Origin of the sequence: Erwinia sp. HR93 (assembly GCF_034555055.1) — a bacterium.
In the GTDB taxonomy this organism is placed as follows: Bacteria; Pseudomonadota; Gammaproteobacteria; order Enterobacterales; family Enterobacteriaceae; genus Apirhabdus; species Apirhabdus apintestini.
Genome location: NZ_JAXUDP010000002.1, coordinates 52,819 through 110,489, shown reverse-complemented (window position 1 = coordinate 110,489; position 57,671 = coordinate 52,819). Strand labels below are relative to the sequence as shown.

Sequence of the window (57,671 nt, the reverse complement as noted above, 5' to 3'; positions counted from 1 at the left end):
GGATTTTGTGCATAGCGGGAAAACCTGGAGCGTGGATGCCTCGCTGAAACAAGGCATTGATGCGGCGATGGCGAAGAAAATCGTGAAGCTGATTAAAGACAGCAAGCTTAAAGTCCAGGCGCAAATTCAGGGTGAGCAAATTCGCGTGACCGGTAAGTCCCGCGATGATTTGCAACAGGCAATGGCGCTGGTGCGCGGCGGGAACCTGGGGCAGCCTTTTCAGTTCAACAATTTCCGCGACTGAGTATGGCCCGCCTTTTTTAGGTGAATGAGACGATAGCGGCATGCGAACAGCGTGCCGTTTTTTTATGCTTATTAGCGATGTTGCGCCCGGGGCGGTATCGGAGTGATCCGGGCGGCCAGGCTATTTGTCGGCAGCGGCCGTAAGTCTGGCCCTGGCCCGGTCCAGGTGAGTAAGGGCGCTTTTATAATATTCGTGCGACGCACGCCCGCTGCTCCGGATTATGCTTCAGCTACGGCGTCTTTAAGATACTGCTCGACCTCAAATCGGTTCGTGAGTTTGCTGTCAATTTTGATATACGCGCTGCGCTCTTCGGGCACCAGTATCGCATCGGTTATCCCGGGAGCGGCCAGCAGGCGCTGGCGTATCGCATCCACTGAGCGATAACCCGCAGGCAATTCAACGCGCAGGCTGCTTACATAAGGCGGTTCTTTTAGCGTAAAGCTTACTGTGAGCCAAATAACCGAGAGCAAAGCGCCGAACAGAAATACCGTTTGCGCGTCAAACTGCCCGGCAAGCCAGCCGCCCGCCGAGCCGCCAATAGCGACGCCGAGAAACTGGCTGGTGGAGTAAACGCCCATTGCGGTGCCTTTATAGCCGGCCGGCGCTTCTTTGCTGATAAGCGATGGAAGCAGTGCCTCCATCAGATTGAAAGCGAAAAAGAAAATCTGTACGCCTGCGGCCAGGGTCCAGAAACTGCTGCCGGCGCCCCAAAGAATGATCTCCGCCAACAGCAGTAATGCGACGCAGCTAATAAACACGCGCCGCATTTTTCGCTTCACTTCCGCATAAATAATGAAAGGGACTACCAGGATAAACGCCAGCACCATAGTGCAGAGGTAAACTTTCCAGTGCTGTGAGGCAGGCAGCCCAGCCAGCTCCATTTCACCCGGCAGAGCCACAAAAGTCGACATCAGCATAATATGCAAACACATAATGCCGACGTTTAATTTGAGAAGCTGAGGATTAGCGAGCACGTTGCTAAAGCAGCCCTTCACCATTCCTGACTCTCGGTTTAGGACGTGTTCGCGGCTATCCGGTACCAGCATTAGCGTGATGACGATACCCAGCGCGGCCAGCAGCGCTATCATCCAAAACAGACCGTTTAGCCCGATAGCGTGGGTGATAAGCGGGCCGGCCACCATGGCAATGGCGAAAGTCACGCCAAAGCTAACGCCAATAAATGCCATTGCCTTGGTGCGATTTTGCTCCCGAGTGAGATCGGAAAGCAGGGCCATTACTGCAGCCGCGATAGCGCCGGAACCCTGCAGCGCGCGCCCGAGGATAACGCCCCAGATTGAATGCGTCAGCGCGGCAATAACGCTGCCTAACACAAACACCAGCAGGCCGCCGACGATCAGCGGTTTGCGGCCAATTCGGTCGGAAAGCAGGCCAAAAGGAATTTGGAAGATAGCCTGCGCCAGGCCATAAATACCGATAGCCAGCCCGATAAGCGCTTCGCTCGCGCCCTGTAGCGCCATGCCCCAAGTGGTGAGCACCGGCAATACCATAAACATGCCAAGCATTCGTAGTGAAAAAACGGCGCCAAGTCCCCATGTGGCGCGCCGCTCTACGGGCGTCATTTTATAGTCGTTCATGATTGTCCCGGATAATAAGTTGGATAGGGCGTCATTGTCGTCAACGTAGACTATCTTCGCTAAAAGGCAGCGCGCGGCCCGGATTAGGGCTATCAGTCGCTTTATTTTGTGCGATAAATGCCGCTGCGGTCATAGTGTAATGCGCTAAGTCGTGCGAATAAACGCTCGCTGTTTTAGCAAATATTACAAAGGGTACCCATTGAGTTGCGCCGCTGGGTCGGGCGGTTAAAGCCATATTTGTTATCGGGCAGGTTTTATTGCCCGACTTATTTTCGCGATGACCTTATCTTCCCTCCCATGGCCGCTATCAGAACACATTGGATCCTCTGGGCACCGGTGTTTACCGTTAGGGGATGCGTTTTTGCGAGGCAAAATAAAGCGGGAAAATCAGTCATCCGATTTTCCCGCTTGCCTTACTGCCCATACGTAATCCGGGCAGCCATTAAAACCGGGTACTACCACACATAGGTGAGCAGGCTGTGAGAATCCGGCACCATAAAATCGACGGACATCATAATGCTTAGAGATGTAATGGCGATAATCGAAAACACAAACAGCTTGCGCGCCCATCGTTTATCATCCGCCACTTTATATCCACGCAGCGCCATACCCAGCCACCACACGCTGACCGCGGCGGCAACAACCAGATATTTATATCCGGCGTAACCCCCAAGCGATAGCATGAGCGTCGCTATGGCAAACGCGACGATATAGAGCGTGATATGGTTTTTGGCCACCGAGATGCCTTTCACCACCGGTAATACCGGAATATTTGCGACCTGATAATCTTTAAAGCGGAAAATAGCGATCGCATAGGAGTGCGGCATCTGCCACAGGCTAAAAATCGCCAGCAAAATCAACGCACCGGCGTCGAATTCATTGGTGACCGCACAGTAACCGATTACCGGCGGCGCGGCGCCGGAAAGGCTGCCGATGAGCGTGCCGTAGACCGATTTACGCTTCATATAGAGACTGTAAACGCCCACGTACACCACAAACCCCATCACCGACAGCCACATCGCGAGCGGATTGGCGCCGAACCACAGCAGCATAAAGCCAGCGATACCCAGCACAGTGGCGTATACCAGCGATATTTTCGGTGAGATCAGGCCTTTCACCAGCACCCGATTTTTCGTCCTTTCCATTTTACGATCGATATCGCGGTCAATCAGGTTGTTATAGACACAGCCCGATGCCACGACCAGCGATACGCCAATCAAGGTATAAAGGAACAGGAGATAATCAATACTGCCTTTTGAGGCCAGTAAAAATCCTCCAATGACAGAAATTAAATTCCCGAAAATAATTCCTGGTTTTGTCACTTGCAGGTATTGCTTAATCATCATCGCCGCTCTTAGTCAAGCATCATGTTGTGGTTAAGGTTCCACATAATCCAGATCGAGCCTACCACCAAAATGGCGATAATCAGCACGGTGAAGATAAAGGCTACCATGTTCCAGCCTCCTTCAGAGGAGGTGTTCATATGCAGGAAAAATGACAGGTGAACCAATATCTGTATCACCGCGGTGACCAGCACGACGCCGAGCAGCATCGCGTGCGATGCGCTGCCGTTCATGACCATCCAGAATGGGATGAGCGTCAGGATGATAGACAGAATAAATCCTGTCACATAGCCTTTGACGCTGCCGTGGGAAGCCCCGCTATGATCGGTTAAATGACTCATTACATCGCCCCCATCAGGTAAACAACAGAGAATACGCAAATCCATACCACGTCCAGGAAGTGCCAGAATAGGCTGAGGCACATGATGCGGGTACGGTTAGTGCCCGTCAGACCGCGGCGGGCTATCTGGAACATTAGCACGGCCATCCACACAAGCCCGGAGGTTACGTGCAGGCCGTGAGTCCCTACCAGCATAAAGAATGCAGACAGGAAACCGCTACGCCACGGGCCGAAGCCTTCGCCAATCAGATGATGGAATTCATAGATTTCCATTGCGATAAACCCGGCGCCGAACAGGAACGTAAGCGCCAGCCACACCATGACCTGACTCTGATTGTTACGGTGCATGCCGATGGCCGCCATACCATAGGTAATGGAGCTGAGCAGCAGCAGGAAAGTTTCGACCAGCACAAACGGAAGTTCGAAAATATCTTTTCCTGCCGGGCCGCCGGCGGTGCCGTTCACCAGAACGGCATAGGTTGCGAACAGACATGCAAACAGAATGCAGTCGCTCATCAGGTAAATCCAGAAGCCAAACACTTTGTTGGCTCCTGCATCGTGATGCCCATGAGAGTGCTCATGGGCGTGCGCATGCGCCAGAGTATCAGTTGACATGTTTCAGCCCTGCTTTAGTGATTTCATCGAAGTGCTGATTTTCCAGCGTCTCGATTTCAGAGACCGGTACGTAGTAATCGACGTCTTCATCGAAGCTTTTCACGATCCAGGTCACAATCATGCCCGCGAATCCGATAATCGCCAGCCACCAAATATGCCAGATCATCGCAAAGCCGAAGATAGCGCTGAAGGCGGCAATGACCATACCGGCTGCGCTGTTTTTCGGCATATGAATCTCTTCATAATGCGCCGGCTGCTTATAGGCTTCGCCTTTTTCTTTCATTTCCCAGAAAGCGTCACGCCCATGAATTTCAGGCACTACGGCAAAGTTATAAAACGGCGGCGGTGAGGAAGTGGACCATTCCAGCGTGCGGCCGCCCCAGGGATCGCCGGTTAAATCACGATTCTGCTCGCGGTCGCGGATAGAAACGTAAAACTGAATGACCTGACACAGTACGCCGATACCGATGAGCGCGGCGCCGCCTGCGGCAACCATTAACATTGGGTGGAACTGCGGATCGATTTGCTGGCTCAGACGGCGCGTCATGCCCATAAATCCAAGCACGTACAGCGGCATAAAGGCTACAAAGAAGCCGATTATCCAGAACCAGAAGGCGCGTTTGCCCCAGGTTTCATTCAGCGTAAATCCAAAGGCCTTTGGCCACCAGTAAGTCAGGCCGGCAAAACAGCCGAAGACTACGCCGCCAATAATGACATTATGGAAGTGCGCTATCAGGAACAGACTGTTGTGTAACACAAAGTCTGCCCCCGGTACGGCCAGAAGTACGCCGGTCATCCCACCGATAGAGAAGGTGACAATAAAGCCGACGGTCCAGGTCATGGCAGAGTTAAACGTAATGCGCCCCTGATACATGGTGAACAGCCAGTTGAAGATTTTCACCCCGGTTGGGATGGCGATAATCATAGTGCTGATACCAAAGAAGGCATTAACGTTGGCGCCGCTGCCCATCGTAAAGAAGTGGTGCAGCCAGACGATGAACGAAAGTACGGTAATGCAAACGGTCGCCCATACCAGCGAGGTGTAACCAAAGAGACGTTTTCTGGAGAAGGTCGCCGTGACTTCGGAGAACACGCCGAAAACCGGTAGCACCAGAATGTACACTTCCGGATGGCCCCAGGCCCAGATGAGGTTAATGTACATCATCATGTTGCCGCCCATATCATTAGTAAAGAAATGGGTGCCCAGGTAGCGATCCATGGTCAAAAGCGCAATAGTGACCGTTAAAATAGGGAAGGTAACAATGATAAGGACGTTGGTACACAGCGAAGCCCAGGTAAAGACCGGCATTTTGAACATGGTCATGCCTGGAGCGCGCATCTTCAGAATCGTTACAAAGAAGTTGATACCGGTAAGCGTGGTGCCAATACCGGAAAGCTGAAGGCTCCATATCCAGTAATCGACGCCAACGCCGGGGCTGTACTCAAGCCCTGAAAGCGGTGGATAAGCGACCCAGCCAGTTTGAGCGAATTCGCCGACGCCAAGGGACAGGTTGACCAGCACTACCCCAACTACGGTGAACCAGAAGCTCAGGTTATTCAGGAAGGGGAAAGCGACGTCGCGCGCGCCAATTTGCAAAGGCACAACGAGATTCATCAGACCGATGACAAACGGCATTGCTACGAAGAAGATCATGATAACGCCGTGCGCGGTAAAGATCTGATCGTAATGATGTGGCGGCAGGAATCCGGCCTCGCCGGCGGAGGCCAGCGCCTGTTGGCTGCGCATCATGATAGCATCGGCAAAACCGCGTACCAGCATCACTAGCGCGACAAGCACATACATTATGCCGAGGCGTTTATGGTCGACGGACGTCAACCACTCATTCCATAAATAACTCCACTTACCGAAATAAGTGATAGCCGCCAGTATCGCCAAACCTCCGACGATGATAGCGGCGACCGTAACCATGATAATCGGCTCATGGTACGGAACTGCATCCAGTGTCAATTTTCCGAACATCGTATTTATTCCTCGGCGCCCTTGTGAGAGGTTCCCGTGTGATTCATGGTCATGTTCCCGTCGGCTTCGCCCTGGGTCAGGTCCATGCTTTTCCCGTGCGACATGAATTTGCTGACGACATCTCTAAACAAATTCGGCTTCACGCTGGAGAAGTATTCCACTTTGTTATACTCGCTCGGAGCTGCAAGTTTCTCAAAGGCGGCCATGTCATTCATGGTTTCCGGCGATTGTTTAACTTTGGCCACCCACTGGTCAAAGCTCGCTGCGTCCGGTGTAGCTATCGCCTTAAATTTCATACCGGAGAACCCGGCGCCGCTGTAGCTGGCGGAGATACCGTCATAAGTTCCCGGCTCGTTAGCGATGAGATGCAGCTTAGTTTGCATACCCGCCATTGCATATAGCTGGCTGCCGAGGCGTGGAATAAAGAAGGAATTCATCACTGAATTAGAGGTTATCTTAAATTCAACCGGATTATTGGCAGGGAACGCTATCTCGTTCACGGTGGCGATACCCTGTTCCGGATAAATAAAGAACCATTTCCAGTCCATTGAAACCACTTCAATCGTGACCGGTTTTTCGCTATGCGCTAGCGGGCGGCTCGGTTCCAGCGAGTGGGTCGTTTTCCAGGTCAGAACGGCCAGGAATATGATGATAAGAATGGGAATAGTCCAGACGACTAGCTCGACTTTATTCGAGTGCGACCAGTTAGGGCTGTATTTTGCGTCCTTGTTATTTGCCCGATACTTCCAGGCAAAGCCAATAGCCATTGCGATAGCCGGAATAACGACAATTAACATTAGGCCAAGCGCCGTCAGTATTAGTGAGCGTTGTTCCAGGCCGATCTGTCCTTTAGGGTTGAGCAGTGCCGAATCACAGCCGCTGAGTAATACAGCGCCGGCGGTTAACGACAACCGTCCCAGATAGTTATTGTATTTCCTGAGTCTCATTTAACGACCTCAATTCCACGGGCTTTGGTGGCGTTTAAAGTGTGCGGGCATTTTACGGGATGGTTACATTACTGTAAACATGGGTAAGCAGGTGTCAGGCGGGTGTTACCGGGTTCTGCCAGGGAAGTCACATGAAGGCGCATGAATTGTAAAATAATATCGCTAGTAGCGCGAGTAGGCCGAATATAACCAGAAGATATGTAAAGAAATGTCAATCATGAATAATGATATAATAATGGCGCTTAATTAAACATTAAATTAACAATTATCTTCATGTTATAAAACAATTGACTGTTTTAAAATGATTAATAACCGGTATGAATTAAACATTATTACGCGCACGAATCGTTAAAATAAAAATGCAGGGATCGTTGTTATTTTGCTGAATTCAACCCGTGCCGGGCGTTCATATTTCTTACGCCCGGTCATATGGATAGTGGTTATAGCAAAGAGGTACGGCGCAAAGCTAAATAATCCAGTACGCTGCCGGTAAGAATGCCGGTCAGAGCACACAGCGCGCCGGCGAGAAGTAAATAATCGCTGGCGGCCCATGAAATAGGCGTAAGCGCCTTCAGGATTACGGTAATAAGCCAGAATGCGAGAAATAAACAGCCTATAGTCAGTATGCGCAGGGCTATACGATAAGCGCTGGTGAATTCAGTTCGTAACAGAAACTTGTTGGTGCGCTGCGTATAGGCGAGGGTGCGGCGACATAACAATAACAAAAAGATGCCTGGTACGGCCGCAGCGACAGAAAATAGATAGAATGTAGGCCAGCCGTGCTCTTGTACGAACCAGCCGGCGACTGGGCCAACGTACACGCGCCCTACGGCGGAAAGCGCAGACAGCAATGCGAACTGCGTCGCGGAAAACGAGCGGTTACACAGCGTCATGAGTAAGGCTACAAATGCTGCGGTACCCATACCGCCGCACAGATTCTCGAAGAATACGGCGCCAGCCATACTTAGCATATGTTTATCAGTAATAGACAAGAGCCAGTAACCGGCGTTTGATGCTCCTTGTAAAATTCCGAAAATTAATAGCGCCCTGAATAAGCTAAGGCGTTGCATGAGTATGCCGCCATACAGCGCGCCGACAATAGTTGCAAACAGACCAAGCGTTTTATTCACTACGCCCACCTCGCCAGCGCTAAACCCAACGCCGCGAATAAGAAACGTCGTGCTCAGGCTCATGGCAAACGCATCGCCCAGTTTGTACAACACGATCAGTAACAGGATTAGCCAGGCGTTATTGCGCCCAAAAAAGTCGCGTAGCGGAGAAAGTACTGCGTCTTCCAGTGAGCGTGGCGCCGGTGTGGCATCGTCCGGTTCTGGCGCCAGCAAAGTAGCAATCATGCAGGGGATCAGCAGGGCGGCCATTAACCAGTAGGTTGCCTGCCACCCCAGGTATTTGTCCGCCAGCCATAAAGCAAGCCCGCCTGACACTAACATGGCCAACCGATAGCCCAATACGCTAACCGCTGCGCCGGTACCGCGTTCCTCAGTGGGTAATACGTCGGTTTTCCAGGCATCGAAAACAATGTCCTGAGAGGCTGAGCAAAAAGCGATCAGTACCGCTAAGGCTGCCATCCAGCGAAGATGCGAAACGGGATCGAGAAAGCCCATTGCCGCAATGCCGCACAATAAAAAGAGTTGTGTAATAAATAGCCATCCACGCCGCCGCCCTAAAAAAGGCGGCGTAAAACGGTCCATCATCGGGGACCATAAGAATTTAAATACATAGGCCTGGCCGACCAGAGAGAAAAATCCGATTGTTTTGAGATCGATATTTTCAACCGTCATCCACGCCTGCAGCGTTCCGGAGGTTAACGCCAGCGGAAGGCCGGAGGCAAAACCGAGAACCAGCAAAATTGCCGTTTTAGGTTGACGGAAAAGCTGAAGCGTAAGACTGGACATTGCTAAACCTGATTAGTGGCCCGGTTCACCGGGCCTAACTGTATTTGATTAACGGGCGTTTTGCTTAATAAAATCATGTACGCTGGTATCCTGCGCCATATCCGCGATGGTATCGGTTAACACCGTGTTCACTGCTTTTGCAATATCGCTATTTGACGCCTGGAAAGCACCTTCAACCGTGTAAGTTGAGCGGTACTGCTTATTCATGCGGTTGCCATTTTTAGCCGTTGCGTTAATGGAAATATCCGCTTTGGTGGCGATGTTGTAGCGTAAATTTCCCTGAGAGACATCGGCAAAGAGCCGATTGACAATAACCTGGAGATCGACAGGACTATTTGGTCCAATCATATAACCACGGGCTGTCATTTGCTTTTCCAGCACTTCCTGAAGTAGAAATCGTAAATCGCGTGATGGCGTTAATGAAGTGAGTTGATTGTCGCGGGTCACTTTGGCTAACGCCCGATCGCTACGATTATCTGCCCCATTGATGCTGATAGTAATCCCCATCAGACTCGGGTCTTGCTGCGGTAGCGCAATTTGTGGTGCAACATCTATCGTATTTGATCGGGTGGCGCAGCCTGCCAGTAAAAATAGTGCAACCAGCGGTAAACAAATCTTTTTAATCATCATTTCGGTCTCTTGTTACAAGGGCGCTTCGATAAAATTTCCGTCATCATATCACTGCTGTAATACAGAGGAAGGGAAAAGCGGTGTAAACATATGACATTGCCTGCCACGCCGCTATTGTGAAGGGCGGAATCAGACGATCGCGCGGTTTTCCGATGAGTTAACGCGTATTAGCGCTGCATTTTGCTAACTGATGTCTCAATAGAGACTTTTTTGTTGTCAAATAATAATGAAAAAGTTAAAAGCGGCTAACATTTAAAGGGATGGGAGACATCCCTGCGTTGACGAGGAAAGCACTATGATGGTACGCGAGAAAATAGAAGCAAAATTAAGGGCTGCATTTGATCCCGTGTTCCTGGAAGTCGTCGATGAGAGCTATCGCCATAATGTCCCCGCTGGCTCTGAAAGCCATTTTAAAGTCGTACTGGTAAGCGATAGCTTTGCCGGAGAACGTTTTTTGAATCGCCATCGCCTGATTTACCGAGCACTCAGCGAAGAGCTCGCCGGGAGTGTGCATGCTCTGGCGCTCCATACTTATACCAACAAAGAGTGGGCGGGTTTGCAGGACACCGTTTTTGCGTCGCCGCCTTGTCGTGGGGCGGGCAGCCTTGCCTAAGCGCATGCGTTATAGCTATGCGTATGCCAGTATTTATTTAACGGTTTCATCCAACGGCCTGCGGGCCGTTTTCTTTTGGAGCCCGCAGGCTATTTGCACAAAATTGTGAAAGAAGCAACAACGCAGGGCCGTCTCCGTTCTCGACTCCCCTCTGTGATGTCGCTATAATGCTGCGTCTTATTTTTTGGGTATGTCTTCGGGATGATTCTGGTGACAGGGAATGTGATTCTGACAACAGATGAACTCCCGGTACGGTGAAGCGTTTTGCGAAAGGGCTTCCGGAGTTGACCGAGCACTGTGATTTTTTGAGGTAACAAGATGCAAGTTTCAGTTGAAACCACTCAGGGCCTTGGGCGCCGTGTAACGATTACAATCGCTGCTGACAGCATCGAGAACGCTGTAAAAAGCGAGCTGGTCAACGTGGCGAAGAAAGTCCGTATCGACGGCTTCCGTAAAGGTAAAGTACCAATGAACATCGTTGCTCAGCGTTACGGTGCTTCTGTTCTTCAGGATGCGTTGAGCGATTTGATGAGCCGCAACTTTATTGATGCCATCATCAAAGAAAAAATTAATCCAGCAGGTGCGCCGAAATATGTGCCTGGCGAATACAAAAAAGACGAAGATTACACCTACTCCGTCGAATTTGAAGTGTATCCGGACGTTGAGCTGAAAGGCCTGGAAAGTATTGAAGTTGAGAAACCGGTTGTCGAAGTGACCGATGCTGATGTTGATACTATGCTGGAAACACTGCGCAAACAGCAGGCCGACTGGAAAGAAAAAGACGGCGAAGTGGCTGCTGAAGATCGCGTGACGCTGGATTTCACGGGTAGCGTCGACGGCGAAGAGTTCGAAGGCGGCAAAGCCACCGATTTCGTACTGGCGATGGGCCAGGGTCGTATGATCCCGGGCTTTGAGGAAGGCCTTGCTGGTCATAAAGCGGGTGAAGAATTTACTATTGATGTTACTTTCCCGGAAGAATATCACGCAGAAAACCTGAAAGGTAAAGCGGCTAAATTCGCGATTAACCTGAAGAAAGTTGAAGAGCGTGAACTGCCTGAGATGACGCCAGAGTTCATCAAACGTTTCGGCGTTGGTGATGGTTCACTCGAAGGATTGCGCGCTGAAGTGCGTAAGAATATGGAGCGTGAGCTTAAAGGTGCCGTACGCAATCGTGTTAAAACTCAGGCGATTGATGGCCTGGTTGAAGCGAATGATATCGATGTGCCTTCTGCGCTTATCGACGGCGAAATTGATGTGCTGCGTCAGCAGGCGGCTCAGCGCTTTGGTGGAAACGCTAAACAAGCGATGGAACTGCCGCGTGAACTGTTCGAAGAACAGGCGAAACGCCGCGTAGTCGTCGGTTTGTTGCTGGGTGAAGTTATTCGCACGCATGAACTAAAAGCGGATGAAGAACGCGTTAAAGGCCTGATCGAAGAAATGGCGTCTGCGTATGAAGATCCGAAGGAAGTCATTGAATACTACAGCAAGAATAAAGAGCTGATGGACAATATGCGTAACGTTGCCCTGGAAGAGCAGGCGGTTGAGGCGATTCTGGATAAAGCAAAAGTGACGGAAAAAGCGGTTGGTTTTAGCGACCTGATGAGCCAGCAGGCTTAATTTTTTCTTCCGCTATTTGCCGAGGCCCGTCACGCTAGTGGCGGGCTTTTTTGTTTGTATAGCCGTGCCATTATGGTGCCGGAGAAACGCGACGGTGCTAGTGACACAACATGTTATGAAAAGATGTTATGCTTGAAACAGGTGATATCTAACCCCATAACACCCTGAACGGTTTTTAGCGGCAACTATGGCGAACCTCCGTCTGTAGATAAAGCTTGCGCATGGCATAGTCAATCCATGCCAGCTCAAGTAAAATTAGTGCCTAATATAATGCCAGAATGAATTGCTGACCCTCGGAAAGCGGAAACATCCGCTTATTCACCTCTGAAGGTGAGCTAGCGGTGAACACATACCGAATTTAAGGCAGAACAGTAATGGCCGGGTATCGGGGCAGTGAGAATGATTATTAAGGAGACGGAAATGTCATACAGTGGCGAAAAAGAGCAATTTGCACCCCATATGGCACTGGTGCCGATGGTGGTAGAACAGACTTCGCGCGGCGAGCGTTCTTACGATATCTTCTCCCGTCTGCTCAAAGAACGCGTCATCTTCCTGACCGGTCAGGTTGAAGACCACATGGCAAATTTAATTGTGGCACAGATGCTGTTTCTGGAGGCTGAAAACCCGGAAAAAGACATCTATCTGTATATTAACTCCCCTGGCGGCGTGATTACCGCAGGTATGTCAATATATGACACGATGCAGTTTATCAAACCGGATGTTAGCACCATATGTATGGGGCAAGCGTGCTCAATGGGCGCCTTTCTGCTGACGGCTGGCGCTAAGGGCAAGCGTTTTTGTCTGCCGAACTCACGCGTTATGATCCATCAGCCGCTGGGTGGTTATCAGGGGCAGGCTACGGATATTGAAATTCACGCGCGTGAAATTTTAAAAGTGAAATCGCGCATGAATGAATTAATGGCGCATCATACCGGGCAGCCGCTGGAGAAAATCGAGCTGGATACCGAGCGCGATCGTTTCCTTTCTGCTCAGGAAGCTATCGATTATGGTCTGGTGGACTCTGTTCTGACCCATCGTAGTTAATGCCCAAGGCGCGGTGTGTCGCTATACTATAGGGAATCACATCGTGTCAGTTTTATCGTACCGGCAGCGCCGGGTTGGGGCACTTGCGTCGTTCCGTGCGGCACAAAGTAATAGAAAAGAGGTTTTTACTCATGACAGATAAGCGCAAAGACGGTTCAGGAAAATTGCTGTACTGCTCTTTTTGCGGGAAAAGCCAGCATGAAGTGCGGAAGCTGATCGCCGGGCCGTCAGTGTATATCTGCGACGAATGTGTCGATTTATGTAACGATATTATTCGCGAAGAGATAAAAGAGGTGGCTCCGCATCGAGAACGTAGCGCTTTGCCGACGCCACATGAAATCCGTAATCACCTGGATGATTATGTCATCGGCCAGGAGCAGGCTAAAAAAGTACTGGCGGTAGCGGTATACAACCACTATAAGCGCCTGCGTAACGGAGATACGTCTAACGGCGTGGAGCTGGGTAAAAGTAACATACTGCTTATTGGTCCGACAGGAAGCGGCAAAACTCTGCTGGCTGAAACGCTGGCCCGTTTGCTGGATGTTCCTTTCACTATGGCCGATGCGACCACGCTGACGGAAGCCGGATACGTTGGCGAAGACGTAGAAAACATCATTCAGAAGCTGTTGCAGAAGTGCGATTACGACGTACAGAAAGCGCAGCGTGGTATTGTCTATATTGATGAAATCGACAAAATTTCACGTAAATCGGACAATCCATCAATCACGCGCGATGTCTCGGGTGAAGGCGTTCAGCAGGCGCTGCTGAAATTGATTGAAGGCACGGTTGCCGCAGTACCGCCGCAGGGTGGACGCAAGCACCCGCAGCAGGAGTTTTTGCAGGTTGATACGTCAAAAATCCTGTTTATTTGCGGTGGCGCATTCGCAGGGCTGGACAAAGTTATCGCAAATCGCGTTGAAACCGGCTCTGGTATTGGCTTTGGCGCTTCAGTTAAAGGCAAATCGCAGAAAGCCAGTGAAAGCGAGTTACTCACACAGGCGGAACCTGAAGATTTGATTAAGTTTGGATTAATCCCTGAGTTTATTGGGCGTCTGCCGGTGGTGGCAACGCTGAATGAGTTGAGCGAAGATGCGTTAATCCAAATCCTGAAAGAGCCGAAAAATGCCCTGACGAAGCAATATCAGGCGCTGTTCAACCTGGAAGGCGTCGATCTTGAATTCCGTGATGAAGCGCTACAGGCGATAGCGAAAAAAGCGATGGCGCGTAAAACTGGCGCACGCGGTTTGCGGTCAATTGTTGAAGGCGCCCTGCTTGAAACAATGTACGATTTACCGTCGCTTGAAGATGTTGATAAAGTTGTTATCGATGATTCAGTGATAGAGGGGCAGTCTGAACCACTGCTCATCTACGGCAAATCGGAAAGTGCGCAGCAGGCATCTGGCGAATAATTCATCAATATTGTCAGGTGATTATTAGCAAAATGGGGGATTTTATCCCCCATTTGTTTTTCCTGCGCTCCCACCGTTGAATGTGCGGGAATCATCCCCATATACTGTTGACCTGATCTCATAATGACATGCAAAGACGAATGAATATCGGTAATTACTGCCGCGTGCCATTATGAGACACAGCCTTTTTATTGGAGATGCCGTGAAAAGCATTCACGCGCGCCCCAAACCTGGCGGAAACTAAACTGAGAGAGAGCTCTATGAATCCTGAGCGTTCTGAACGCATTGAAATCCCCGTGTTGCCTTTGCGCGACGTGGTGGTTTATCCGCACATGGTCATTCCGTTGTTTGTTGGCCGGGAAAAATCCATCCGCTGCCTGGAAGCTGCGATGGACCATGATAAAAAAATCATGCTGGTGGCGCAGAAAGAGGCTTCGACGGATGAGCCAGGTGTTAATGACCTTTTTTCCGTGGGGACGGTTGCCTCTATCCTGCAAATGTTAAAACTCCCTGATGGAACCGTTAAAGTTCTGGTTGAGGGGTTACAGCGTGCGCGCATTACTACTCTTGCTGATAACGGCGAACATTTCTCTGCTCAGGCAGAATATCTGGACTCGCCCGAGATAGAAGAGCGTGAGCAGGAAGTGCTGGTGCGCACGGCGATTAGTCAGTTTGAAGGTTATATCAAACTGAATAAAAAAATTCCGCCGGAAGTGCTGACCTCGTTAAACAGCATTGACGAGCCTGCTCGCCTTGCAGACACCATCGCTGCACATATGCCGTTAAAGCTGGCTGACAAGCAATCCGTTCTGGAAATGTCGGACGTCAACGAACGCCTGGAATATCTGATGGCGATGATGGAGTCCGAGATAGATCTTCTGCAGGTAGAAAAACGCATTCGTAATCGCGTGAAAAAGCAGATGGAAAAATCGCAGCGTGAGTACTATCTGAATGAGCAAATGAAGGCGATTCAGAAAGAACTCGGCGAAATGGACGATGCGCCGGATGAAAACGAAGCGCTGAAGCGTAAAATAGACGCGGCGAAAATGCCGAAAGAAGCGAAAGAGAAAGCAGAGGCCGAGCTGCAGAAGCTGAAAATGATGTCGCCAATGTCAGCGGAAGCGACAGTAGTACGTGGCTATATCGAATGGATGATCCAGGTACCATGGAATGCGCGCAGTAAAGTTAAAAAAGATCTGCGCCAGGCTCAGGAAATTCTGGATACCGATCATTACGGCCTGGAACGCGTTAAAGATCGCATTCTGGAGTACCTCGCCGTTCAGAGCAGGATGAACAAAATTAAAGGGCCAATTCTTTGTCTGGTTGGGCCGCCAGGGGTTGGTAAAACGTCTTTGGGTCAGTCTATAGCGCGGGCAACGGGGCGTAAATACGTGCGTATGGCTCTCGGTGGAGTGCGCGATGAGGCGGAAATTCGCGGGCATCGTCGTACTTATATCGGTTCCATGCCAGGAAAACTTATCCAGAAAATGGCAAAAGTTGGGGTACGAAACCCGCTCTTCCTGTTAGATGAAATTGATAAAATGTCATCTGACATGCGCGGCGATCCGGCCTCGGCGTTGCTTGAAGTGCTCGATCCTGAACAGAACGTCGCGTTTAACGATCACTATCTTGAGGTCGATTATGACCTAAGCGATGTCATGTTTGTCGCGACCTCTAACTCAATGAATATTCCTGCGCCGTTACTGGATCGTATGGAGGTTATCCGGCTCTCCGGCTATACCGAAGACGAAAAGTTAAATATTGCTAAGCAGCACCTGTTAACGAAGCAAATCGAACGTAATGCGCTGAAAAAAGGCGAACTGACGGTAGAAGATAGTGCGATTGTTGGCATTATTCGCTATTACACGCGTGAAGCCGGTGTGCGTGCGCTCGAACGTGAAATATCTAAGCTGTGCCGTAAAGCCGTGAAACAGTTGCTGATGGATAAGTCTCTGAAACATATCACCATAAATGGCGATAATCTGCATGACTATCTTGGCGTACAGCGCTTTGACTATGGGCGTGCGGAAAGCGAAAACCGCATAGGCCAAGTGACGGGGCTCGCCTGGACAGAGGTGGGTGGCGATCTACTGACTATTGAAACCGCCTGTGTACCGGGTAAAGGTAAGCTTACTTACACCGGTTCATTGGGTGAAGTTATGCAGGAGTCCATTCAGGCTGCGTTGACCGTGGTGCGCGCGCGGGCAGATAAACTGGGGATTAATTCAGATTTTTATGAGAAGCGTGACATCCACGTTCACGTTCCCGAAGGCGCTACGCCGAAAGACGGTCCGAGCGCCGGGATTGCAATGTGCACCGCACTGGTTTCCTGCCTGACCGGCAACCCGGTACGCTCAGACGTAGCGATGACCGGGGAAATAACGCTGCGCGGGCAGGTGCTTCCCATTGGGGGACTGAAAGAAAAGCTGTTGGCGGCGCACCGGGGCGGTATCAAAACGGTGCTTATTCCAGATGAGAATAAGCGCGATTTGGAAGAAATTCCGGATAACGTGATTGCCGATCTTGATATTCATCCGGTTAAACGCATTGAAGAAGTACTCGCACTGGCGCTGGAAAATGCCCCACACGGGATAGAGGTCGTTACGGCAAAATAGTGACCTGACGCAAAGAGAGGCATTAAAAAATGGGCTGGTAAGTGAATTCTCACTTGCCAGCTTTTTTTTGACTAGCTAACTTAATGACGTCTGACTTATTTTCAGACTAAGGCCTGCTATGACGGGAGTTGTAAGGGCATTGCAGGCCTGATATAACTGCTGCGCGGTCGCGTTTTGATGGATTTGGGCGCGATATCAATAAGAATGAGAGGAAGAGAATAGTGAATAAATCTCAACTGATAGACAAAATTGCCGCAGGCGCTGATATCTCCAAAGCTGCGGCTGGCCGTGCGTTGGACGCTCTGATTGCGTCAGTGGCCGAGTCTCTGAAAGCTGGTGATGACGTGGCGCTGGTAGGGTTTGGCACCTTTGCTGTGCGCGAACGCGCCGCACGTACAGGCCGTAACCCGCAAACCGGGAAAGAAATTAAAATCGCTGCGGCGAAAGTTCCGGCTTTCCGGGCAGGTAAATCTTTAAAAGACGCGGTCAATTAAATGGAGGTTTGCCAACAGGCAAGCGCATTTTCGGGGTCGCAGGTAAGGGCGCATCAGTGGATGTGCCTTTTTTCTTGGTAAAACGCCCGCTTTGGGCTGACAATTACCCGGTTTTCTTGTCACAATAAGACTTTATGCGCGGTGCTGACGTTTGGCTGCGTGGGATACCCTGTTATACCCAGAACTATCGGTCTAAGACTGGCCGTCATTTGCTTTACAGAGGCTGTACCGATGGACGTGGGGAGACATTACAGCGGAGTGTTGTTACACCATGATGGACAATTTGCGCGCGGCGGCTAATCACGCCGTGCTAAAGGTTATACTGGCCTTAATTATCCTGTCGTTTGTGCTGACAGGCGTTGGCAACTACCTGATTGGCGGGAGCAGTAGCTACGCCGCGAAAGTCAATGGACAGGAAATTAGCCGCGGACAGTACGAAAATGCCGTGACGAATGAACGCAATCGGATGCAGAGCCAGTTAGGTGAGCGCTATTCTGAGCTGGCTGCCAATGCGGGCTATATGAAGGAAATGCGTCGCCAGGTATTGCAAAAAATGGTTGATGAGGCGCTGCTCGATCAGTATGCGCAACACCTTAAACTGGGCGTCAGCGATGCGCAGGTGCGGGCAGCCATTTTCAAGGAACCGGCGTTTCAGAGCGATGGGCATTTCGATAACGCTCGTTACAATGGCATCCTAAGCCGTATGGGCATTACGCCTGACCAATATGCAGAATCACTGCGCAAACAGCTTACAACGCAGCAGGTTATAGAAGCCGTGGCTAATACGGATTTTATGCTGCCAGGTGAAGCGGATTCGTTAGCGGCGCTGGTGTCCCAGCAGCGTATCGCGCGCCAGGCAATACTGGATGTCGGAAAGCTTGCAAATAAGCAGCAGGCCAGCGACGCTGAAATTAACGCTTTCTATAAAAATAATGCTGCGAGATTTATGTCTCCGGAGCAGTATCGTATCAGCTATATCAAGCTGGATGCGGCAGCGATGCAGCACCCTGCTTCTGATGCAGAAATTCAGACTTATTACGATCAAAATCGCGGGCAATTTACCCAGCCGGCGCAATATCGCTATAGCGTTATTCAGTCGAAGACAGAGGCTGATGCTCAGGCCGCGCTGGATGCGCTTAATAAAGGCCAAAATTTTGCCGGCCTGGCGAAAGAGAAATCCACCGATATTATCTCTGCGCGTAAAGGCGGTGACATGGGCTGGCTTGATGCATCAACGCTGCCGGATGAGTTAAAAAATGCCGGGCTAAAAGAGAAAGGGCAGATTTCCGGGGTGCTGAAATCTTCTGTCGGTTACCTGATCGTTCGACTTGACGACCTCAAGGCCGAGCAGGTGAAGCCGCTGGCTGAGGTACGTAACGCTATTGCTGATAAAGTGAAGCAGGAAAAAGCTCTTGATGCTTATTACGCGCTCCAGCAAAAGGTAAGCGATGCGGCAAGTAACGATAATGAATCATTAGCCGGGGCTGAGAAAGCCGCAGGCGTGAAGGCCGTGCAGTCCGCATGGTTTAGCCGCGATACTCTCCCAGCAGAGCTTAACTTCAAACCTGTAACTGATGCCATTTTTGGCGGCTCATTGCTTGGCGAGAACGGTACGCCTGGGAGTAATTCAGACATTATTACCGTCGATGGCGATCGCGCGTTTGTACTGCGCATTACGGATCATAAGCCGGAAGCGATAAAGCCTTTAGACGACGTGCGTGATGAAGTGATTACGCAGGTAAAACATCAGAAGGCAGAAAAACAGGCGAAGATTGACGCAGATAAGCTGCTGGCATCCCTGAATAAAGGCGAAGGTGAGGCTGCGGTGATGAAAAATGCCGGGATAAGCTTCAGCGCTGCTAAAACGCTAAGCCGGGCGGATCAGGACTCGGCGGTACAGCGCGTATTCGCATTGCCGCTTCCTGCAAAAGGGAAAGCAAGCTATGGCAGCAGCGTTGATGCTAAGGGCAATATTATTCTGCTTGCGTTAGATGAAGTACGCAGCGGCAGTATGCCAGAGGCGCAGAAAAAGACGCTGATACAGGGAATGACCCAAAATAATGCGCAAATAACCTTTGAAGCCTTGATGGATTCATTGCGGAAAGAGGCCAAAATTAAATTGGGTGATGTTGTCAGCGAGCAGCAATAACGCGTATCAGCTCGCAAGCTAATGCAAATAGTATGTCATTTCAAAGGCCGCCCTGCGCGGCCTTTTCCATCCTCTGAATCTGGTCTTTGAGCGCTTTCAGTGAAGGTTTTATTCTGTACTGGCTGTTTACAACCAGGGAGAATACAGCATGAATAATCATCTTTTACCGACTATATGGATAATGGCAGCGCTATTTAGCGGGGCTACGACGGCAACTGCTGCCCCCGCAGCGGCGCCGTCAAAAGTAGCGCCTCAGGCATCGGAGGCCGCGCATGCCGCTACTAAAAATGCAAATACTCAGGATGAAACCCACGAGCGTGTCAGTATTAATACCGCCACGGCCGATGAACTGGCACACATGCTAAATGGCGTAGGTGAGAAAAAAGCGCAGGCGATAGTCAGTTACCGTGAAACTAATGGTCCTTTCAAACATTTGGACGATCTGCGAGTGGTACCCGGCCTTGGAAATGCGCTGGTAGAACGGAATCTCTCCCGAATTAAGCTTTAAGGCAAATCCAGGGAGTTTTAGTTATTCTTTGCTACGCTTAGAGGTCATACCAGTTTGGGCGACCTCTATTTATCCTTGTCATACAGGAGATGCGGATGCAATCAAAAATAAAAGTTCGGGGATATCACCTGGATGTTTACCAGCATGTAAACAACGCGCGCTATCTGGAGTTTCTGGAAGAAGCACGATGGGAATCGCTGGAAACCCAGGCCGTTTTTCAATGGATGCTTACAAACCATATCGCTTTTGTTGTAGTCAATATAAATATCAATTATCGCCTACCCGCCCGCTTAGGTGACTCGCTTTTGATAAACAGTAGGCTTGAGAGAATCGGCGGTAAAAGCGGTGTTGTAAGTCAAATTATTACCAGAGATTCTGATGGTGCCGTTGTCGCTGATGCCCGGGTTACTTTTGTATGTTGCAATACACAAACTCAGCAAGTGCTGCCTATTGAAGGGGAGCTTCGCCAGCGTTTTGAACAGATGATTACACCTTAATTGTGATGCGTAAAAAATATGCCCGCATCCTGTATGTCGTCGAGCAATTCACCGCTTATGGGTCCGGTGTGCCAAGGGTTTGATGCTGCTTAACTTTTCCGGCTACTGGCAGAGTACATTGCCTGCGTCAGGATAATATAAGACGTAATTTATACAGCACTCCGAGTCATCTCGGCTGTTTCTAATCTGAACGTTACATCAAAAAAATGTGGTACGGCCTGTAAGTTATAAACGTCGTGCCGGAGCTTATTGCGAGGCACCAAAAGAAAGATGCAAAACATAAATAATGTTGGGCCCATAAAGGGATAGACTTCACCATTTACCCGGCTGGCATAAAAATTCACATTCAGTAGCTTGCGAAAACCGCTGCTCTGCGATTTGCAGGCGCGGTTATAGCTCCGGTTGTGCGGGCTATTATTAATGGCAAAACCCGATAAGTGTTGTTTATCGGGTTTCGTCTTTAAACAGCTTCAGGGGAGATTCGCTTTTTGCTTTAGTTGCGCCATAACGCCGCTCTTGTCTGCAAGATAGCCCTGAAGGCCGTTAGCGCGCAAATGGCAGGCCGCGCACTCACCACAGCCATCGCCTTGAATACCGTTATAGCAGGTGAGTGTTTCATTACGCACAAGGTCAAGCTTTTCCCAGTAATCGGCCAACGCCCAGGTTTCCGCTTTGTTGAGCCACATTAAGGGTGTTTCAAAGCGAATATCACGCGCCATGCCGAGCGAAACCGCGTGGTTCAGCGCTTTCACGAACTCATCCCGGCAGTCGGGATAGCCCGAAAAGTCGGTTTCACATACGCCGGTTATTACTGCTTCGGCCTGGATTTGCCACGCGTAAATGGCTGCCAGTGTTAAAAACAAAATATTGCGCCCGGGGACGAAAGTACTGGGAATTTCGCTGCTATCAGGATCGTAGTGAGGAACAGGAATGCTATCTCGCGTCAGGCTGCTTATAGCCAATTCATTTAGCATTGTGACATCCAGCACTTTATGTGCGCTGGCGCCAAGTTTTTTGGCCAGCTCCTGAGCGACGTGGATTTCCGCACGGTGACGTTGCCCGTAATCAAATGTAATACAATGAACTTCATCGTAGTGGGCTAAAGCCTGGATTAAACAGGTCGTTGAGTCCTGACCACCACTAAAAACGACAACCGCGCGCGTCATAATCGATACCTTAATAAAAGCGATAACACCTTAAAGGACGCTATGGTAGCGCCAGTTTTCAATGTCTACCAGCCACTTTCATTTTAGGCACCCTCCGGTGGGGGAAGCCAGGCGCGGCTAAAATCAAACCAACCGCGCGGCGTCATGAAAATGCCGTTTACGCCGGGCGGTGCACTTATCTGATAACGATAGTGAAATAAAGGCGTCAGAATGGCATCTGACATTAATTGGGTAAATAATTCGCCTAATTTTTCATTGCGCAGTGCGGCGTCCTGAATTAACTGAATCTTATCCAGAGTATTAATAATTCCCGCATGCTGACAATTGTTAAGCAATTGTGGCCACAGGGAATCGCAGCGCAGCCACTGCTCAAGCGTATATTCTGCGGCTTCGCCAATAAGCCTGTCTCCCATCACAATATCTGCCTGCCCGGGTAAAGCGCTATCTTCCCAGCTTTTACCGTTGTGGAAAATGACCTTCAGGTGGCAGCCGTGGGGAGCAAGCTTCAGGCGTAGTTGTTCGGCCATTGAATGAAGCTCTATGGGTAGGTGATACGCGAGCGTAAGCTCGGGCGGCAGCGTTGGTGGTTCTGCATATGTAAATGCGGGAATGGGCCAGCCGGGGAGAATATGGTTGCCAGGGACAATAAGTGAGGGATTCACGGGAAGTTCATCAAGAATAACATGGTGAATCAGAGCAATAAGCCATTCTGCCTGCTGCCGTAAGAGCCTGCCATTTTGCCGGACCGCTAAATAGCAAAATCCCAGGCTAATGCTGCCATCTACCGGGCGAGCCTCATGCAGTTGACTATGTTGCCCAATGGCGATTTGAACCGGATGACTGCAACTGGTACCCAGATCGTGATCGAACAGATCCGGGGTTATCCAGTATTCAATTGTGCGCAATAGCGGGTGCTGTAAATGGTAACGATCGTGGCTATCAAGCCGCACTAACTTGTGATTAAAGAGCACCAACTGAAAGGGACCGCAGCCCTGCAAAGCCTGTTTGGGATGCGGCAGACGACTACAGTAGCTGGCTAGCCGGTAAGGGAGCCAATAATCCGGGTAATTAAGCTCAAAGGTCAGGCACAGCGTATGCGACGAGGTAATCTTTTTTACGCTGGCATACAGGCGGCGCATCGCGGGCAGAGTAAGTAATTGTTCAAATCGCTCAACAAGTTGTTCAACGCTAACGGCTTCACCGCTGTGCCAGAATAACGCAGGACGTAAAAAGAAATGCCAACAGAGGCCGCTCTTTGATACCTGCCAGTGGTGTGCCATATCGGCGACGGGGAGCCCGCTATTGTCGTCAAAGCGTACAAGACCGGAGAAAATCTGGCAGGCCAAATGCTGCTCGGCCCGGCCAGGCAGAAAGCCAGGCGTAAGTGGCTCCAGCGCCCGATAATAAGGGATTCTTAGCGTAGGGGCATCGTTATGCCAGCGGCCTCCCAATAAGGGTGTAATAACGTGGTGCAATTGCTCAGGAGTAATTTGCATAAGCCGCAGCGCCTCCTGGGGGCGGTGTTTCTCAAGAGCGGTTTCAAGTAATGACGCGCGCAGCGCGTCGGGAGCATGATGAAAAATCAGCAGCCCGCGTTTTCCCCGGCCAGCGCTGGCTTTCCAGCCCAGCCAGCCGGCTTCTTCAAGCTGGCGTAGCAAAGTGCGAATATGCCGCTCGCTGCAAAAGCAGCGTTCGGCCAGTTGAGGGACGCTTACCCGCTGCGGAGCGCCGAGGGATGCCTGCCAGAGCCGTTGAAACTGGTTCAGGCGATTTAACTGACGCATTGCAACTCCCTGTTTTCTTTAAAATCGCTAGTATTGGTTACTCTTTTCACGTCTGCCAGCGCTGAGGTGGCCTATTAAGTAGCATACCTCACAAATACGGAACAATTTTTCCAAAACTATTCAGTATTACTTCCGTATATTTCAGGCAATACTGGGGCCACCTAACGTATGCGCAAAAGTAACAGTAATAAGGGGGATGCGTGGCAAAACTGGCTGCATTTGATATGGACGGGACGCTACTGATGCCAAATCATCAGTTGGGTGCAGAAACGCTGAACACATTAAAGCGCTTGCAGGATGGCGGCATAGTTCTGGCTTTTGCTACCGGTCGGCATCATATTGAGATGCGGCATATTGCAGCGGCAATCGATCTAAAAGCCTACCTGATAACCGGTAACGGTACGCGCGTGCATGATATTAATGATAAGGCTATCTGGCGGCGCGATCTTCCGCCTGGAATTGTAGAGCACGTACTGCATGGTCACTGGGACACGCGTGCGAGCCTGCATATTTTTAACGATAAAGGATGGTTTACCCAGCATGACGATCCCGCGCTTTTAAACGCTCATGCGTTCAGCGGCTTTAACTATCAGCTTACCGACCTGCGTCGTTTGCCCGCGTGGGGGGTAGCAAAAATTTGTTTTTGTGGAGAGCACGCGGACTTACGCCAATTGCGCGTTCAACTCAACGAGGTACTGGACGATAGCGCGCATGCCTGCTTTTCTGCGCCGGGCTGCCTCGAAATACTGCCGGCTGATTGCCACAAAGGCGCGGCCCTGGCGGCGCTATGCGACCATCTTTCTCTGTCGCTGGATGAGTGTATGGCATTCGGTGATGCAATGAACGATCGAGAGATGTTATCCGGCGTAGGGCACGGTTTAATTATGGGCAACGCCATGCCTGAATTAAGAGCCAGTTTGCCGCATTTGCCCGTCATCGGGCACTGCCAGCGCCAGGCGGTTTCTCACTATTTAACACATTGGCTGGATACACCACACCTTACTTATTCCCCCGAATGATGAGGCTTTACAGCCAGCCGGGCCATAATAGATGCCCGGCTTTTTTTGCCCCTGTCAAAATATTTATTCTCTGGGGCACCAGAGAAAGCCCCGATAAAACGCCGAATACAAAGGGCTTTGCTAAACGTTTTCTCGCACTCAATTTAACTCTCCTGGCCATGAATGGTGCGAGGAGTAAATAGCTTATGAAGACGCTGCGCTGATTTACGGCGATGCTATTACTTCTCAGCCATTACGTGTAAAGCTCATAAATGGGTTAGTCCCCAAAATACAAAAAGGATTGCTATTGCCTCTCTTTCTCCCCATCATTGGAGAAAATATTTCTCCAGGTGGCGGCAATGCTGGATAAAACCGATCGTAAACTTCTCGCGCTATTACAGCAGGATTGTTCGCTCTCATTGCAGGAACTGGCTGACGCCGTTAACTTGACGACCACGCCGTGCTGGAAGCGGCTTAAGCGACTGGAAGATGAAGGTATTATTACCGGTCGCGTGGCGCTGTTGGATGCAGAAAAGCTGGGATTGGGTTTAACCGCATTTGTGCTGATAAAAACGCAGCGGCACAGTAGCGAATGGTATAACCAGTTCGTGCATGCAGTATCGGAAATCCCGGAAGTATTGGGCTTCTGGCGCATGACCGGTGAATTTGACTATTTGGTGCGGGTACAGGTGGCTGACATGAAAAGCTACGATGATTTTTATAAACGTTTAGTCAATGCGGTTCCCGGGTTGAGCGATGTCACCTCCAGTTTTGCGATGGAACAAATAAAACATACGACGGCCTTTCCGCTCAAAAGCTGATGCCTAATCTCCTCCGTGCGTTTCTGTGCGCGCGGCGTGCTGATATTCAGGAATACTAACGCGTGCGATTATTTACTCAATTACGCTGGTTTTTTATCCGCGAGTGGCGGCGCTATTTCGGCGCGGTCAGTTTGTTGGTGGTGATTGCCATACTCCAATTGATTCCGCCACGCATCGTTGGGCTGGTGGTTGACGATGTGGCCCAGGGAGACCATACCGGCCGTATTATACTGTACCTCGGATTGATGGCGGCCGTAGCGGTGGTGGTCTATCTGCTGCGCTATGTCTGGCGCATTCTGCTTTTTGGTGCGTCTTACCGGCTGGCTATTGAGCTGCGGGAAAATTTTTATCGTCAATTAAGCAGCCAGGGACCCGCATTTTACCTTCGTCATCGCACTGGAGATTTAATGGCGCGTGCGACTAACGACGTCGATCGCGTCGTTTTTGCCGCAGGTGAAGGCGTGCTGACATTGGTGGATTCACTGGTGATGGGCTGCGCGGTACTGGTGGTAATGAGTACGCAAATAAGCTGGCAATTGACGCTATTGGCGCTTTTACCGATGCCTGTCATGGCGCTGGTGATCAAACGCTATGGCGACCGCCTGCATCATCGCTTTAAGCTTGCCCAGGCCGCGTTTTCCGCGCTGAATTCCCGAACTCAGGAGAGCATGACCAGCATTCGGATGATTAAAGCCTTTGGATTAGAAGACGGCCAGTCGGCGCTTTTTGCCCGGGATGCATGCGATACCGGTGAAAAAAATCTGCGCGTGGCGCGAGTCGATGCCCGTTTTGATCCGACAATTTACATTGCCGTAGGGATGGCAAATCTGCTGGCCGTGGGCGGCGGTAGCTGGATGGTGTTGCAGGGCGACCTGACGCTTGGTCAGCTGACCAGCTTTACCATGTATTTAGGGTTAATGATTTGGCCGATGCTGGCGCTGGCGTGGATGTTTAATATCGTCGAGCGCGGAAGCGCTGCCTATAGCCGCATTCGGGCGCTGCTGGCAGAAGCTCCAGTGGTTGTCGATGGGGAACGAACATTGCCGCCAGGGCGAGCCATTCTTGATGTCGACATCGTGCAATTTACCTACCCGCAGGCGGAATCCCCGGCGCTGCAGCACGTTGAGTTTAACCTGTCGCCGGGTCAGATGCTGGGGGTATGCGGGCCTACCGGCGCCGGGAAGAGCAGCATTCTGAATTTAATTCAGCGTCAGTTTGATGTTACTGAAGGCGCTATTCGCTATCACGACATTGCCCTCACGGCGCTTAAGCTGGACGACTGGCGCAGTCGGCTGGCGGTGGTCAATCAGACGCCTTTTTTGTTCTCTGATACCGTAGCGCGTAATCTTGCACTGGGCCGGCCAGACGCCTCCGCGCAGGAGATTGAAGCCGCAGCCAGGCTGGCCTGCGTGCACGATGATATTTTGCGTTTGCCTCAGGGTTATGAAACTGAAGTCGGTGAGCGTGGGGTTATGCTATCAGGCGGTCAGAAGCAGCGTTTATCTATTGCGCGAGCGCTATTGCTGGATGCGGAAATTTTGATTCTGGATGATGCGCTGTCAGCGGTAGATGGGCGCACGGAGTATCAAATTTTGCAAAACCTAAAACAGTGGGGGCAGCAAAAAACGGTTATTGTCAGCGCACACCGGCTCTCGGCGCTCACGGCGTCGAGTGAGATTCTGGTGCTGCGTCACGGCCAGGTTCAGCAGCGGGGAGATCACTCTCAGCTACTGGCTCAGCCCGGATGGTATCGGGATATGTTCCGATATCAGCAGCTTGAAGCCGCGCTCGACGATGCGCCCGGGCAGGAGGCGCAGACGGATGCGTAATTTCAGACATATGTGGCCCACCCTTAAGCGCCTGCTGGCTTACGGCTCTCCGTGGCGCAAGCCGCTGGGGCAGGCGGTGATTATGCTTTGGGTAGCCGCGGCGGCAGAAGTATGCGGCCCCGCGCTTATCAGTTGGTTTATTGATAATCTGGTGGCTAAACAGCGTTTACCGCTGGCTCTGGTGGCCGGGCTGGCTGCTGCCTATATCCTGCTGCAACTGTTGGCTGCGGGCCTTCATTACTGGCAGGCGATACTGTTTAACCAGGCCGCCGTTGGCGTGGTGCAGCAACTGCGTATGGATGTCATGGACGCCGCTTTGCGCCAGCCGCTGTCAGCGTTTGATACGCAGCCCGTTGGGCAACTTATTTCACGCGTAACCAATGATACCGAAGTCATCCGCGATCTGTACGTCACCGTCGTTGCCACGGTGCTGCGCAGCGCGGCGCTCATTGGCGCCATGCTGGTCGCGATGTTCAGCCTTGACTGGCGCATGGCGCTAGTCGCAATAACGCTTTTTCCCGCGGTGTTAATCGTGATGCTTATCTATCAACGCTTTAGTACGCCGATAGTGCGACGCGTGCGAGCGTTTCTGGCAGATATAAATGATGGCTTCAATGAAATAATCGGCGGGATGGGTGTCATCCAGCAGTTCCGCCAACAGGCGCGCTTTGGTGAGCGCCTGGGTCAGGCCAGCCGCTCTCATTATCTGGCGCGCATGCAGACGCTCAGGCTCGATGGCTTTCTGCTGCGCCCGCTGCTGAGTTTGTTCTCCGCATTAATTTTGTGTGGGTTACTGATCCTGTTCGGCTTTAGCGAAACAGGAAGCATTGAAGTCGGGGTACTGTACGCTTTTATTAGCTACCTGGGGCGCCTGAATGAACCGCTGATCGAGCTAACCACCCAGCAGGCAATTTTGCAGCAGGCGGTCGTTGCCGGGGAACGTGTATTTGAATTGATGGATGCCCCGCGCCAGCATTATGGTCGCGATGAACGCCCATTGATGAGCGGCAGTATCGATATCAAGGCGCTTTCTTTTGCTTATCGGGATAATAAGTACGTGCTGCATGATATTAATTTGCACGTGCCGTCCCGCAGCTTCGTGGCGCTTGTAGGGCATACCGGTAGTGGTAAAAGTACTCTTGCGAATTTATTGATGGGGTATTATCCGCTGACGCAGGGCAGCGTTGAGCTGGACGGCCGCGCGTTGCCTGCCTTAAGCCACTCAGTATTACGGCGCGGCGTTGCGATGGTGCAGCAGGATCCCGTGGTGATGGCAGACAGTTTTTTGGTCAACGTGACGCTCGGGCGTGATATTAGCGAAGAGACGGTATGGCGGGCGCTGGAAACCGTGCAATTGGCTGAACTGGCGCACTCACTGGCTGATGGTATTCATACGCGCCTGGGCGAGCAGGGGAATAATCTGTCGGTGGGGCAAAAACAATTGCTGGGGCTGGCGCGCGTGCTGGTCGAACGTCCGCAAATTTTAATTTTGGACGAAGCGACGGCCAATATTGATTCCGGTACCGAGCAGGCGATTCAGCGTGCGTTGGTCTCCGTTCGCCAGCATACGACGCTTGTCACTATTGCTCACCGCCTGTCGACTATCGTTGAAGCAGACACCATTTTAGTTCTGCACCACGGGCGCGTTGTGGAACGCGGAACGCATGAGCAGTTACTTTCTGCTCGCGGGCGTTACTGGCAAATGTACCAGCTCCAGCTAGCCGGTAAGGAGCTTCACGATGAGGCTGCGGCGGATACGGAATGCACCTGAGGCAGCCATCCTGCCAGTTTCTATCCGTTACGTCTCGAAGCGTCATGCTCAGGGCCGGGTAACGGGGTGAACGCAGTGCGATATCCTGCATCCTGGCGCAAAGATACGGGGAATCGGTGGCTTTGCAAAACTGCGTGTAACGATTAACGTAGCGCATCACTCCCCCGGCGTTGCTCTTTAGGGCAGCAAGACCGGTTAAAAGCGCACTAATAGAGTGCGGTTTTTTATGATGTGCCGAAAAATATCCCGCGGGCACCCCCCAGCAATTGCCAGGCTCGGCCGTAGTGTTTTGGAATTTTATTTTTTACGTAACCGCCAGCAACTCTTTTTCCGGTGCGTTGATAAGATTCCTTTCTGTGACAGCATGCCGCTCCCCACGCCGCTTTCAATGATATTGGGCTGTTTACCCTCCCTGCTTGCCATGCCAAAAATCTCCTGCAATTAACCGTACTGCTATAAGCCAGGCTCTTTACATAAGCAGCATTGGCATTCCCTTTGCTTTATCTGTGATGTTAGCCGTTTCGACGGCGTTTGAGTGCGGTGAGGGCAAGTGATGAAACTGATCAGCGCGGTGATTAAACCATTCAAACTTGAAGATGTGCGTGAAGCACTTTCTTCGATCGGAGTCCAGGGGCTGACTGTAACGGAGGTGCGGGGTTTTGGCCGTCAGAAAGGGCACGCTGAGCTATATCGCGGTGCGGAATACAGCGTGAATTTTTTACCGAAAGTTAAAATCGATATTGCCGTCGCCGACGATCAATTTGAAGACGTCGTTGAGGTTATCAGCCAGGCCGCGCGTACCGGGAAAATCGGTGATGGAAAAATTTTCGTCACCGATCTGCAGCGGGTAGTGCGTATTCGCACTGGTGAGGTGGACGATGCTGCTTTATAGCCTTCGAAACGGGAGTAATATGATGAACAAAGTGACTCTGGTGTGTGCTGCTGCGGTCTGTCTGGGGCATATTGGCGCTGCGCAGGCGGCTTTGGCGGATAAAGCAGATAATGGGTTTATGATGATTTGTACTGCGCTGGTATTATTCATGACAGTGCCGGGGTTGGCTCTGTTTTATGGCGGCCTTATCCGCGCCAAAAGCGTGCTATCGGTGCTGACGCAAATTACCGTTACTTTTGCGCTAGTGTGCGTGCTGTGGGCGGTTTACGGATATTCTTTAGTCTTCGCCGCAGGCAATCGCTTCTTTGGCGATGCAGGCTGGGTGTTACTTAAAGGGATTACGCCGGCCGCGGTAACGGGCAGCATCAATCAGTATATTCACGTGGCCTTTCAGGGCTCCTTCGCCTGTATCACCGTTGGGCTCGTCGTCGGTGCGCTGGCTGAGCGGGTTCGTTTTTCTGCGGTGCTCATTTTTTCAGTTATATGGTTGACGCTTTCTTACCTGCCCATTGCGCATATGGTTTGGGGCGGTGGGCTTTTGGGGCAACGCGGCGCGCTGGATTTTGCCGGCGGTACGGTGGTCCATATTAACGCCGCCGCAGCTGGATTGGTGGGCGCTTACCTGATTGGTCGCCGCACCGGATATGGTAAAGAGGCTTTTAAACCGCATAACCTGCCGATGGTCTTTACCGGAACGGCGATTCTTTACGTAGGTTGGTTTGGATTTAATGCCGGATCTGCCGGGGCGGCGAATACGCTTGCTTCGCTGGCGTTCATTAATACGGTGATGGCAACCGCAGCGGCCGTCTTAGGCTGGGTTTTTGGCGAATGGGGGCTCCGCGGTAAGCCTTCACTACTCGGCGCCTGTTCCGGGGCGATAGCCGGGCTGGTGGGTATTACCCCGGCCTGTGGATATGTTGGTCCGGGTGGGGCGCTGGTGATTGGCGCAGTTTCCGGGATGGCCGGACTGTGGGGCGTGACAATCCTAAAACGCTGGCTGCGGGTTGACGATCCCTGCGATGTTTTTGGCATACACGGCGTTTGCGGTATCGCAGGCTGCCTGCTTACCGGCGTTTTTTCGGCAGCCTCGTTAGGCGGCGTGGGATACGCAAAAGGCGTCGTGATGGGACAGCAATTGCTCATCCAGCTGGAAAGCGTGGGGCTGACGATTATCTGGTCCGCTGCGGTGGCATTCATTGGCTATAAAGTCGCTGATAGGATAGTCGGCCTGCGGGTGACGGAAGAACAGGAGCGTGAAGGGCTTGATATTAACGATCATGGCGAAAATGCCTATAATCCCTAAGGTATCATTAGGCCATTTGGTTTCGCCGCCGCTCCTTTTCAGAAAACAACGAGCTCGACCCTGTTATTAGGGCTCCGGAAAAATAAAAAGCGCAAACGCGCTTTTTATTGTTTATCCCCGCATGAATACCACCTCTTATGGAGGTGGTCAGCAATAAGTTGGCTCTGCCAATAATGCGACTTGTGGGAAAATCTGAATCTGTTATCCCTAAACCGATAAGCATTTACCGTGAGTAAATCCCAGAGACATCTCTTGTGCTCTGGTGCTGTCAATATCATATCGTATGGACACCCGGTTACCGATTCGCATCCTCAGGAATAATGTTGGAAAAGAGGTCTGTAAGCAGATAAGGCTCTCAGGCGAGCAGCCCGGGATAGAAGTGGCAGCGCTGAATGTTCAGATAGCTCATGTCCATTTACCGGTAAAAGCCCCGCCGCGTCTTTCTGTTTCACATGTGATTGGTCATTCGAAAGGTAAAACAGCCTTTAGGCTGTTCAGTAATTTCCCTGCCTGCGGAAGACACTTTTGGGGAAATCGCTTTTGGGCACGGGGTTACTGCGTAGATATCGCAGGTATAAATGAAGAAATGAGAAGAAAGTACGTGAAGTATCAGGAAAAGCATGAAGCTGAAGAGAGCCAGCTTCCACTAAAAGAGGGGCGAAGGGAAGGCTCTCAGAGTCTGAACTGAGTACGCCCCTGTGGGGCGATAAAAAAACCACCTGTTATGCCGGTGGTTTTTATATTACAGAGCACCCACCTGCTTTGGAATTCAGCGCGCGTCAGGCGCTTTCATGACGCCGGATAACGCCTTCCTGCACCGAAGAGGCGATTAATTCGCCGCGCTGGTTATAGAATTCGCCGCGAACAAAACCGCGCGCACTGGATGCTGAGGTGCTTTCAACGTCATAGAGCAACCAGTCGTTAATATCGAAAGGGCGGTGGAACCACATTGAATGATCGATGGTGGCAACCTGCATATCTGGCTCCAGAAATCCAATACCGTGAGGCTGCAGCGCGACGGGTAAAAAGTTAAAATCCGAGGCATAGCCCAGCAAATATTGGTGTATGCGTAAATCATCCGGAACTACGCCGTTCGCGCGTAGCCATACCTGGCGGGAGGGTTTGTCAACGTGGCCTTTTAGCGGATTGTGGAAGATCACCGGGCGGATTTCCAGCGGCTTTTCGAGTAAGAATTTTTCGCGGATCGGTAGGGGGAGATGCGGTGCTAATGAGTGGGCGATGTCCGTTTCAGACAACAGCGTTTCGGGCGCTGGCGCATCAGGCATCGTTTTTTGATGCTCAAAGCCGGGCTCCCGGGCCTGGAAAGAGGCCGTCATGTAAAAAATAGGTTTGCCGTGCTGGATAGCGGCGATCCGGCGAGCGCTGAAACTGTTGCCGTCACGAAGTATTTCAACGTCATAAATAATAGGTTTTCGCGTATCGCCCGGGCGTAAAAAATAGCTGTGGAAAGAGTGCACCAGCCTGTCTGCTGCTACGCTTTCCTTTGCGGCGGAGAGCGCCTGGCCGACGACCTGTCCTCCAAACACTCTGCGTAGCCCAAGATCCTCGCTTTGACCGCGAAACAGGCCTTCTTCTATTTTCTCAAGCTGCAATAGCGCCAAAAGATGGGTTAATGCCTGGCTCATGATAGTCCCCAACGGAAAATTACGCTTACTGCAAAGTATACCGCAGTTTACTCGGTATAGCAGAACGGTAACCTCCTGATGTATACCGGGTTGACGGGCAGCTATAAAATAGTTGTGCCATACTTAAAAGCTAAAACATACCGTTCAGGCAATGCCTGTATTGGGCGTTTTAACGGTATATTCATTAAAAAGAGGCCGGCTTCAGGTCGCAACTAGACCAAAGTTTTAGGCTGAGCAACGGATGATTTTGGAGAAGAGAATGAAACTCGTATATGTATTTACAGGTTTAGCTGTCGCGGTGGCGACTGTCGGCTGCGCGCAGAATAAAGGTATTGATACCAATGTTCAGACGGCAAATTCCAACGCTGTGGCCGTCGGCAATACCGGGACTGCCGCAACCAATATCCGGATGCCTAATGTGTCCGGGTCAATATGGATACGCCAGAAAGTGGCATTGCCGCCAGATGCCGTTCTAACTGTGACATTATCAGATGCTTCGCAGGCTGATGCGCCATCGAAAATTATTGCGCAGCGTGCCGTGCTTACCGCTGGAAAACAAGCGCCTTTCAGCTTTGTGTTACCGTTTGACCCCGCCCAGGTTCAGCCCAAAGCGCGTATTTTGCTAAGCGCTGCAATTACAATGAAAGATAAGCTTGCTTTTGTGACGGATTCTGTACAGCCAGTGGTTAATAACGGTTCAACTAAAGTTGACCTTACCCTGGTACCCGTCGCGCATACGGCTTTACCGATGCAACAAGGCGGCGGAGCAGCGACGACGGTGCCGGCCACTTCACCAACCCAGATAACCCCATCATCGGCGGTGCCAGCGCCCCAGAGCTATTAGTAGTCAGCTAGCCATAAGGGGGCTTCAGCTCCCTTATATTTTCCCGCCCGCTTAAATACTCATACGTCGGCTAATTTTGAAAACACCCGCTAAGCGAATGGTGGTGCTATCAGGCGCGGATTGTAGTCAGTGCAATCGGCACGCTAATGATGAAATGCAGAGGATAGGGCGAATGGCAATGGTGTTTTACGCTCTTTGCCTATGAATAGCGCCAGCGATAACGCTCTAAATCTATTACTCCTTTTCCCGACACTTGCACGCCTTCAGCCAGCAGTGCCTGGCGCTGGCGCATAAGATCGGGGCCAGCCAGTGAAATCGTGCCGCTTCGATTTACCACCCGGTGCCAGGGAAGCTTGCTGCCTTCTGGCAGGCGTTTTAATACACCGCCTACCTGACGCGCAGCCCGTGGCGATCCTGCCAGACTGGCAACCTCTCCGTAGGTGGTCACTTTTCCTTCAGGAATGGCGGCCACAATCTGATAAACCCGTACGGCGAATGGTGCATCGTATTCCATTTTAAGTCCCCGTTTAGTCTCGCGAACAGCATAAACAGGTGCGCGAAAAGAGTGAAGGGGAGTGCGCAATAAAACATCATCCGGGATAGCACGTCTTGCAATTGATAAGTACAGCATGGATAATGCCGCCTGCGCCTGTAAAGCAGAACATTACAGGCCCTCAATGGGGACGCTGTTGGTTCTCCCGCAACACTAATCTGTGGACTCGGTCAGGTCCGGAAGGAAGCAGCCGCAGCAGATGACGTGTGTGCCGGGATGTCGCTGGCAGCGTCCCCACCTATTTCCTCCCTTGCCTGGCGCTTCTCTTTGCGTATTCGTTTTTCTCCTGTGCGAAAATGTCAGAACGATCTATTGTTGGTTACAGACACGGCAAGCGTATTACTTACAGCCATTCAGCCTCAATCATCCTGATAGAGGATATGGCTCTTGCAGAATGTGAATAGATTAAGTGCTTTAATAAATTGCCGTACTAGAATGATTTCTATTAAACGATAAATAGAATGAATGTATCGCGAGTGTCGTGCTAAAACACGTTAAATACTAAGATAAAAAAATAATAATGAAATCACTTTTTGTTATATGCGTGTAGTCTGATGTTTCTATATATGAGTATGATAGTAACTTATTCAGTTTATTTGCTGATATATTCGTGCTGCCATGTTTGTAAGGAGTGTTCATAATAATGAAGTGAACTAATATTGATTGATAAACTTATTCAATAAATAAAACACCTGAATCATTATGGTGAAAAATATAGTCTGATAAGGAAATGCTTAATATTTTCGTCGAGAGGCGAGGTTAATTGACAAGATGAAACCTGGCAGTTAAACCATTTTAAGAAAGTGGGAATGGTAGATGCGTATAATCCATACAGGCCGGCGCAGACGCTCACATTAAACACGGAGATAACGTACAGCCTGTTTTCCTCAACATTCAGTGCCTGTAATTACTCAGGCAAATCATTTCATCATAATAAGCTGTGGGCTAACTTAGCGAACAAACTTCCATACGGTGGAGGGTATTTTATCGTAAAGCTTGTTCATTGTTAGCTCTGCGAGACGATGATCGGCCGCTGAATAGAAAACTGCCAATTCATTATCTGAAAGTTCATATTTGTTTTTTTCGATAACACGTTCCAGTGTATCGATAGTCTGACAGCGTCTTAAACGCATAAGATAATCTGTTTTGGTCAGGGGCTTTGCTGCCATACTTCACCTCAAGTGCTTTATATTTTATTAAAATGACAAAGTTACCGGATTACCCCGGCTTTCATTAATGAAACACTGAAACAGACGTTTCCCGGATCTGCGCCACCGCTGTAATTCCTGAGTATTAATGCTGCTATTACTCAGAAGTACAAAAGTGTCGTCCAGATATTCATCTATTTGTTCAGTCAATTTACTGCTGTCATCGTGCTTAATCTTGTAATTAAGTGCGAAGGCCGCTACGTGTTCAATCAAATCATTCAACTGTAGATTAATAGCTGAAGTAGGATCATTAACCCAGCCGCTTTTTCTCTCACCGAGACTGGCAAGGCAATCATGATACAGGTTTTCACAAAGAAATTTAAGCTGCGCTATATCATGCCGTTTTGGTGAGTATTCGTCCATATATTTTCCCCTTTTACCGTTAAAAACGGATAAATACCATGATGGGGTGAACACACCGTATACAACGCCGCTTTTAGGCCGACGTATGTATAGTTCAATTATAAAACACAGTTTGCAGCTTTTCCTCTTTCTATTACGAAAAATTACAAATATTGCCAGCGCTGATAACGCTTATGACCATAGGCAGTAACAGGAGCTTTGTTAAATATTTCTTCTGAAAATAACCATCTAAATCATTGGGTTGTGAATGTTTTGTTGTTAAGTCAATTTTATCGTTAACTACGCGTTTCTGCTTTTTGAGTGAAGGGAATATTTTTATTCATGCATATGATTAATGTATTTGTGGAATCAGGAGAATTTCTTTTTTAGTTATGAGCGGTAAAAATGCGATTTTCGATAAAAAACAGTTGCAGGTCTACTGAGCAATCCTTATTCCCTTTTACTGCGGGTACCGCTTTACTGCAAGTGCTGCACCAAAGGCGAAAGGCTGTGTAGTCGGTTTGTCAAAACACGCACTCGGCTATGCAAGCGGCTATGGCTATGTAAGAGGAATATTTTATTGTTTGAGATTTAACTTATCGAGATTTATGGCATTAATTAATTTGATAAGCACAGGGAATCAACCAGCATAGTTAAAATGTACGATTAAAAGAAAGGCCGCATAAGCGGCCTTTCAATTATAAAGGAAGTATTATTCCTTTTTATCGGAGAGTTGGTGCGAATGTTCCAGGTCTTCGCCTTTGCGGCTAAAGCGACGGCGCACTACGACAAAGAACACTGGCACGAAAAATATCGCCAATATAGTTGCCGTTACCATGCCACCCATTACGCCAGTGCCGACAGCGTTCTGTGCACCAGATCCAGCTCCGGTACTCAGCACCAGCGGCATTACACCCAGAATAAACGCCAGTGACGTCATCAGAATGGGTCGTAAACGCATACGGACGGCCTCTAGCGTTGCCTCAATGAGACCTTTCCCTTCTTTATCCATTAAGTCTTTGGCGAATTCGACGATAAGAATCGCGTTTTTCGCCGACAGACCGATGGTGGTGAGCAGCCCCACCTGGAAATAAACGTCATTTGTCATTCCTCTAAGGGTAGCGGCAATTAAGGCGCCGATAATGCCGAGTGGAACAACGAGCATGACGGAAAACGGGATTGACCAGCTTTCATACAGTGCGGCAAGGCACAGGAATACAACGATCAGGGAGATGGCATACAGCGAAGGCGCCTGGTTCCCGGATAGCCGTTCCTGATAGGAAAGCCCCGTCCAGTCATAGCCAACCCCTGAAGGTAATTTACTTGCCAGCTGCTCCATCATAGCCATTGCTTCGCCGGTACTTTTCCCGGGAGCGGTCTGCCCAAGTATCTCCAGAGAAGGCAAGCCGTTATAGCGCTCCAGGCGTGGAGAACCGTATTCCCAGTGGCCATTGGCAAAGGTACTGAACGGTACCATTTGTCCATTTCCGCCTCTGACATACCATTTACTGATATCATCCGGCAGCATACGGTAAGGCGCATCGCCCATAATGTAGACTTTTTTCACGCGTCCGCGATCGATAAAGTCGTTGACATAACTGCCGCCCCAGGCCGCACCGAGTGTAGAATTAATATCCTGAATCGATACACCCAGTGATTGCGCTTTTTCCTGGTCAACTTCAATTTTGTACTGCGGCGTATCTTCCAGCCCGTTTGGACGCACTGCAGCCAGCGTTCCCGGCTGTTGTGCGGCCATGCCAAGCAGCTGATTACGCGCCTGCATCAGTTTATCGTGACCGAGGTTTGCCTGATCGATCAGCTCAAAGTCAAAGCCGGTTGCGGTGCCGAGTTCGATGATAGCCGGCAGGTTAAAAGCAAACACCATCGCATCTTTGATTTGAGAGAAAGCGCCCATGGCCCGACCGGTAATGGCGTCGACTTTATTATCCACTCCGGGGCGCTCACCCCAGTCTTTCAGACTCACAAACGCCAGACCGGTATTTTGTCCGCGGCCAGAAAAACCGAAACCATTTACTGTAAAGACGGATTTCACATTAGCTTTCTCTTTAGTGAGAAAGTAATTGGTCACGTTATCCAGTACTTTCTGCGTCCTTTCCTGCGTTGCCCCCGTAGGGAGCTGTGCCTGAACGAGGAATACCCCCTGGTCTTCGTCTGGCAGGAACGAGCTTGGCAGGCGAACGAATAAAAACGCCATGCCCACAACTATTAGCAAATAGAGCAGTAAATACCGGCCGGTTCCACGTAAAATATTGCCTACGCTATCCGTATAGTGGTTCGTGCTTTTATCGAACATACGGTTAAACCAGCCGAAAAAGCCTTTTTTATCGTCCCCGTGATCCCCTTGCTTCACCGGTTTTAGGAGCGTTGCGCACAGTGCGGGGGTTAAAATCATGGCAACAATGACTGAGAGCGCCATCGCTGAAACGATTGTAATAGAGAATTGACGATAAATTGCGCCGGTTGCGCCGCCAAAGAATGCCATCGGGATAAATACCGCTGAAAGCACCATGGCGATACCCACCAGTGCGCCCTGAATTTGCCCCATCGATTTTCGCGTGGCTTCTTTCGGCGGCAGGCCATCTTCCATCATTACGCGTTCGACGTTTTCAACCACTACAATGGCGTCATCTACGAGAAGGCCTATCGCCAACACCATCGCAAACATCGTTAACGTATTTATCGAGTAGCCAAATGCTGCGAGTATGGCAAATGTTCCCAACAGCACTACCGGTACTGCAATGGTAGGAATTAGCGTAGCGCGCAAATTTTGCAGGAACAAATACATTACGATGAACACTAGCACGATAGCTTCGAGCAGGGTTTTCACAACTTCAAAGATAGATATTTTTACGAACGGGGTGGTGTCGTAAGGTGAAACTACCTCCAGGCCATGAGGAAAATAGGGTTTAAGCTTTTCGATTTCCGCACGCACGGCGTTTGCGGTATCCAGTGCGTTCGCGCCGGTAGCGAGCTTAATACCAAGCCCGGAAGCCGGATGCCCGTTAAATTGCGCGATGACGTCGTAGTTTTCTCCGCCCAGCTCAATTTTTGCGACGTCGCGTAAACGAACCTGTGACCCGTCCTGATTAACCTTCAGCATTATTTTGCCAAACTCATCCGTTGAGGTCAGGCGAGTCTGGGCAATAATAGAAGCATTAAGCTGCTGTCCTTTAACCGGCGGAGTTCCGCCGAGCTGCCCGGCGGCAACCTGCGCATTCTGAGATCGGATTGCGGCGGCAACGTCGGCCGGTGTCAGGGAATAGTTATTCAGTTTGTTCGGATCCAGCCAGATACGCATTGCGTACTGAGAACCGAAAAGTTGCACGTCACCCACGCCAGAAGTACGGCTGACGGGATCTTTTATCGTAGAGCCAACGAAGTCCGCAATATCGTCCTGGTTCATGGTGCCATCGGTATTGATAAAGCCTAATACCATCAGGAAGCTACTGGATGATTTCTTAACGCTTATCCCCTGTTGCTGCACCTCCTGCGGCAACAGCGGCATGGCGAGCTGCAATTTATTTTGCACCTGAACCTGGGCGATATCGGCGTTGGTGCCGGTATCGAAGGTCAGCGTAATTTGCACGGTACCCGATGAGTCGCTGTTAGAGGACATATACATCAGGTTATCGATGCCGTTCATATTCTGTTCGATAACCTGGGTTACAGTATCCTGTACCGTTTTTGCATCCGCCCCAGGGTAAACGGCTGATATGTCCACTGAAGGCGGCGCAATCGTAGGATATTGCGCGACGGGGAGCTTCAGTATCGCTAACGCCCCTGCCAGCATAATAATGATCGCGATAACCCATGCAAAGATGGGCCGATCGATAAAGAACTTAGCCATGTCTTAACGGCTCCTGTTTTTAGTTAAGACTGTTTCTGTGCGGTTGCTTCACCTGCGCCAGATTGGGTCTTGCTGTCTGCCTGGACTTCCGAGGCTTTAACTGGAATGCCGGGTTTAATTTTTTGCAGACCGGTCACAATCACCTTATCGCCGGCCTGCAATCCCTTGGTTACCAGCCATTTATCGCCAATTGCCTGGCTAACGCCCACCTGGCGGATTTCAACTTTATTATCCTTGCCCACTACCATGGCTGAAGCATCGCCGCGCGGCGTGCGGGTAATACCCTGCTGGGGCACTAACAGCGCATTCGGATTCGTTCCCTCTTCCAGCATGGCGCGCACAAACATTCCCGGTAGCAGCGTATGATCGGGGTTGGGGAATATAGCCCGCAGCGTAATGGAACCAGTAGTTTGATCGACGGTAACATCTGAAAATTCTAACGTACCCGCCTGCGAAATAGTGATACCGTCAGCGGTTGTCAGTTTTACCGGCACTTTGCCTGATTGCTGCTGCAGTGTTCCATTGGTCATTTCCTGTTTCAATCGCAGGAAATCATTGCTCGACTGTGTGACATCAACGTAAATCGGATCCAGTTGCTGCACGGTTGCCATTGCAACGCTTTGACCATTTTGCACCAGCGCGCCTTCCGTTACTGAAGATTTGCCGATACGCCCGGAAATGGGGGACGTGACTTTGGTATAAGCGAGGTTGATTCGCGCATTCTCTACCGCCGCTTTAGCGGCAATGACGGCAGCGTCAGCCTGTCTGGCATCCGCCTGCGCGGTATCGAACTCCTGACGGCTGATATATTGCGTTCCCAGTAACTTTTGATATCGGCTAAGCGTTACGTGAGCAATATTTGCACTGGCCTGGGCTTTGGCAAGATCGCCTTTTGCGCTTTCATACGAGGCCTGGTAGGGCGCCGGATCAATTTGATACAGTGAAACACCCGCTTTTATATCGCTGCCTTCCACAAAATTACGTTTCAGGATGATGCCACTCACCTGAGGACGGACTTCCGCAACGCGATAGGCATTCGTGCGTCCTGGCAATTCCGTTGTTACCTTAAGAGGCTCGCTTTTAAGCGTGACGACGCCGACTTCCGGTGCCTGGGCTGATTGTTGCTGAGATTTTTCATCATTACATCCTGTAAGCGCTAAGCTGCCTGAGAGCATTAGAACGACTGCCAGAGGCGACAATCCTCTGTTTTTGTTCATAGGTAAACCTCGAGTGTCCGATTCCAAAGTTTGATCAATGGTCAAAAGTCAAAAACCCATTGCTGCGTTTATATTCTCGTCGTGCTATGGTACATACATTCACAAATGTATGTAAATCTGACACCAGTAAATCTCCCAATTCATGGCACGAAAAACCAAACAACAGGCGCAGGAGACGCGTCAGCACATTCTTAATGTTGCGCTGCGGCTGTTTTCAGAACAGGGCGTTTCGGCCACCTCACTGGAAAATATTGCCAAAGCCGCTGGGGTTACCCGGGGGGCTATTTACTGGCATTTTCGTAATAAGTCAGACTTATTTAATGAAATCTGGGCGCTGTCAGAGTCCAATATTGGCGATTTAGAAGTTGAGTATCGGGCAAAATTCCCCGACGATCCACTGTCGGTACTCCGGGAATTGCTGATTTATATCCTGGAAACCACCGTGACGGAAGAACGACGGCGTCTGATGATGGAAATCATCTTCCATAAATGCGAATTTGTCGGCGAGATGGCGGCAGTCCAACAGGCGCAGCGTAGCTTATATATGGAAAGCTTCGATAGAATCGAAGGTACGCTAAAAAATTGCTGTGAGGCCGGTATGCTGCCAGCGGATTTAATCACGCGTCGGGCAGCAATATTAATGCGCTGTTATATCACGGGCATCATGGAAAGCTGGCTGTTTGCGCCGGCTTCTTTCAATCTCCATAAGGAGGCCCGGGATTACGTGGCAATATTATTAGAAATGTATCAATACTGCCCCTCTTTACGCCGCAGCGCATAGCGCATTGCTACTTCGCATTCCTGAGCTATGCTATTCTGCTTGAAAATTGCGCCTCTACTAAGTACTGCGACAGGTTGCGTCACACATTATGACTGAACAGCATAATATCGCCCGATGCCAGGCCGTCACGGCATGGCTCATCGCTATTTTCCTGATAATGATAAGCGGAGCTGCTTTTGCAGATGTGCAAAACGGCGATCTTCCTGCTCGCGCGGACATACAGCGCCAGCTTGATACGCTGAATAAACAAAAAAACCTTACCGCGCAGGATAAACGCATGCAGCAGGATCTGGCGGAAACGCTGGAAGTGCTTGATAAAATTGAACGCGTTAAACAGGAAGCGAGTCAGCAGCATACCCAAATCGCCCAGGCGCCGGGGAAAATGCGTGCAGCGACCAACGCGCTGGAAAGGCTAAGCCGGCAGGGAGCTTCTTCGGAGGCTGGCAGTAATTTGGCGCAGCTCCCGCTGCGCTCCCTTGAATCGCGCGTTGCCCAGACGCTGGATGATTTACAAAGCGCGCAAAGCGATCTATCGACCTTCAATAGCCAGCTTGTCTCGTTACAAACTCAGCCCGAACGCGTTCAGAATGCGTTGTATAATGCCACCCAGCAATTGCAACAAGTGCGTAATCGAATGAATGGTTCGCTGGCGGGGGAAGAACTGCGCCCCGCCCAACAGGGGCTACTTCTGGCTCAGCAGTATTTGCTGAACGCACAGATTGAACAACAGCGCGATAGCCTGCAGGGAAATACCATGCTGCAGGACGCGCTGCAAAAACAGCGTGATTACACCAACCTGCGTATTTCGCACCTTGAGCACCAACTTCATTTGCTTCAGGCGGCGCTTAACAATAAACGCTTAACGCTGACCGAAAAAACGGCGCAGGAAGCGGTGACGACTGACGATGCGGGCAGCGTCCAGAATAATCCGCTGGTCAGGCAGGAGCTTGACATCAATCATCGCCTCAGCGAGCGTCTCATCGATGCGACCCAGCAGGGCAATACGCTGGTACAGCGCAATATTCAGGTGAAAACCTGGCTCGATCGCATGCTGCAATCGGAACGCAACCTTAAAGAGCAAATTGCCGTGCTCAAAGGCAGCCTGCTGCTGTCGCGTATTTTGTATCAGCAGCAACAGCGATTGCCTTCAGCCGCAGATATGGAAGATATGAGCAACCATATTGCCGATCTGCGCCTGGAACAATTTGATATTAACCAGCAGCGCGATGCGCTATTTCAGGGCGATGCTTACGTCAATAATCTGGTGCACGATAGTAAACAGATTACGGCGAGAAACGTTAAAGCGGCGCTGCTGGACGTGGTCGATATGCGGCGTGAACTATTAGATCAGCTTAATAAACAGTTGGGTAATCAACTGATGCTGGCCATTAATCTGCAAATGAATCAGCAGCAATTGATGAGTTCCAGCGAGCGCCTTGAAAAAACGCTGACTCAGCAGATTTTCTGGGTCACCTCCAATAAGCCAATGGACTGGGAGTGGATAAGAAATTTCCCGGGTGCACTGCGGGGGCAGCTTGAGGGAATGCACATTTCAACGGCGCAGCCGCCGTCGCGCCGATCATTGCCGCTGATACTGTTGCTGGCGCTGCCATTATTGCTGGCCGCATCAATTATTCGCTGGCGTCAGCGCTGGATCAAACAGCGCCTGGAAGCTCTGGCTGCGGATGTAGGGCAGCTACGGCGCGATAGTCAACTGCATACGCCAAAAGCGCTTTTTATGACCTACGCGCGCGTTCTGCCGCTGAGCCTGGTCATTTTGGCCTGTGGTCTGATAATTCTGCAGCTTCGGCTTAATATCAGCGAACTTCTGTGGAGTTTCAGTAAAGAGTTGGCGCTCTTCTGGCTTATTTTTGGCGCCATCTGGAGAATGCTGGAGCCAGACGGCGTTGCAGTGCGGCACTTTATGGTCGCGCCTGCGCAAACCCGCCATTACCGCCGCCAGATAGGCCGTATTGGTTTTGCGCTATTGCCGCTGCTCTTTTGGTCCGTGGTTGGCGCGCAGTCGCCCCTGCATTTAATGAATGACGTGCTCGGGCAGTGCATGGTCTTCCTGAACTTACTGCTGATCGCCGGATTATTAATGCCAATGTGCCGGGATGCCTGGCGTGATAAAACCTCTCACAGTATCCGGCTGGCGACCCTGATAGTGCTGGCACTGGTGCCCATTGGGCTACTGGTGCTAACGGCAATGGGCTATTTTTACACCACGCTGCGTCTGGCGCATCGCTGCATAGATTCGGTTTACCTGGTGCTACTGTGGAACCTGCTTTATCAGACGGTACTACGCGGTTTGAGCGTCGCTGCTCGTCGCATTGCCTGGCGCCGCGCGCTGGCGCGCCGCGAAACAATGTCCAAAGACGGGGCCGAGGGCGCGGAGCCGGTGGAAGAACCACCGCTGGGGCTGGATCAAGTCAACCAGCAAACGCTGCGCCTGACAACGCTTGGTATGTTAGCGCTGTTTTGTGTGGCATTCTGGGCGATTTGGTCGGATTTGATTACCGTATTCGCCTATTTAGATAGCGTTGTACTGTGGCGATACACCGCGATGGAAAGCGGCGTGAGCGTGATGAATAATGTCACAATGGGAAGTTTGCTGTTCGCGCTGCTGGCTTTTACGCTGGCCTGGATGTTAATTCGTAACCTGCCAGGGCTGCTGGAAGTATTAGTACTTTCCCGCCTGCAGATGCGGCAGGGCTCGTCTTACGCTATTACCACGATCCTCAACTATGTGATTATTGCCGCCGGCGCAATCGCCGTGTTTGGCTCTTTGGGGATCTCGTGGGATAAATTGCAGTGGATGGCGGCCGGGCTATCCGTCGGTCTGGGCTTTGGTTTGCAGGAAGTCTTCGGCAACTTTATTTCCGGGTTGATAATCCTGTTTGAGCGGCCTATCCGCATCGGAGATACCATTACTATCGGCACTTATTCCGGTACCGTCAGTAAAATTCGCATTCGCGCTACCACTATTATCGACTTTGACCATAAAGAGATAATTGTTCCCAATAAAGCGTTTGTGACAGAGCGCCTAATTAACTGGTCCCTTAGCGATACCATCACGCGCCTGGTAATCCGACTGGGCGTTGCCTACGGTTCGGATCTGGACAAAGTGAAAGCGCTATTGCTGCAGGCGGCTGAGGATCATCCAAAAGTGATGCACGATCCTCAGCCACAGGTGTACTTTCAGACCTTCGGGCAAAGCTCACTGGATCATGAACTGCAGTTTTACGTGCGGGAGCTTGGGGATCGCAGCACCACGCTTGATGCGGTAAATCGAACCATTGACCAATTATGCCGGGACAATGGTATTGATATCGCTTTTAATACCCTTGAAGTCCATCTGCGCAATGAAAAAGGCGAGGAACTGGCAGAAGTGGTGCAGGATGCAGAAAAAACGGTGGGGCGACAGGAAACCCGCGATGAAGACCGCTCATCCTGACGAAGCCTGCTCGGCGCGCTGTTTTCGCAGATAGTCTTCGCGCACAATGTCCAGGGCGGCAAGCGCAGTCTGCGTTGGAATAGCGTGCTGCTCCAGCAGCATAATTAAATCGACGGCCAATTTTACTTCGTCCGGAGCTTGTTTCAGAGACATATAACCTCACTGAATGCCCGCTATGCAGGCGTAGAAATACTGTTTTTACAGGCGCCTGCGTCAGGCCGACGCGGCGATACCGATGCATAAGCGTAGGCGCGTAAAATAGCGCGAAACGATCAATGCCCCGCGTGACGCTCAAGTACCTGGGTGATTCGGGTTAACGCCTCGCGGCAGCGGGCAATGCGCCCATCCAGCGTTTCAAGCTCGCGCTGCAGCCGCTGCTGCTCATCCAGCCGCGTTACCTGCGTTAACCGCTGCCGCCGCTCTTGCTGCATCGCCAGCAGGCGATGCTCATAATCCTGATGCTTCACCAGCCTTGCGTTTAGCGTCGTGCTGTTACGACTTACGTCATAGCGACGCAAATGCCAGGTTGCCAGTTCACGCTGTAGCGCCGCAATTTGCGCAGTTATCCTTTCTGCAAGCCAGCCAAGCCGTTCCCGCTGTTGAGCCTGGGCGGCATGCCGGATATGAAGCAAGTTGGCATTTATCTCCTGCATATACTGGCCTAATTGCGTTCCACGCGAATAAAATAACTGTTTATCAAAACGCGGGCGTTGAACCCGATGGGCGGCCAGCGGAGCAACATCGCGAGAAAGCTGCATGATACGTAATTCTAATGCCTCTAATAACCGCGTCGTTTTCATCTTCTCTCGCTGCGGGTAACTGAAGGTGACTGAATAAAGTATCGGTGTGCACCGGAGGATAATGTAATGCCCGCGTTTATTTTACTCATCTTTGGCTGGGTTGCGGTAGCCCTTGCTGCGCTGGGGGCCGCGCTGCCGCTATTGCCAGCCACTCCCTTTTTACTGCTGGCGGCCTGGTGTTTCGCACGTTCTTCGCCGCGATTTCATCGCTGGCTGCTTTACCGCTCTTGGTTTGCGCGTTATTTACAGGCCTGGCAGCGACATCGCGCTATGCCAAAAGGTGCCAAATTTCGTGCGATATGCGTAATCGTACTTTCTTTTAGCGTCTCTATTATTTTGCTGCCCTCAGTGTGGCTGCGCCTGCTGCTGCTGATGGTTTTGGCGGCGCTACTGCTGTTTATTTGGCGAATCCCGGTGGTTGATGAAGAACAATAAAACTGGCGATGTGCGTCGACGGCGGTTGCAATTGTGGCGCTCAGCCAGTAAATTCTGGCGTTTTCGATCGTAGCGCGCTGCGCACCGGGCCGGCCACTATCGGCTCCATGCTGTGCGCGCTGTAGGCAGGACCGTTTTTTCAGGCATGTAATTATGACCGCGACAGCGCAGCAGCTTGACTATCTTAAACACAGTATTAAAAGCGTTCAGGACTATCCTAAACCGGGCATTTTGTTCCGCGACGTGACCAGTCTGCTGGAAGATCCCAAAGCCTACGCGCTCAGCATTCAATTGCTGGTGGCGCGTTACAAAGATGCCGGGATCACCAAGGTGGTCGGTACCGAAGCCCGTGGTTTTTTATTTGGCGCACCGGTGGCGCTTGCGCTGGGCGTAGGTTTTGTGCCCGTGCGCAAACCGCGCAAGCTTCCCCGCGAGACCATTAGCGAAAGCTATGAACTAGAGTACGGCACCGATCAATTAGAGATGCACGTTGACGCCATTCGCGCGGGCGACAAAGTGCTCGTCGTCGACGATCTACTGGCGACTGGTGGCACTATCGAAGCGACGGTGAAACTGATTCGCCGCCTCGGCGGCGATGTGCACGACGCTGCATTCATTATGAATTTGTTCGATCTTGGCGGCGAGCAGCGCCTTGAGCAACAAGGGATTCACTGTTATAGCCTGGTGTCTTTTCCCGGCCATTAATTCCCCGCTGCGTCCTCTTTTGGTCACGCGGGTCGTCCCTCGCGTTAGCCTCGCCCATTGGGTGGGGCTGTGTTAGCATAACTCTCCTTTACCCATCTTCCCTGACGTAAGAGCCTATTGCCGATGAGCTACCAGGTGCTGGCCCGAAAATGGCGTCCACAAACCTTTGCCGATGTCGTAGGGCAGCAGCATGTCCTGACGGCGCTTGCCAATGGCCTGAATATGGGCCGCATTCATCATGCTTATCTTTTCTCCGGCACGCGAGGCGTGGGGAAAACCTCTATTGCCCGTTTACTGGCGAAAGGGCTTAACTGCGAGCGCGGCATCACCGCGATTCCCTGCGGCGTATGTGAAAATTGCCGGGAGATAGAGCAGGGACGCTTTGTTGATCTCATCGAAATCGACGCGGCATCGCGCACCAAAGTAGAAGATACGCGTGAATTGCTGGATAACGTTCAGTACGCGCCAGCGCGCGGGCGCTTTAAAGTCTACCTGATAGACGAAGTGCATATGCTGTCGCGGCACAGCTTTAACGCGCTGCTGAAAACCCTGGAAGAGCCGCCAGAGCACGTTAAATTCTTACTGGCGACCACCGACCCGCAGAAGCTGCCGGTTACCATTCTGTCGCGCTGCCTGCAGTTCCATCTCAAAGCGCTGGATGCGGAACAGATCCGCGGCCAGCTTGAGCACATCCTGACTCAGGAACATATCGACCATCAATCCCGGGCGTTACAGTTGCTGGCGCGCGCGGCCGAAGGGAGCCTGCGCGATGCGCTGAGTCTGACCGATCAGGCTATTGCCTCCGGCGAAGGCTCCGTAACGGTTGAGGCCGTCAGCGCGATGTTGGGTACGCTTGACGATACGCAGGCAATAACGCTGATAGAGGCGTTGACGGGCGCGGATGGTGCCCGGGTACTGGCGCTGATTGAGGAGGCCGCCGCCCGCGGCGTCGAGTGGGAGGCGCTACTGGTGGAAATGGCCGGTTTATTGCACCAGATTGCGATGGCGCAGCTTTCTCCCGTTGCGCTGGACAATGCGCCACAGGGCATTGAAAACCGCCTGCGTGAACTGGCGCGTAGCGTGCCGCCCACGGATATTCAGTTGTACTATCAAACGCTGCTGATAGGGCGCAAGGAGCTTCCCTGGGCGCCAGACAGGCGCATGGGCGTTGAAATGACGCTACTGCGGGCGCTGGCGTTTCATCCGCGTCAGCCGTTGCCCGATCCGCAGCCAGACTCGCCTGAAGTGGGCTCATCGATGCCAAGGCACGGCGCGGGCGTGGCTGCGCCCGTGCCGCCGGTGAATCCTCCGATGCCTGCGCCAGTTGAACCTGCGTCCGGTGTTGCGCCGCAGCCGTCCGGCGATCCGCAGCTCGTGGAAAACGGCAGTCTGCCTGATGCGACGAATCAGTTGCTACAGGCGCGCAGTCAACTGCATCGCCAGCAGGGAGCCAGCGGCGCAAAAAAGCTTGAACCGGCGGCGCAGCAGCGTTCCGCGCGGCCGGTGAGTATCTCTGCGCTGGAGCGCCTGGCGTCTGTCACCGAGCGCGGCAAAGCCCGGCAGACAGTACGCGAAAACACGGAAACGCCGGCGAAAAAAGAAGCCTATCGCTGGAAAGCGCAAAATCCTGAAGTTGAGAAAAAAGTCGTTACCGCTACGCCTAAGGCGCTGCGGCGGGCGCTGGAACATGAAAAAACGCCTGAGCTGGCGGCGAAGCTGGCAGCGCAGGCCATTGAGCGCGATGCCTGGGCCGCTGAGGTTAGCCGGTTAACCGTACCGAAGCTGGTGGAACAGGTCGCATTAAATGCCTGGAAAGAGCAGGAAGGCAACCGCGTGTGCCTGCATTTACGTTCATCTCAGCGGCATTTGAATTCTAGCGGGGCACGTCAGGCGCTGGCGGAAGCGCTTAGCGTGCAGTACGGTTCTCCGGTTGAACTGACTATCGTTGAAGATGATAATGCGGAGCAGCGCACCCCGCTGGAATGGCGCCAGGCGATTTATGAAGAAAAACTGGCGCAGGCGCGGGAAGCAATAGCTGCGGATAATAATATCCAAACCCTGTGTCGCTTTTTTGATGCGGATTTGGACGAAGAGAGTATTCGACCCCTTTGACGCGCGGCCTGGCCCTGCGTTGTAACCCTAACGCCGCAGTACGCACATAGCGTGCCGCGGCCCGGACTCAAGAGAGAAAATTATGTTTGGTAAAGGTGGTTTGGGCAACCTGATGAAGCAGGCCCAGCAGATGCAGGAAAAAATGCAGCAGGTGCAGGAAGAAATCGCCAGCATGGAAGTCACCGGTGAATCAGGCGCAGGCCTGGTAAAAATCACCATTAACGGCGCACACAACTGCCGCCGCGTGGAGATTGATCCCAGCCTGATAGAGGATGATAAAGAGATGCTGGAAGACCTGATTGCAGCCGCATTTAACGATGCTGCGCGCCGCGTTGAAGAAACCCAAAAAGAGAAAATGGCTTCAGTCTCTTCCGGCATGCAGCTACCGCCGGGCTTTAAGATGCCGTTCTGATGCAAACCAGTCCATTGCTTTCCCAGTTAATGGAAGCGCTGCGCTGCCTGCCGGGCGTAGGGCCAAAATCTGCACAGCGCATGGCATATGCGCTGTTGCAGCGCGATCGCAGCGGCGGCATGCGTTTATCGCAGGCGCTGTCGCGCGCGATGTCGGAAATTGGCCACTGCGCCGACTGTCGTACATTTACCGAGCAGGAAGTGTGTAATATCTGCGCGAATACCCGCCGTAAGGAAAACGGGCAGATCTGCGTGGTAGAAAGCCCGGCGGATATCTATGCTATTGAGCAGACCGGGCAGTTTTCAGGGCGCTATTTTGTCTTGATGGGGCATCTGTCGCCGCTGGATGGCATTGGTCCTGCTGATATTGGTCTGGATAGACTGGAACAGCGCCTCGAAAGCGAGCCCTTGCACGAAGTTATTCTGGCGACTAACCCGACGGTAGAGGGGGAAGCGACGGCGAATTATATCGCCGAACTTTGTGCGCAGTATGGCGTTGACGCCAGCCGTATCGCCCATGGGGTTCCCGTTGGCGGTGAGCTTGAAATGGTTGACGGCACCACGCTGTCCCATTCGCTGGTTGGTCGCCATAAGATTAGTTTTTAATCAATCGGGGAGAACTTCGCGTTTCCCCGCTTGAAATTCATCTTCCTGTCCCCACTTCTTTCTCAACACATTTTCTTACCACCGTTTAGACCCATGGCTTTCGCGCGCTGGCGTGGAAGCGTAAGGGGATTGTTGAGGTATCAAAACCATGAAAGGACAAGAGACCCGCGGTTTTCAGTCGGAAGTGAAACAGCTCCTGCATCTGATGATCCATTCTCTGTATTCAAACAAAGAAATTTTCCTGCGTGAGCTGATCTCCAACGCCTCTGACGCCGCGGATAAACTTCGCTTTCGCGCGCTGTCTAACCCCGACCTGTACGCAGGCGACGGCGATTTACGCGTGCGTATTTCTTTTGATAAAGAGGCGCGCACGCTGACCATTGATGATAACGGTATCGGCATGACCCGGGATGAAGTTATCGATCATCTCGGGACTATCGCGAAATCCGGTACTAAAGCTTTTCTTGAGTCTATGGGCTCCGATCAGGCGAAAGACAGCCAGCTTATTGGGCAGTTCGGCGTTGGTTTCTATTCGGCATTTATCGTGGCGGATAAAGTCACGGTACGCACTCGTGCCGCGGGTTCCAGCCCTGAAGAAGGCGTATTCTGGGAATCAGCCGGTGAAGGTGAATACACCGTTGCGGATATCACTAAAGAGGGGCGTGGCACGGAAATTACCCTGCATTTGCGTGAAGGCGAAGACGAATTTCTCGACGACTGGCGCGTGCGCAGCATCATCAGTAAATATTCCGACCATATTGCGCTGCCGGTTGAAATTGAAAAACGGGACGAGCAGGATGGCGAAACCACTATCTCCTGGGAGCGCATCAACAAAGCTCAGGCGCTGTGGACTCGCAACAAAGCAGAGATTAAAGACGAAGAGTACATTGAGTTTTATAAACACATCGCGCACGATTTCACCGATCCGCTAACCTGGAGTCACAACCGCGTTGAGGGCAAGCAGGAATACACCAGCCTGCTGTATATCCCGTCACAGGCGCCGTGGGATTTATGGAATCGCGATCACAAACACGGGTTGAAGCTATACGTACAGCGCGTTTTTATCATGGACGATGCCGAACAGTTCATGCCGAATTATCTGCGTTTTGTGCGCGGCCTGATTGACTCTAACGATTTGCCGCTTAACGTATCTCGTGAAATCCTGCAGGATAGCGCCGTCACGCGCAGCCTGCGCGGGGCGCTGACTAAACGCGTACTGCAAATGCTGGAAAAACTGGCCAAAGACGACGCGGAAAAATACCAGACATTCTGGAAAGCGTTTGGGCTAGTAATGAAAGAAGGGCCGGCGGAAGACGGTGCGAACCTGGAGACCATTGCAAAACTGCTGCGTTTTGCTTCTACGCATACCGATTCTTCAGCGCAGACCGTTGCGCTGCAGGACTATATCGGGCGCATGAAAGATGGGCAGGAAAAAATCTATTACATTACCGCAGACAGCTACGCGGCCGCGAAAAGCAGCCCACACCTGGAACTGTTGCGTAAAAAAGGCATTGAGGTGCTGCTGCTCTCCGACAGGATCGATGAGTGGATGATGAGCTACCTGACGGAGTTTGATGGCAAAGCCTTCCAGTCCGTGGCGAAAGCCGATGAGTCGCTGGAGAAACTGGCCGACGAGGTGGATGAAAGCGCGAAAGAAGCCGACAAAGCGCTGGAACCGTTTGTCGAACGCGTGAAAACGCTGCTCGGCGAGCGGGTAAAAGACGTGCGCCTGACTCATCGCCTGACTGAAACTCCGGCGATTGTCACCACCGACAATGATGAAATGAGTACGCAAATGGCGAAGCTTTTCGCCGCAGCCGGGCAGGCAGCGCCGGAAGTGAAGTATATTTTCGAGCTTAACCCGGATCATCCGATTATCAAACGCGCGGCGAACACACAGGATGAAAGCCAGTTTGACGAATGGGTAGAACTGCTGCTGGATCAGGCTCTGCTGGCCGAGCGTGGTACGCTGGAAGATCCTAATCTGTTCATCCGTCGGGTAAATCAACTTTTGGTTTCCTGATTATCAATTGCCCCACGCGCATCGACGCAGTGGGCAAAAACGACGGTGATACGCGCTCTGAAATCTTATTTTCACGGCGCCCAAGCGATAACACCGTATTTTACCCGGCCCCGCCTCACTCGATGCGGGGCTTTTTACATTTTTCTTTGCATCGCGGCTGCTAAACGCATTTCCCGGCTGGCACCGCTTATTTACTCTGAGGCTGAATGTGCGCTGCATATTCTCGTTGTTTTATCAGGTAGCAATTCGCCAAATTGTCCGGTTGCGGTTCCACCAATGCGGGTTTTCTACATTTTTCTTTGCATCGTGGCTGCCAAATGCATTTCCCGGCTGGCACCGCTTATTTACGCTGACGCCGAATGTGTGCTACGCATTCTCGTTGTTTTATCGGGTAGCAATTCGTCAAATTGCCCGGTTGCGGTTCCACCAATGCGGGTTTTCTACATTTTTCTTTGCATCGCGGCTGCTAAACGCATTTCCCGGCTGGCACCGCTTATTTACTCTGAGGCTGAATGTGCGCTGCATATTCTCGTTGTTTTATCGGGTAGCAATTCGCCAAATTGTCCGGTTGCGGTTCCACCAATGCGGGTTTTCTACATTTTTCTTTGCATCGTGGCTGCCAAATGCATTTCCCGGCTGGCGCCGCTTATTTACGCTGGCGCCGAATGTGCGCTGCACATTCCCGTTATTTTATCGGGTAGCAGTACGCCAAATTGCCCGGTTGCGCGTCAATGCGCATTTGGGTTTGCGAACCGGCAATGAAAGCGATGGTAGGGGGCATTCTTGTGACAGAAGGGGCTTAGTGGTAAGGTCTTACCCCTCTGTTGATATCGAAAAAATAAACCTATGGGGAATTACGCAATGCGTATCATTCTGCTCGGCGCGCCAGGCGCTGGTAAAGGGACTCAGGCCCAGTTCATTATGGAAAAATACGGGATCCCGCAGATCTCTACCGGCGATATGCTGCGCGCTGCGGTGAAATCTGGCTCCGAGCTGGGAAAGCAGGCGAAAGACATCATGGATGCGGGCAAATTAGTGACCGATGAGCTGGTTATCGCGCTGGTGAAAGAACGCATCGCGCAGGACGATTGCCGTAATGGCTTCCTGCTGGATGGCTTTCCGCGCACAATCCCGCAGGCGGATGCAATGAAAGATGCCGGGATCGCGGTTGATTATGTACTGGAGTTCGACGTGCCGGATGAGCTGATTATCGATCGCATCGTTGGGCGCCGCGTGCACGCCGCGTCGGGCCGCGTTTATCACGTGAAATTTAATCCGCCGCAGGTGGAAGGAAAGGATGACGTGACCGGCGAAGCGTTATCTACGCGCAAAGACGATCAGGAAGAGACGGTGCGTAAACGTCTGGTGGAATACCATCAAATGACCGCACCGCTGATTGGCTATTATCAGAAAGAAGCGCAGGCAGGTAATACCCGCTACGTTAAAGTTGACGGTACCCAGGCCGTTGCAGACGTGCGCGCTGAACTGGAAAAAGTCCTCGGTTAAATGTCTAAACCGCTCCGCCCGGAGCGGTTGTTTTATGGCGCCTGCCAGCCTGTATCCTGTTTATAATCAACTGATTGCCACACGTTTTGGGATAAAAATCTCACAAAATCCTCGCAGTGTTTTTTTATTGCCGTGAGAATGCCGCTGCCGGACGCAGTCTACGGAACCATTGGGTCAATACTTTATTTACTCCCACGCGCTGCAACAAGCTCTTCGCACCGTAGCGCCTGTTACTGTAATAGCGCTTTTCCCGACGCTTTTCGGCTACAATCTGCGGCAGGTTCAGCAAATGGGAGTGCTACGTTGCATCAGGAAAAAACGGGAATATTGCTGGTTAATCTCGGTACGCCGCAAGCGCCAACTGCGCCAGCGGTTAAGCGTTATCTGCGCCAGTTCTTAAGCGACAGGCGCGTGGTCGACGCGCCGCGGATACTGTGGTGGCTCTTACTAAGAGCGGTAATTTTGCCGCTACGCGCGTCGCGCGTAGCGAAACTCTATCGCGCTGTCTGGATGAACGAAGGTTCTCCGCTGATGGTCTACAGCCAGCGTCAGCGTCAGGCGCTGGCTGTAAGAATGCCCTCTATGCCGGTCGCGCTGGGGATGAGCTATGGTTCGCCGTCGCTGTCTCAGGCGGTAAATGAATTACTGGAGCAGGGCGTGGAACATATTATTACTCTGCCGCTTTATCCGCAGTATTCCTGTTCCACCGCCGCCGCCGTATGGGACGAGCTGGCGCGCGTACTGCACGCACGCCGCCGCCTGCCGTCAGTTTCGTTTATCCGCGATTACGCCGATCATCCTGCTTACATTCAGGCGCTGGTAGCGAGTATACATCGGGCCTTTGCACAGCGCGGTGAGCCGGACGTTCTGCTGCTGTCTTATCACGGCATTCCGCAGCGCTATGCGGATGAAGGCGATGATTATCCCGAGCGCTGCCGGGCCACGACCAGAGCATTAGTTTCTGCATTGGGCATTGCGCCGGATAAAGTGATGATGAGTTTTCAGTCGCGGTTCGGGCGCGAACCGTGGCTAACGCCGTACACCGATGAAACGCTAAAAATGCTGGGCGAGCAGGGAGTGCGTCGCGTACAGGTCGCGTGCCCCGGCTTTGCGGCTGATTGCCTGGAAACTCTTGAAGAAATAGCCATTCAGAATCGCGATATTTTTCTTACGGCGGGCGGCGGCGAGTATCACTACATTCCGGCGCTTAACGACTCGTCGGAGCATATCGACATGATGGCGGCGCTGGCCGGTGAACGGCAGGCTTGTCGTGAAGCGCCACGAGATTTACCCGTTTCATAGCGGGTGGGGTGCTGTCGGCGTCACGGGTAATTGAGCATCAGGCGCAGGCAGCCGTCGACGTCATGTCGGGGATGCCGCTGAGACTAGTGGCGGCTAAGGTATTAGTTACGGGGATAAGCCAATTGCTGATGCTCCAGCCCAGGCGTAATAGGCAGGCTGATAAGCCTGGCGGTGGAGTGTCGGCTGGGTGTGATGCTGCCTGAACGTATGTTAATCGTCGTTTCCCGACGTAAAACGCTGCGTTTCACTTCATTGTGTGGGGCGATTACAGAAAATCTCTGGCGTGGAGAACTGTATTTCGAGCGAGTAAACCACCGCGCGCTGTCAGCCATTCTGACTGGGTTAATGGCTTAATACGCTTTTAAATTCCCCGTGCAGGGATGATAACGCCGCCTTTCACAGGCGGCGTAAAACCCTTAGGCGGTAACGGCGTTTGTGGTGGCGGGTCTGTCCAGCAGCGTGAGCATTGTATTGGCAATTTCACGCTCGCCCATCACCACCTCATTGGCACCGCGTTCTGCGATGTAATCCACTTCATCATCGTAGTGAGCCCGGGCGATAATTTCGATATGCGGGTTTTTCTCGCGCGCGGCGGCAACGATTTCCCCGGCTTCATACCCGTTAGGAATGGTTAGCAGCAGCCAGCGCGCGCACTCCAAATGTGCAAGATTCATAATCTCTTCATTCGCGGCATTCCCCAGCACGGCGCGGATACCGCGCTCGCGAAGGCCATCAACGCGCGCGCGCGACGTTTCAATCACCACCAGCGGCTCGTCGCGCTCAATCAGGCGCTCTCCCAGCAAACTGCCGACGCGCCCAAAGCCCACCAGCAGAATATGATTGCAGATATCCACCGGTACCTGTTTTTCTTCTTCCATTGCTTCTTCGAGCGTCTGTTCTTCCAGCGTTTCCGTTTTATTCAGGAAACGCTCCAGTAAGGCAAAGACCACGGGATTTAGCATAATCGACAGGATAGCGCCGGCCAGTACTAAATGCTGCCCGGTTGACGGTAGCAGATTCAGCGCCATCCCCAGCCCGGCGAGAATGAAGGCGAACTCGCCGATTTGCGCGAGGCTGGCGGCAATCGTCAGCGCGGTGCGCTGTGAATGGCCAAACATACGTACCAGGATAAATGCGGCGGCGGATTTCCCGAAAATGATGATGATCAGCGTGCCCAATACTGCCAGCGGATGAGTCACTAAAATCATCGGATCGAAGAGCATCCCCACGGAGACGAAAAATAGCACCGCAAAGGCGTCGCGCAGCGGCAGCGTGTCATGTGCGGCCCGATGGCTGAGTTCGGACTCATTCAGCACCATACCGGCGAAAAACGCCCCCAGCGCAAACGAAACGTCGAACAGCTCCACGGCACCCATGGCGATTCCCAGCGCCAGCGCCAGCACGGAAAGCGTAAACAGTTCACGCGAGCCGGTAGCGGCGCTGCGAGCCAGAATCCACGGCACCAGGCGGCGGCCTACCAGCATCATTAGTGCGATAAATGCCACCACTTTACCAATAGTGATTGCCATATCCACCGCCAGTGACGCAAGCCCCATATCGCCTTTTTCCAGCATGCCCGCGATGGCGGGCAATAGCACCAGCGTTAATACCATCACCAAATCTTCAACGATAAGCCAGCCGATAGCGATTTGACCGCGCTGGCTATCAAGAAGCTGGCGCTCCTCCAGCGCGCGTAGCAGGACTACGGTACTGGCGGTGGACAGACATAGCCCAAAAACAATACCGGTCATCAGCCCCCAGCCCAGGAGCGCGGCAAGCCCCATGCCCAGCAGCGTCGCTACGGCGATTTGTAATACTGCACCGGGGATAGCAATGGCTTTTACGGCCATTAAATCTTTTAACGAGAAATGTAGCCCAACGCCGAACATCAGCAAAATGACGCCCAGTTCGGCAAGTTCCGGTGCCAGTTTGGTATCTGCGACAAAGCCTGGAGTAAAAGGCCCAACCAGCACGCCCGCCAGTAGATACCCCACCAGCGGCGATATTCGTAATTTATTCGCCAACATGCCCAGTAAAAACGCGAGCACGAGGCCGCCGACAATGGTGGTGATAAGCGGGGTGGCGTGATGCATTCCGTCTCCTTTCGTCCAGAAGTGATCCCGACTCCGACATGAATCGAAGCAATGCATAATAGTTTATGCCAAAACGGCAGGGTCTGTGTGTGAGTTTATTAGGATTTTTTATAAAAAAGTGCTTTAGAAGAAAACCAGGGCTCTAACGTGAGATTTTGAACATCATCGTGAAAGGATATGCAGATTAACAGGGTTTATAGAGGCGGCCGGAGCATTCTCCGGCCATTATTCACGCGCTTGTGGCGCGGTTATCGGGTAGGAATAGCGTCAAAATCCCCAAAAGAGGAAGATAAGCGCAGATTTTATATACCAACTCAATACCCATATCATCGGCAATTGCGCCCAGCACGGCGGCACCCAGCCCGCCCATACCAAAAGCAAAGCCGAAGAACAGGCCAGATACCATGCCGATACGCCCCGGCAACAGTTCCTGGGCGTAGACCAGAATGGCGGAAAAGGCCGAGGCCAAAATGAAACCGATAATCACCGTCAGGACACCGGTCCACCACAGGCTGGCCCACGGTAATAACAGCGTAAATGGCGCCACGCCCAAAATGGAGCCCCAAATAACGTATTTGCGCCCGATTTTGTCACCTACGGGGCCACCAATCACGGTACCGGCCGCCACGGCAAATAAAAAT

At 51.6% G+C, this 57,671-nt stretch carries 47 protein-coding genes, 1 other RNA gene, 1 pseudogene and 1 other annotated feature (2 of these 50 only partly in view); of the genes and pseudogenes, 29 read left to right on the top strand and 20 right to left on the bottom strand.

Annotated features, from left to right (window positions below; translation table 11 throughout):
- Positions 1–244, top strand: the end of a protein-coding gene (locus SFA31_RS18920) for a YajQ family cyclic di-GMP-binding protein (RefSeq protein ID WP_322839513.1). Its footprint begins 248 nt before the window's first position; only the last 244 of its 492 coding nucleotides appear in the window; its start codon lies off the left edge, out of view; the stop codon is at positions 242–244.
- A 218-nt stretch (positions 245–462) separates the two neighbouring features.
- On the opposite strand, the gene SFA31_RS18915 is transcribed toward SFA31_RS18920, so the two are convergent.
- The 8 genes from SFA31_RS18915 to SFA31_RS18880 all read right to left on the bottom strand — a co-directional run bounded on the left by SFA31_RS18915 (position 463) and on the right by SFA31_RS18880 (position 9,608).
- Positions 463–1,839, bottom strand: a complete 1,377-nt coding sequence (locus tag SFA31_RS18915) for an MFS transporter (RefSeq protein ID WP_322839512.1) — start codon at positions 1,837–1,839, stop codon at positions 463–465.
- A gap of 455 nt (positions 1,840–2,294) precedes the next feature.
- The gene (gene cyoE, locus SFA31_RS18910) at positions 2,295–3,185 is read right to left on the bottom strand and encodes a heme o synthase (protein WP_322839511.1); all 891 of its coding nucleotides are present in this window, start codon (positions 3,183–3,185) and stop codon (positions 2,295–2,297) included.
- 8 nt (positions 3,186–3,193) lie between these two features.
- Positions 3,194–3,523 (bottom strand): cytochrome o ubiquinol oxidase subunit IV, encoded by a 330-nt coding sequence (locus SFA31_RS18905; protein ID WP_322839510.1) that lies wholly within the window; start codon positions 3,521–3,523, stop codon positions 3,194–3,196.
- Complete coding sequence (locus SFA31_RS18900) at positions 3,523–4,137, bottom strand: cytochrome o ubiquinol oxidase subunit III (RefSeq protein ID WP_322839509.1); 615 nt, start codon at positions 4,135–4,137, stop codon at positions 3,523–3,525. The genes SFA31_RS18905 and SFA31_RS18900 overlap by 1 nt, the downstream gene beginning before the upstream one ends.
- Positions 4,127–6,118 (bottom strand): cytochrome o ubiquinol oxidase subunit I, encoded by a 1,992-nt coding sequence (cyoB, locus tag SFA31_RS18895; RefSeq protein ID WP_322839508.1) that lies wholly within the window; start codon positions 6,116–6,118, stop codon positions 4,127–4,129. Before cyoB ends, SFA31_RS18900 begins: the two co-directional genes overlap by 11 nt.
- 5 nt (positions 6,119–6,123) lie before the next feature.
- Positions 6,124–7,065: a cytochrome o ubiquinol oxidase subunit II gene (cyoA, locus tag SFA31_RS18890; protein ID WP_322839507.1), complete on the bottom strand. Its 942-nt coding sequence runs from the start codon at positions 7,063–7,065 to the stop codon at positions 6,124–6,126.
- Positions 7,066–7,505: 440 nt separating this feature from the next.
- On the bottom strand, positions 7,506–8,981 hold the full coding sequence (ampG, locus tag SFA31_RS18885) for a muropeptide MFS transporter AmpG (protein ID WP_322839506.1): 1,476 nt from the start codon (positions 8,979–8,981) through the stop codon (positions 7,506–7,508).
- Between the two features lie 48 nt (positions 8,982–9,029).
- Positions 9,030–9,608, bottom strand: coding sequence for a lipoprotein (locus tag SFA31_RS18880; protein ID WP_322839526.1), 579 nt, complete (start codon positions 9,606–9,608; stop codon positions 9,030–9,032).
- Positions 9,609–9,906: 298 nt separating this feature from the next.
- On the opposite strand from SFA31_RS18880, the gene bolA reads away from it, so the two are divergent.
- The 9 genes from bolA (at position 9,907) to SFA31_RS18835 (ending at position 20,557) form a co-directional block, all read left to right on the top strand.
- Entirely contained in the window at positions 9,907–10,224 is a 318-nt protein-coding gene (bolA, locus tag SFA31_RS18875; RefSeq protein WP_322839505.1) for a transcriptional regulator BolA, read from the top strand.
- Between the two features lie 318 nt (positions 10,225–10,542).
- Entirely contained in the window at positions 10,543–11,841 is a 1,299-nt protein-coding gene (gene tig, locus SFA31_RS18870; protein ID WP_322839504.1) for a trigger factor, read from the top strand.
- A 420-nt stretch (positions 11,842–12,261) separates the two neighbouring features.
- A complete protein-coding gene (gene clpP, locus SFA31_RS18865; RefSeq protein WP_322839503.1) occupies positions 12,262–12,885 on the top strand; it encodes an ATP-dependent Clp endopeptidase proteolytic subunit ClpP in 624 nt (207 codons plus the stop codon).
- 131 nt (positions 12,886–13,016) lie between these two features.
- On the top strand, positions 13,017–14,294 hold the full coding sequence (clpX, locus tag SFA31_RS18860; protein WP_322839502.1) for an ATP-dependent protease ATP-binding subunit ClpX: 1,278 nt from the start codon (positions 13,017–13,019) through the stop codon (positions 14,292–14,294).
- A gap of 260 nt (positions 14,295–14,554) precedes the next feature.
- The gene (gene lon, locus SFA31_RS18855) at positions 14,555–16,909 is read left to right on the top strand and encodes an endopeptidase La (RefSeq protein ID WP_322839501.1); all 2,355 of its coding nucleotides are present in this window, start codon (positions 14,555–14,557) and stop codon (positions 16,907–16,909) included.
- Between the two features lie 221 nt (positions 16,910–17,130).
- Positions 17,131–17,403 (top strand): nucleoid-associated protein HU-beta, encoded by a 273-nt coding sequence (gene hupB, locus SFA31_RS18850; protein WP_322839500.1) that lies wholly within the window; start codon positions 17,131–17,133, stop codon positions 17,401–17,403.
- A gap of 271 nt (positions 17,404–17,674) precedes the next feature.
- Entirely contained in the window at positions 17,675–19,552 is a 1,878-nt protein-coding gene (ppiD, locus tag SFA31_RS18845; RefSeq protein WP_322839498.1) for a peptidylprolyl isomerase, read from the top strand.
- Between the two features lie 148 nt (positions 19,553–19,700).
- Positions 19,701–20,060: a ComEA family DNA-binding protein gene (locus SFA31_RS18840; protein WP_322839497.1), complete on the top strand. Its 360-nt coding sequence runs from the start codon at positions 19,701–19,703 to the stop codon at positions 20,058–20,060.
- A 95-nt stretch (positions 20,061–20,155) separates the two neighbouring features.
- The gene (locus SFA31_RS18835) at positions 20,156–20,557 is read left to right on the top strand and encodes a YbgC/FadM family acyl-CoA thioesterase (protein ID WP_322839496.1); all 402 of its coding nucleotides are present in this window, start codon (positions 20,156–20,158) and stop codon (positions 20,555–20,557) included.
- A 470-nt stretch (positions 20,558–21,027) separates the two neighbouring features.
- On the opposite strand, the gene queC is transcribed toward SFA31_RS18835, so the two are convergent.
- Together queC and SFA31_RS18825 are read right to left on the bottom strand one after the other, a co-directional pair.
- Positions 21,028–21,723, bottom strand: a complete 696-nt coding sequence (queC, locus tag SFA31_RS18830; protein ID WP_322839495.1) for a 7-cyano-7-deazaguanine synthase QueC — start codon at positions 21,721–21,723, stop codon at positions 21,028–21,030.
- An 83-nt stretch (positions 21,724–21,806) separates the two neighbouring features.
- Positions 21,807–23,507 (bottom strand): SgrR family transcriptional regulator, encoded by a 1,701-nt coding sequence (locus tag SFA31_RS18825; RefSeq protein WP_322839494.1) that lies wholly within the window; start codon positions 23,505–23,507, stop codon positions 21,807–21,809.
- A 200-nt stretch (positions 23,508–23,707) separates the two neighbouring features.
- On the opposite strand from SFA31_RS18825, the gene cof reads away from it, so the two are divergent.
- From cof to tnpA, 7 genes and pseudogenes are all read left to right on the top strand, one after another.
- On the top strand, positions 23,708–24,526 hold the full coding sequence (cof, locus tag SFA31_RS18820; protein ID WP_322839493.1) for an HMP-PP phosphatase: 819 nt from the start codon (positions 23,708–23,710) through the stop codon (positions 24,524–24,526).
- A 338-nt stretch (positions 24,527–24,864) separates the two neighbouring features.
- Positions 24,865–25,326 carry an Lrp/AsnC family transcriptional regulator gene (locus tag SFA31_RS18815; RefSeq protein ID WP_322839492.1) on the top strand — a complete coding sequence of 154 codons (462 nt, stop codon included), beginning with the start codon at positions 24,865–24,867 and terminating at the stop codon, positions 25,324–25,326.
- 62 nt (positions 25,327–25,388) lie between these two features.
- Positions 25,389–27,155 (top strand): SmdA family multidrug ABC transporter permease/ATP-binding protein, encoded by a 1,767-nt coding sequence (locus tag SFA31_RS18810; protein WP_322839491.1) that lies wholly within the window; start codon positions 25,389–25,391, stop codon positions 27,153–27,155.
- A complete protein-coding gene (locus SFA31_RS18805) occupies positions 27,148–28,926 on the top strand; it encodes a SmdB family multidrug efflux ABC transporter permease/ATP-binding protein (RefSeq protein ID WP_322839490.1) in 1,779 nt (592 codons plus the stop codon). The genes SFA31_RS18810 and SFA31_RS18805 overlap by 8 nt, the downstream gene beginning before the upstream one ends.
- A gap of 553 nt (positions 28,927–29,479) precedes the next feature.
- Entirely contained in the window at positions 29,480–29,818 is a 339-nt protein-coding gene (gene glnK, locus SFA31_RS18800) for a P-II family nitrogen regulator (protein WP_322839525.1), read from the top strand.
- 19 nt (positions 29,819–29,837) lie between these two features.
- A complete protein-coding gene (gene amtB / locus SFA31_RS18795) occupies positions 29,838–31,121 on the top strand; it encodes an ammonium transporter AmtB (protein WP_322839489.1) in 1,284 nt (427 codons plus the stop codon).
- A 236-nt stretch (positions 31,122–31,357) separates the two neighbouring features.
- Positions 31,358–31,809: pseudogene (gene tnpA, locus SFA31_RS18790) on the top strand (IS200/IS605 family transposase).
- Positions 31,810–31,900: 91 nt separating this feature from the next.
- Here the strand turns inward: tnpA and tesB are convergent.
- On the bottom strand, positions 31,901–32,767 hold the full coding sequence (tesB, locus tag SFA31_RS18785) for an acyl-CoA thioesterase II (RefSeq protein ID WP_322839488.1): 867 nt from the start codon (positions 32,765–32,767) through the stop codon (positions 31,901–31,903).
- Positions 32,768–33,026: 259 nt separating this feature from the next.
- On the opposite strand from tesB, the gene SFA31_RS18780 reads away from it, so the two are divergent.
- Entirely contained in the window at positions 33,027–33,611 is a 585-nt protein-coding gene (locus SFA31_RS18780; protein WP_322839487.1) for a YbaY family lipoprotein, read from the top strand.
- Between the two features lie 199 nt (positions 33,612–33,810).
- Here SFA31_RS18780 and SFA31_RS18775 read toward each other — a convergent pair whose 3' ends face one another.
- The gene (locus SFA31_RS18775; RefSeq protein WP_322839486.1) at positions 33,811–34,125 is read right to left on the bottom strand and encodes an MGMT family protein; all 315 of its coding nucleotides are present in this window, start codon (positions 34,123–34,125) and stop codon (positions 33,811–33,813) included.
- A gap of 173 nt (positions 34,126–34,298) precedes the next feature.
- On the opposite strand from SFA31_RS18775, the gene ffs reads away from it, so the two are divergent.
- An RNA gene (gene ffs / locus SFA31_RS18770) (signal recognition particle sRNA small type) lies at positions 34,299–34,395 on the top strand.
- Positions 34,396–35,114: 719 nt separating this feature from the next.
- Here the strand turns inward: ffs and SFA31_RS18765 are convergent.
- The 4 genes from SFA31_RS18765 to SFA31_RS18750 all read right to left on the bottom strand — a co-directional run bounded on the left by SFA31_RS18765 (position 35,115) and on the right by SFA31_RS18750 (position 40,799).
- Positions 35,115–35,333 carry an HHA domain-containing protein gene (locus SFA31_RS18765; RefSeq protein WP_322839485.1) on the bottom strand — a complete coding sequence of 73 codons (219 nt, stop codon included), beginning with the start codon at positions 35,331–35,333 and terminating at the stop codon, positions 35,115–35,117.
- A gap of 27 nt (positions 35,334–35,360) precedes the next feature.
- Complete coding sequence (tomB, locus tag SFA31_RS18760) at positions 35,361–35,735, bottom strand: Hha toxicity modulator TomB (RefSeq protein WP_322839484.1); 375 nt, start codon at positions 35,733–35,735, stop codon at positions 35,361–35,363.
- A 691-nt stretch (positions 35,736–36,426) separates the two neighbouring features.
- Positions 36,427–39,582 (bottom strand): multidrug efflux RND transporter permease subunit AcrB, encoded by a 3,156-nt coding sequence (gene acrB / locus SFA31_RS18755; protein WP_322839483.1) that lies wholly within the window; start codon positions 39,580–39,582, stop codon positions 36,427–36,429.
- 23 nt (positions 39,583–39,605) lie between these two features.
- Complete coding sequence (locus SFA31_RS18750) at positions 39,606–40,799, bottom strand: efflux RND transporter periplasmic adaptor subunit (RefSeq protein ID WP_322839482.1); 1,194 nt, start codon at positions 40,797–40,799, stop codon at positions 39,606–39,608.
- A gap of 142 nt (positions 40,800–40,941) precedes the next feature.
- Here SFA31_RS18750 and acrR point away from each other — a divergent pair, with 142 nt between their 5' ends.
- Positions 40,942–41,580, top strand: coding sequence for a multidrug efflux transporter transcriptional repressor AcrR (gene acrR, locus SFA31_RS18745; protein ID WP_322839481.1), 639 nt, complete (start codon positions 40,942–40,944; stop codon positions 41,578–41,580).
- Positions 41,581–41,737: 157 nt separating this feature from the next.
- The gene (gene mscK, locus SFA31_RS18740) at positions 41,738–45,037 is read left to right on the top strand and encodes a mechanosensitive channel MscK (protein WP_416208365.1); all 3,300 of its coding nucleotides are present in this window, start codon (positions 41,738–41,740) and stop codon (positions 45,035–45,037) included.
- On the opposite strand, the gene rsmS is transcribed toward mscK, so the two are convergent.
- Together rsmS and priC are read right to left on the bottom strand one after the other, a co-directional pair.
- On the bottom strand, positions 45,029–45,190 hold the full coding sequence (rsmS, locus tag SFA31_RS18735; RefSeq protein WP_322839479.1) for a pleiotropic regulatory protein RsmS: 162 nt from the start codon (positions 45,188–45,190) through the stop codon (positions 45,029–45,031). The two genes, mscK and rsmS, sit on opposite strands and share 9 nt — an antisense overlap.
- A 119-nt stretch (positions 45,191–45,309) precedes the next feature.
- Positions 45,310–45,837, bottom strand: coding sequence for a primosomal replication protein PriC (priC, locus tag SFA31_RS18730; protein WP_322839478.1), 528 nt, complete (start codon positions 45,835–45,837; stop codon positions 45,310–45,312).
- A gap of 66 nt (positions 45,838–45,903) precedes the next feature.
- On the opposite strand from priC, the gene SFA31_RS18725 reads away from it, so the two are divergent.
- The 8 genes from SFA31_RS18725 to hemH all read left to right on the top strand — a co-directional run bounded on the left by SFA31_RS18725 (position 45,904) and on the right by hemH (position 54,937).
- Positions 45,904–46,272 (top strand): DUF454 family protein, encoded by a 369-nt coding sequence (locus SFA31_RS18725; protein ID WP_322839477.1) that lies wholly within the window; start codon positions 45,904–45,906, stop codon positions 46,270–46,272.
- A gap of 153 nt (positions 46,273–46,425) precedes the next feature.
- Positions 46,426–46,977, top strand: a complete 552-nt coding sequence (apt, locus tag SFA31_RS18720; RefSeq protein ID WP_322839476.1) for an adenine phosphoribosyltransferase — start codon at positions 46,426–46,428, stop codon at positions 46,975–46,977.
- A 123-nt stretch (positions 46,978–47,100) separates the two neighbouring features.
- On the top strand, positions 47,101–49,089 hold the full coding sequence (gene dnaX / locus SFA31_RS18715; RefSeq protein WP_322839475.1) for a DNA polymerase III subunit gamma/tau: 1,989 nt from the start codon (positions 47,101–47,103) through the stop codon (positions 49,087–49,089).
- Positions 48,419–48,486: a sequence feature (DnaX frameshifting element), on the top strand. (Overlaps the previous gene by 68 nt.)
- Before the next feature lie 82 nt (positions 49,090–49,171).
- Positions 49,172–49,501 (top strand): YbaB/EbfC family nucleoid-associated protein, encoded by a 330-nt coding sequence (locus tag SFA31_RS18710; protein ID WP_322839474.1) that lies wholly within the window; start codon positions 49,172–49,174, stop codon positions 49,499–49,501.
- Positions 49,501–50,106 (top strand): recombination mediator RecR, encoded by a 606-nt coding sequence (gene recR, locus SFA31_RS18705; RefSeq protein WP_322839473.1) that lies wholly within the window; start codon positions 49,501–49,503, stop codon positions 50,104–50,106. Before SFA31_RS18710 ends, recR begins: the two co-directional genes overlap by 1 nt.
- A 148-nt stretch (positions 50,107–50,254) precedes the next feature.
- The gene (gene htpG, locus SFA31_RS18700) at positions 50,255–52,129 is read left to right on the top strand and encodes a molecular chaperone HtpG (RefSeq protein WP_322839472.1); all 1,875 of its coding nucleotides are present in this window, start codon (positions 50,255–50,257) and stop codon (positions 52,127–52,129) included.
- A gap of 861 nt (positions 52,130–52,990) precedes the next feature.
- On the top strand, positions 52,991–53,635 hold the full coding sequence (gene adk, locus SFA31_RS18695; protein WP_322839471.1) for an adenylate kinase: 645 nt from the start codon (positions 52,991–52,993) through the stop codon (positions 53,633–53,635).
- Between the two features lie 303 nt (positions 53,636–53,938).
- The gene (gene hemH, locus SFA31_RS18690) at positions 53,939–54,937 is read left to right on the top strand and encodes a ferrochelatase (protein WP_322839470.1); all 999 of its coding nucleotides are present in this window, start codon (positions 53,939–53,941) and stop codon (positions 54,935–54,937) included.
- Between the two features lie 416 nt (positions 54,938–55,353).
- Here the strand turns inward: hemH and ybaL are convergent, their stop codons facing one another.
- Both ybaL and SFA31_RS18680 read right to left on the bottom strand, forming a co-directional pair.
- On the bottom strand, positions 55,354–57,030 hold the full coding sequence (gene ybaL, locus SFA31_RS18685; protein WP_322839469.1) for a YbaL family putative K(+) efflux transporter: 1,677 nt from the start codon (positions 57,028–57,030) through the stop codon (positions 55,354–55,356).
- 229 nt (positions 57,031–57,259) lie between these two features.
- Positions 57,260–57,671, bottom strand: partial view of an MFS transporter gene (locus SFA31_RS18680; RefSeq protein ID WP_322839468.1) — the 3' portion only. 803 nt of this gene lie beyond the right edge of the window; the window shows 412 of its 1,215 coding nt (coding positions 804–1,215); the start codon falls outside the window, past its right edge; it ends in the stop codon at positions 57,260–57,262.

Excerpts from the sequence above, each read along its gene's own strand:
- SFA31_RS18780 (WP_322839487.1), top strand. The coding sequence starts at position 33,027 with ATGAAACTCGTATATGTATTTACAGGTTTAGCTGTCGCGGTGGCGACT.
- ampG (WP_322839506.1), bottom strand. The coding sequence starts at position 8,981 with ATGTCCAGTCTTACGCTTCAGCTTTTCCGTCAACCTAAAACGGCAATT.
- ppiD (WP_322839498.1), top strand. The coding sequence starts at position 17,675 with ATGATGGACAATTTGCGCGCGGCGGCTAATCACGCCGTGCTAAAGGTT.
- glnK (WP_322839525.1), top strand. The coding sequence starts at position 29,480 with ATGAAACTGATCAGCGCGGTGATTAAACCATTCAAACTTGAAGATGTG.
- rsmS (WP_322839479.1), bottom strand. The coding sequence starts at position 45,190 with ATGTCTCTGAAACAAGCTCCGGACGAAGTAAAATTGGCCGTCGATTTA.
- cyoE (WP_322839511.1), bottom strand. The coding sequence starts at position 3,185 with ATGATGATTAAGCAATACCTGCAAGTGACAAAACCAGGAATTATTTTC.
- acrR (WP_322839481.1), top strand. The coding sequence starts at position 40,942 with ATGGCACGAAAAACCAAACAACAGGCGCAGGAGACGCGTCAGCACATT.
- clpP (WP_322839503.1), top strand. The coding sequence starts at position 12,262 with ATGTCATACAGTGGCGAAAAAGAGCAATTTGCACCCCATATGGCACTG.
- SFA31_RS18880 (WP_322839526.1), bottom strand. The coding sequence starts at position 9,608 with ATGATTAAAAAGATTTGTTTACCGCTGGTTGCACTATTTTTACTGGCA.
- clpX (WP_322839502.1), top strand. The coding sequence starts at position 13,017 with ATGACAGATAAGCGCAAAGACGGTTCAGGAAAATTGCTGTACTGCTCT.
- SFA31_RS18765 (WP_322839485.1), bottom strand. The coding sequence starts at position 35,333 with ATGGCAGCAAAGCCCCTGACCAAAACAGATTATCTTATGCGTTTAAGA.
- acrB (WP_322839483.1), bottom strand. The coding sequence starts at position 39,582 with ATGGCTAAGTTCTTTATCGATCGGCCCATCTTTGCATGGGTTATCGCG.
- adk (WP_322839471.1), top strand. The coding sequence starts at position 52,991 with ATGCGTATCATTCTGCTCGGCGCGCCAGGCGCTGGTAAAGGGACTCAG.
- cyoB (WP_322839508.1), bottom strand. The coding sequence starts at position 6,118 with ATGTTCGGAAAATTGACACTGGATGCAGTTCCGTACCATGAGCCGATT.
- SFA31_RS18775 (WP_322839486.1), bottom strand. The coding sequence starts at position 34,125 with ATGGAATACGATGCACCATTCGCCGTACGGGTTTATCAGATTGTGGCC.
- SFA31_RS18840 (WP_322839497.1), top strand. The coding sequence starts at position 19,701 with ATGAATAATCATCTTTTACCGACTATATGGATAATGGCAGCGCTATTT.
- SFA31_RS18815 (WP_322839492.1), top strand. The coding sequence starts at position 24,865 with ATGCTGGATAAAACCGATCGTAAACTTCTCGCGCTATTACAGCAGGAT.
- mscK (WP_416208365.1), top strand. The coding sequence starts at position 41,738 with ATGATAAGCGGAGCTGCTTTTGCAGATGTGCAAAACGGCGATCTTCCT.
- apt (WP_322839476.1), top strand. The coding sequence starts at position 46,426 with ATGACCGCGACAGCGCAGCAGCTTGACTATCTTAAACACAGTATTAAA.
- recR (WP_322839473.1), top strand. The coding sequence starts at position 49,501 with ATGCAAACCAGTCCATTGCTTTCCCAGTTAATGGAAGCGCTGCGCTGC.
- dnaX (WP_322839475.1), top strand. The coding sequence starts at position 47,101 with ATGAGCTACCAGGTGCTGGCCCGAAAATGGCGTCCACAAACCTTTGCC.
- amtB (WP_322839489.1), top strand. The coding sequence starts at position 29,838 with ATGATGAACAAAGTGACTCTGGTGTGTGCTGCTGCGGTCTGTCTGGGG.
- queC (WP_322839495.1), bottom strand. The coding sequence starts at position 21,723 with ATGACGCGCGCGGTTGTCGTTTTTAGTGGTGGTCAGGACTCAACGACC.
- lon (WP_322839501.1), top strand. The coding sequence starts at position 14,555 with ATGAATCCTGAGCGTTCTGAACGCATTGAAATCCCCGTGTTGCCTTTG.
- htpG (WP_322839472.1), top strand. The coding sequence starts at position 50,255 with ATGAAAGGACAAGAGACCCGCGGTTTTCAGTCGGAAGTGAAACAGCTC.
- priC (WP_322839478.1), bottom strand. The coding sequence starts at position 45,837 with ATGAAAACGACGCGGTTATTAGAGGCATTAGAATTACGTATCATGCAG.
- tomB (WP_322839484.1), bottom strand. The coding sequence starts at position 35,735 with ATGGACGAATACTCACCAAAACGGCATGATATAGCGCAGCTTAAATTT.
- SFA31_RS18805 (WP_322839490.1), top strand. The coding sequence starts at position 27,148 with ATGCGTAATTTCAGACATATGTGGCCCACCCTTAAGCGCCTGCTGGCT.
- SFA31_RS18710 (WP_322839474.1), top strand. The coding sequence starts at position 49,172 with ATGTTTGGTAAAGGTGGTTTGGGCAACCTGATGAAGCAGGCCCAGCAG.
- ybaL (WP_322839469.1), bottom strand. The coding sequence starts at position 57,030 with ATGCATCACGCCACCCCGCTTATCACCACCATTGTCGGCGGCCTCGTG.
- SFA31_RS18725 (WP_322839477.1), top strand. The coding sequence starts at position 45,904 with ATGCCCGCGTTTATTTTACTCATCTTTGGCTGGGTTGCGGTAGCCCTT.
- cyoA (WP_322839507.1), bottom strand. The coding sequence starts at position 7,065 with ATGAGACTCAGGAAATACAATAACTATCTGGGACGGTTGTCGTTAACC.
- bolA (WP_322839505.1), top strand. The coding sequence starts at position 9,907 with ATGATGGTACGCGAGAAAATAGAAGCAAAATTAAGGGCTGCATTTGAT.
- SFA31_RS18905 (WP_322839510.1), bottom strand. The coding sequence starts at position 3,523 with ATGAGTCATTTAACCGATCATAGCGGGGCTTCCCACGGCAGCGTCAAA.
- SFA31_RS18750 (WP_322839482.1), bottom strand. The coding sequence starts at position 40,799 with ATGAACAAAAACAGAGGATTGTCGCCTCTGGCAGTCGTTCTAATGCTC.
- SFA31_RS18825 (WP_322839494.1), bottom strand. The coding sequence starts at position 23,507 with ATGCGTCAGTTAAATCGCCTGAACCAGTTTCAACGGCTCTGGCAGGCA.
- SFA31_RS18915 (WP_322839512.1), bottom strand. The coding sequence starts at position 1,839 with ATGAACGACTATAAAATGACGCCCGTAGAGCGGCGCGCCACATGGGGA.
- tig (WP_322839504.1), top strand. The coding sequence starts at position 10,543 with ATGCAAGTTTCAGTTGAAACCACTCAGGGCCTTGGGCGCCGTGTAACG.
- SFA31_RS18900 (WP_322839509.1), bottom strand. The coding sequence starts at position 4,137 with ATGTCAACTGATACTCTGGCGCATGCGCACGCCCATGAGCACTCTCAT.
- tesB (WP_322839488.1), bottom strand. The coding sequence starts at position 32,767 with ATGAGCCAGGCATTAACCCATCTTTTGGCGCTATTGCAGCTTGAGAAA.
- SFA31_RS18835 (WP_322839496.1), top strand. The coding sequence starts at position 20,156 with ATGCAATCAAAAATAAAAGTTCGGGGATATCACCTGGATGTTTACCAG.